The organism is Hymenobacter sp. BT188, from assembly GCF_014333585.1.
Lineage (GTDB): Bacteria > Bacteroidota > Bacteroidia > Cytophagales > Hymenobacteraceae > Hymenobacter.
On record NZ_JACSCW010000002.1, the window covers coordinates 171,967 to 229,637 of the forward strand.

At 54.4% G+C, this 57,671-nt stretch carries 44 protein-coding genes, 2 tRNA genes and 1 pseudogene (1 of these 47 running past the window's edge); 26 read left to right on the plus strand and 21 right to left on the minus strand.

The features are described 5' to 3' along the window. The first annotated feature begins 38 nt into the window (after nt 1-38). Nucleotides 39-2,336, plus strand: a complete 2,298-nt coding sequence (locus H8B13_RS04830) for a T9SS type A sorting domain-containing protein (RefSeq protein ID WP_187309717.1) — start codon at nt 39-41, stop codon at nt 2,334-2,336. 58 nt (nt 2,337-2,394) lie between these two features. Here H8B13_RS04830 and H8B13_RS04835 read toward each other — a convergent pair whose 3' ends face one another. The 3 genes from H8B13_RS04835 to msrA form a co-directional block, all read right to left on the minus strand. Then, nucleotides 2,395-3,192, minus strand: coding sequence for an amidohydrolase (locus H8B13_RS04835; RefSeq protein WP_187309718.1), 798 nt, complete (start codon nt 3,190-3,192; stop codon nt 2,395-2,397). Nucleotides 3,193-3,307: 115 nt separating this feature from the next. Beyond that, nucleotides 3,308-4,468, minus strand: a complete 1,161-nt coding sequence (locus H8B13_RS04840) for a methionine aminotransferase (RefSeq protein WP_187309719.1) — start codon at nt 4,466-4,468, stop codon at nt 3,308-3,310. A gap of 209 nt (nt 4,469-4,677) precedes the next feature. Beyond that, on the minus strand, nt 4,678-5,340 hold the full coding sequence (gene msrA, locus H8B13_RS04845) for a peptide-methionine (S)-S-oxide reductase MsrA (RefSeq protein ID WP_410054429.1): 663 nt from the start codon (nt 5,338-5,340) through the stop codon (nt 4,678-4,680). A 632-nt stretch (nt 5,341-5,972) separates the two neighbouring features. Between msrA and H8B13_RS04850 the strand changes: the two genes are divergently transcribed. Beyond that, nucleotides 5,973-6,395, plus strand: a complete 423-nt coding sequence (locus H8B13_RS04850; protein ID WP_187309721.1) for a hypothetical protein — start codon at nt 5,973-5,975, stop codon at nt 6,393-6,395. Between the two features lie 121 nt (nt 6,396-6,516). Then, the gene (locus H8B13_RS04855; protein ID WP_187309722.1) at nt 6,517-6,930 is read left to right on the plus strand and encodes a hypothetical protein; all 414 of its coding nucleotides are present in this window, start codon (nt 6,517-6,519) and stop codon (nt 6,928-6,930) included. A gap of 20 nt (nt 6,931-6,950) precedes the next feature. On the opposite strand, the gene H8B13_RS04860 is transcribed toward H8B13_RS04855, so the two are convergent. Next, a complete protein-coding gene (locus H8B13_RS04860; RefSeq protein WP_187309723.1) occupies nt 6,951-7,301 on the minus strand; it encodes an META domain-containing protein in 351 nt (116 codons plus the stop codon). Between the two features lie 356 nt (nt 7,302-7,657). On the opposite strand from H8B13_RS04860, the gene H8B13_RS04865 reads away from it, so the two are divergent. Further along, entirely contained in the window at nt 7,658-10,564 is a 2,907-nt protein-coding gene (locus H8B13_RS04865; protein WP_261990246.1) for a hypothetical protein, read from the plus strand. A gap of 167 nt (nt 10,565-10,731) precedes the next feature. After that, nucleotides 10,732-11,133 (plus strand): hypothetical protein, encoded by a 402-nt coding sequence (locus H8B13_RS04870; RefSeq protein WP_187309724.1) that lies wholly within the window; start codon nt 10,732-10,734, stop codon nt 11,131-11,133. Nucleotides 11,134-11,230: 97 nt separating this feature from the next. On the opposite strand, the gene H8B13_RS04875 is transcribed toward H8B13_RS04870, so the two are convergent. After that, complete coding sequence (locus H8B13_RS04875; protein WP_187309725.1) at nt 11,231-11,641, minus strand: hypothetical protein; 411 nt, start codon at nt 11,639-11,641, stop codon at nt 11,231-11,233. A gap of 668 nt (nt 11,642-12,309) precedes the next feature. Here H8B13_RS04875 and H8B13_RS04880 point away from each other — a divergent pair. Continuing rightward, the gene (locus H8B13_RS04880; protein WP_187309726.1) at nt 12,310-14,772 is read left to right on the plus strand and encodes a TonB-dependent receptor plug domain-containing protein; all 2,463 of its coding nucleotides are present in this window, start codon (nt 12,310-12,312) and stop codon (nt 14,770-14,772) included. 51 nt (nt 14,773-14,823) lie between these two features. On the opposite strand, the gene H8B13_RS04885 is transcribed toward H8B13_RS04880, so the two are convergent. Beyond that, nucleotides 14,824-15,336, minus strand: a complete 513-nt coding sequence (locus H8B13_RS04885; RefSeq protein ID WP_187309727.1) for a hypothetical protein — start codon at nt 15,334-15,336, stop codon at nt 14,824-14,826. A 202-nt stretch (nt 15,337-15,538) separates the two neighbouring features. On the opposite strand from H8B13_RS04885, the gene H8B13_RS04890 reads away from it, so the two are divergent. Further along, nucleotides 15,539-16,129, plus strand: a complete 591-nt coding sequence (locus H8B13_RS04890; protein ID WP_187309728.1) for a DsbA family protein — start codon at nt 15,539-15,541, stop codon at nt 16,127-16,129. A gap of 107 nt (nt 16,130-16,236) precedes the next feature. After that, nucleotides 16,237-16,932 carry a DsbA family oxidoreductase gene (locus tag H8B13_RS04895; protein ID WP_187309729.1) on the plus strand — a complete coding sequence of 232 codons (696 nt, stop codon included), beginning with the start codon at nt 16,237-16,239 and terminating at the stop codon, nt 16,930-16,932. Between the two features lie 262 nt (nt 16,933-17,194). Here H8B13_RS04895 and H8B13_RS04900 read toward each other — a convergent pair whose 3' ends face one another. Beyond that, the gene (locus H8B13_RS04900) at nt 17,195-17,647 is read right to left on the minus strand and encodes a DoxX family protein (RefSeq protein ID WP_315985105.1); all 453 of its coding nucleotides are present in this window, start codon (nt 17,645-17,647) and stop codon (nt 17,195-17,197) included. Nucleotides 17,648-17,781: 134 nt separating this feature from the next. Then, nucleotides 17,782-18,207 (minus strand): VOC family protein, encoded by a 426-nt coding sequence (locus H8B13_RS04905; RefSeq protein ID WP_187309730.1) that lies wholly within the window; start codon nt 18,205-18,207, stop codon nt 17,782-17,784. Nucleotides 18,208-18,406: 199 nt separating this feature from the next. Between H8B13_RS04905 and H8B13_RS04910 the strand changes: the two genes are divergently transcribed. Further along, a complete protein-coding gene (locus tag H8B13_RS04910) occupies nt 18,407-19,390 on the plus strand; it encodes a GlxA family transcriptional regulator (protein WP_187309731.1) in 984 nt (327 codons plus the stop codon). 18 nt (nt 19,391-19,408) lie between these two features. Here the strand turns inward: H8B13_RS04910 and H8B13_RS04915 are convergent, their stop codons facing one another. Beyond that, a complete protein-coding gene (locus H8B13_RS04915) occupies nt 19,409-19,957 on the minus strand; it encodes a GNAT family N-acetyltransferase (RefSeq protein WP_187309732.1) in 549 nt (182 codons plus the stop codon). Nucleotides 19,958-19,982: 25 nt separating this feature from the next. Further along, on the minus strand, nt 19,983-20,528 hold the full coding sequence (locus H8B13_RS04920; protein ID WP_187309733.1) for a cupin domain-containing protein: 546 nt from the start codon (nt 20,526-20,528) through the stop codon (nt 19,983-19,985). A gap of 740 nt (nt 20,529-21,268) precedes the next feature. On the opposite strand from H8B13_RS04920, the gene H8B13_RS04925 reads away from it, so the two are divergent. Beyond that, nucleotides 21,269-22,666, plus strand: a complete 1,398-nt coding sequence (locus H8B13_RS04925; protein ID WP_187309734.1) for an FAD-binding oxidoreductase — start codon at nt 21,269-21,271, stop codon at nt 22,664-22,666. 41 nt (nt 22,667-22,707) lie between these two features. On the opposite strand, the gene H8B13_RS04930 is transcribed toward H8B13_RS04925, so the two are convergent. Continuing rightward, nucleotides 22,708-23,139, minus strand: coding sequence for a hypothetical protein (locus H8B13_RS04930; protein WP_187309735.1), 432 nt, complete (start codon nt 23,137-23,139; stop codon nt 22,708-22,710). 227 nt (nt 23,140-23,366) lie between these two features. Here H8B13_RS04930 and H8B13_RS04935 point away from each other — a divergent pair, with 227 nt between their 5' ends. The 3 genes from H8B13_RS04935 (at nt 23,367) to H8B13_RS04945 (ending at nt 28,523) form a co-directional block, all read left to right on the plus strand. Then, the gene (locus H8B13_RS04935; protein ID WP_187309736.1) at nt 23,367-24,992 is read left to right on the plus strand and encodes an amidohydrolase; all 1,626 of its coding nucleotides are present in this window, start codon (nt 23,367-23,369) and stop codon (nt 24,990-24,992) included. A gap of 391 nt (nt 24,993-25,383) precedes the next feature. Beyond that, complete coding sequence (locus H8B13_RS04940; RefSeq protein WP_187309737.1) at nt 25,384-26,781, plus strand: S8 family peptidase; 1,398 nt, start codon at nt 25,384-25,386, stop codon at nt 26,779-26,781. A gap of 320 nt (nt 26,782-27,101) precedes the next feature. Further along, a complete protein-coding gene (locus H8B13_RS04945; RefSeq protein WP_187309738.1) occupies nt 27,102-28,523 on the plus strand; it encodes a S8 family peptidase in 1,422 nt (473 codons plus the stop codon). A 76-nt stretch (nt 28,524-28,599) separates the two neighbouring features. Here the strand turns inward: H8B13_RS04945 and H8B13_RS04950 are convergent, their stop codons facing one another. Beyond that, the gene (locus tag H8B13_RS04950) at nt 28,600-29,094 is read right to left on the minus strand and encodes a hypothetical protein (RefSeq protein WP_187309739.1); all 495 of its coding nucleotides are present in this window, start codon (nt 29,092-29,094) and stop codon (nt 28,600-28,602) included. A gap of 380 nt (nt 29,095-29,474) precedes the next feature. Between H8B13_RS04950 and H8B13_RS04955 the strand changes: the two genes are divergently transcribed. Then, nucleotides 29,475-31,274, plus strand: a complete 1,800-nt coding sequence (locus tag H8B13_RS04955; protein ID WP_187309740.1) for an ATP-dependent nuclease — start codon at nt 29,475-29,477, stop codon at nt 31,272-31,274. A 66-nt stretch (nt 31,275-31,340) separates the two neighbouring features. Here the strand turns inward: H8B13_RS04955 and mfd are convergent, their stop codons facing one another. Then, the gene (gene mfd, locus H8B13_RS04960) at nt 31,341-34,814 is read right to left on the minus strand and encodes a transcription-repair coupling factor (protein WP_187309741.1); all 3,474 of its coding nucleotides are present in this window, start codon (nt 34,812-34,814) and stop codon (nt 31,341-31,343) included. Between the two features lie 650 nt (nt 34,815-35,464). On the opposite strand from mfd, the gene H8B13_RS04965 reads away from it, so the two are divergent. After that, the gene (locus H8B13_RS04965; protein ID WP_187309742.1) at nt 35,465-36,205 is read left to right on the plus strand and encodes a metal-dependent hydrolase; all 741 of its coding nucleotides are present in this window, start codon (nt 35,465-35,467) and stop codon (nt 36,203-36,205) included. Between the two features lie 538 nt (nt 36,206-36,743). After that, a complete protein-coding gene (locus H8B13_RS04970) occupies nt 36,744-37,739 on the plus strand; it encodes an NYN domain-containing protein (protein ID WP_315985106.1) in 996 nt (331 codons plus the stop codon). 356 nt (nt 37,740-38,095) lie between these two features. On the opposite strand, the gene H8B13_RS04975 is transcribed toward H8B13_RS04970, so the two are convergent. Continuing rightward, entirely contained in the window at nt 38,096-38,563 is a 468-nt protein-coding gene (locus H8B13_RS04975) for a PaaI family thioesterase (RefSeq protein ID WP_187309744.1), read from the minus strand. Nucleotides 38,564-38,680: 117 nt separating this feature from the next. Then, a complete protein-coding gene (locus H8B13_RS04980) occupies nt 38,681-39,124 on the minus strand; it encodes a GNAT family N-acetyltransferase (protein ID WP_187309745.1) in 444 nt (147 codons plus the stop codon). A gap of 250 nt (nt 39,125-39,374) precedes the next feature. Between H8B13_RS04980 and H8B13_RS04985 the strand changes: the two genes are divergently transcribed. Together H8B13_RS04985 and H8B13_RS04990 are read left to right on the plus strand one after the other, a co-directional pair. Beyond that, nucleotides 39,375-39,866, plus strand: coding sequence for a YajQ family cyclic di-GMP-binding protein (locus H8B13_RS04985; protein ID WP_187309746.1), 492 nt, complete (start codon nt 39,375-39,377; stop codon nt 39,864-39,866). A gap of 114 nt (nt 39,867-39,980) precedes the next feature. Further along, on the plus strand, nt 39,981-40,745 hold the full coding sequence (locus H8B13_RS04990) for a TerC family protein (protein WP_187309747.1): 765 nt from the start codon (nt 39,981-39,983) through the stop codon (nt 40,743-40,745). Nucleotides 40,746-40,825: 80 nt separating this feature from the next. Here H8B13_RS04990 and H8B13_RS04995 read toward each other — a convergent pair whose 3' ends face one another. The 3 genes from H8B13_RS04995 to H8B13_RS05005 all read right to left on the minus strand — a co-directional run bounded on the left by H8B13_RS04995 (nt 40,826) and on the right by H8B13_RS05005 (nt 42,603). Further along, nucleotides 40,826-41,644 (minus strand): J domain-containing protein, encoded by an 819-nt coding sequence (locus H8B13_RS04995; protein ID WP_187309748.1) that lies wholly within the window; start codon nt 41,642-41,644, stop codon nt 40,826-40,828. Further along, nucleotides 41,641-42,099, minus strand: a complete 459-nt coding sequence (locus H8B13_RS05000) for a hypothetical protein (protein WP_187309749.1) — start codon at nt 42,097-42,099, stop codon at nt 41,641-41,643. The genes H8B13_RS04995 and H8B13_RS05000 overlap by 4 nt, the downstream gene beginning before the upstream one ends. A 66-nt stretch (nt 42,100-42,165) precedes the next feature. Then, nucleotides 42,166-42,603: a DUF6438 domain-containing protein gene (locus H8B13_RS05005; RefSeq protein ID WP_187309750.1), complete on the minus strand. Its 438-nt coding sequence runs from the start codon at nt 42,601-42,603 to the stop codon at nt 42,166-42,168. A gap of 185 nt (nt 42,604-42,788) precedes the next feature. Here H8B13_RS05005 and H8B13_RS21495 point away from each other — a divergent pair, with 185 nt between their 5' ends. Then, a complete protein-coding gene (locus H8B13_RS21495; RefSeq protein ID WP_187309751.1) occupies nt 42,789-45,359 on the plus strand; it encodes a T9SS type A sorting domain-containing protein in 2,571 nt (856 codons plus the stop codon). 215 nt (nt 45,360-45,574) lie between these two features. Here H8B13_RS21495 and H8B13_RS05015 read toward each other — a convergent pair whose 3' ends face one another. Next, nucleotides 45,575-46,111 (minus strand): RNA methyltransferase, encoded by a 537-nt coding sequence (locus H8B13_RS05015; protein WP_187309752.1) that lies wholly within the window; start codon nt 46,109-46,111, stop codon nt 45,575-45,577. Nucleotides 46,112-46,258: 147 nt separating this feature from the next. Between H8B13_RS05015 and mutS the strand changes: the two genes are divergently transcribed. From mutS to H8B13_RS05050, 7 genes and pseudogenes are all read left to right on the plus strand, one after another. Continuing rightward, on the plus strand, nt 46,259-48,970 hold the full coding sequence (gene mutS / locus H8B13_RS05020) for a DNA mismatch repair protein MutS (protein WP_187310290.1): 2,712 nt from the start codon (nt 46,259-46,261) through the stop codon (nt 48,968-48,970). A gap of 183 nt (nt 48,971-49,153) precedes the next feature. Next, nucleotides 49,154-49,229, plus strand: a tRNA-Gly gene (locus tag H8B13_RS05025). Between the two features lie 329 nt (nt 49,230-49,558). After that, a pseudogene (locus tag H8B13_RS21665) lies at nt 49,559-49,804 on the plus strand (HNH endonuclease signature motif containing protein); the annotation flags it as partial. A gap of 45 nt (nt 49,805-49,849) precedes the next feature. After that, nucleotides 49,850-49,932, plus strand: a tRNA-Leu gene (locus H8B13_RS05035). A 146-nt stretch (nt 49,933-50,078) separates the two neighbouring features. Then, the gene (locus tag H8B13_RS05040) at nt 50,079-54,098 is read left to right on the plus strand and encodes a PAS domain-containing protein (protein WP_187309753.1); all 4,020 of its coding nucleotides are present in this window, start codon (nt 50,079-50,081) and stop codon (nt 54,096-54,098) included. Between the two features lie 141 nt (nt 54,099-54,239). Then, nucleotides 54,240-55,238, plus strand: coding sequence for an AAA family ATPase (locus H8B13_RS05045; protein ID WP_187309754.1), 999 nt, complete (start codon nt 54,240-54,242; stop codon nt 55,236-55,238). Nucleotides 55,239-55,268: 30 nt separating this feature from the next. Continuing rightward, a complete protein-coding gene (locus H8B13_RS05050) occupies nt 55,269-56,087 on the plus strand; it encodes a class I SAM-dependent methyltransferase (RefSeq protein WP_187309755.1) in 819 nt (272 codons plus the stop codon). Between the two features lie 45 nt (nt 56,088-56,132). Here H8B13_RS05050 and H8B13_RS05055 read toward each other — a convergent pair whose 3' ends face one another. Together H8B13_RS05055 and H8B13_RS05060 are read right to left on the minus strand one after the other, a co-directional pair. Beyond that, complete coding sequence (locus H8B13_RS05055) at nt 56,133-57,431, minus strand: lipopolysaccharide biosynthesis protein (RefSeq protein ID WP_187309756.1); 1,299 nt, start codon at nt 57,429-57,431, stop codon at nt 56,133-56,135. Continuing rightward, nucleotides 57,425-57,671, minus strand: the 3' end of a protein-coding gene (locus H8B13_RS05060) for a glycosyltransferase (protein WP_187309757.1). It continues 989 nt past the right edge of the window; 247 of the gene's 1,236 nt are visible here — the last part of the coding sequence; its start codon lies off the right edge, out of view; the stop codon is at nt 57,425-57,427. Before H8B13_RS05060 ends, H8B13_RS05055 begins: the two co-directional genes overlap by 7 nt.

Consider the following 57,671-nt stretch of genomic DNA (forward strand, 5'->3'; position numbering starts at 1 on the left):
GGGACTAAATCTGGGTTCTTAATCGTTACTTGTCCAGTATGCTGCTACCTGTTCGCTCCCGCTGGTTTCTTGCGCTATTCTTATTGCTCCCGGCGTTGCGAGCGTCGGCTCAATCGGGGGTGCCGTTTGGGTTTGAGCAGCGGGCGGTGGCAAAAGTAACGCACGGCTCCCAGACGCTGGCTAACCCATGGGTTGGGGGGCTAAATTCGCCCCAGTTCTCCGCTATCGACCTGAATAACGACGGCCAATCGGACCTGTACATCTTCGATCGGCAAGCCAGCCGCTCGCTTACTTACCTCAACGTAGCAGCTCCTGGTGGTGGACGCGCCTGGCAATACGCTCCCGAGTACGAAGCATTATTCCCCGCAGATTTGCTCAATTGGGTACTTCTGCGCGACTACGATTGCGACAACCGCCCCGACATTTTCACCTTTGCCAACGGCGGCGACATCCGCGTATTCCGCAACGTAGCTGGCGCGTCAGGTAGGCCCTCATTTGAACTGGTCAGCAATCAGCTTGCCTTTTTTAATAACGCCACCAACAACGGCAACATCGTGACGGGGGGCTCCAATCTGCCTGCTATTCAGGATATAAACGGCGACGGGCGGCTGGATATTCTCAGCTTCGACTTTGGCAGCAGCACCCGCGTAGAACTGTATCTGAACACGGCCGCCGGCACCTGTGGCAATTTGCAATTCCGGCAGGAGGCCAGCCGTTGGGGTAACTTTTCGGTGTGTCTGCCGGGGTGCAGTACGTTTGCGTTCGGCAACGAAGCCTGCGCGGGGGGCAAGCCTACCCACACCACAGGCTCCAACCTGCTGACGCTGGACCTCGATGGCGACGGCGACCAGGATATTCTGACTTCTCGCGATGCCTGTCCCGAGCTGGTCAGCCTGACCAACCAGGGCACGGCCGCAGTGGCTAACATGACCAGTGCCAGCCTCAACACCAATTTCCCTTCGACAGCCGCTCCTGTGCGGGTAATCAACTTTCCCGCTGCTTTTTACCTGGATGTGACCTTCGATGGCCGTCCTGATTTAATTGCCGCTCCGGCCCTTTTTGATAACCACGACCAGGTGAGCACAACGCAATCGGTGCGGCTGTATGAGAACAGCAGCGCCAGCGCTGTGCCCAGCTTTACGCTACGCCAGCCCGATTTTTTGCAGGCAGACATGGTGGACGTGAGCGAAGCCGCAACTCCCGCTTTCGGCGACCTTAGCGGCGACGGCCTGACGGATATGCTGGTAGCTGGCACCGAACGGCGCGCCGCGGGCTATGCTGCTTATATGCACTACTACCGCAACATTGGCACCGCTACGGAGCCCAATTTTCAGCGTGTCAGCGACGATTATCTGGCGCTGGGGGGCAAAAAGTATACGGGTATCAAGCCCGTACTAGTCGACCTAAACCGCGATGGCGCCTTGGATATGGCCTTTTCGGCTACTAGCGGAAATACCAGCCAAGTGTTCTATGTGCTCAATCAGGCGGCGGTCGGGCAGCCCGCCGCTTTCGATATAAATCAAGCCACAGCCATAGCCAATCTGCCCAACCGCGCCCATGATGCGCCCTGCTTCACCGACGTAGACGGCGACAGCAACCTTGACTTGCTGATCGGTACCAACGTCAACACTTCTACTTCAGGCTCGGCGCGCTATGGTATTCAGTATTATCGTCACAACGGTAGCGCGGCGCTGGCTCAGGCCTACACACTGAGCACGGCTACTTTTGGCCAAATTCAGAGTACGGCTGGCAACCTGCACCCAACCGTCGCGGACTTCGACGGCGACGGAAAGCCTGATCTACTGACTGCCGATGCCAGCGGTGAGCTGCGCTTTTACGCCGATTTCCGAGCTCAACTTCTCCCGCCCACCACTCCATTTGTTGGCCGGGCTGATATCCTGTACAATGGGCTGCTCAATGCGTATCGGCCAGCTCAGCTGGGGGTTCAGCGGAGCGCGGAAGGCAAAAACCGTGTGGCACCCGTCGCTGCTGATCTGAACGGCGACGGTGCTCCTGAGCTTCTGGTAGGAATGGAGGCTGGCGGCATAACTGCTTTTGCCGCTCGCGGCCGCGTGCTCAGCACTAATCCGGCTGCCGAAGCGGCGCTGGAGCTTCGTCTGTTTCCCAATCCGGCTGCCGGCACTACTAGCCTCGAAGCTGCCCAACCCGTTCGCCTAACAGTATTTGACCTCACGGGTCGCCGCATCCGTACCGTTGCCGAGCCCGCTCGCCGCCATACCTTCGACCTTACCAATCTAGCTGCTGGGGTGTACTTGGTGCGCGCCGAAAGTATGAACGGCGAAATGGCTGCCGTCCGGCGGCTTTTAGTTCGTTGATAAAAAAGCCCCCCAGCGTTGCCTAATTGGCTGCTGGGGGGCTTTTTTGAGCCTAAGGTTACTTGACCGCCACTGGCTGACCGATCATAAATTCATCGGCGTCGAGTAAGGCCGGGAAACGCTCCCGGAAAGCTTCCAGATCTTTCCGACGCAGGGTGCGGGTAATGCCGGTTTCCTGGTTGCCCACTTCTACCAGATATTCGCCGCACATATCAATCAAGGCAGAGTCGCCGGCGTAAGCGTGGTCGTTGCCATCGGTGCCAACCCGGTTTACACCCATGGTATACGCCACGTTTTCAATGGCCCGGGCGCGCAACAAAGTAGTCCAAGCCATCCGACGGACTGCTGGCCAGTTGGCTACATACAGCAGCAAATCGTAAGGGGCTGCGGCCGGGTTCCGGCTCCAGACGGGAAAGCGCAAATCGTAGCACACCAGGGGGCAAATCCGCCAGCCGCGCCACTCTTCTACCAGCAGCGTGTTGCCAGCGGTGTACACGTTGTGCTCACCCGCCATCCGAAACAAATGCCGCTTATCGTAGTGGCTAAGGGTTCCGTCGGGCCGCGCCCAGATCAGCCGGTTATAATACTGGCCGTCTTCGCGGATAATAAGGCTACCCGTCACCACGGCGTTTCGGCTTTCGGCGGCGGCCAAAAGCCACGCGACACTGGGCCCATCCATAGTCTCAGCCAACTCAGCGGCTTTCATGGAAAAGCCCGTCGTGAACATCTCCGGCAGCACAATCAGATCAGTGGCTACCGGTAAATCCTGAATATAGCGCAGCAGCCCGCTTCTATTCGCTTCTGGATCATGCCATTGCAAGCTGGCTTGTATGAAGGAAACCGTTAGATCAGCCACGGGAAGAGGAACGTAAATTGGTAGGTATAATAACGTAAAATCGCCGCTTAAGTACGCACCAATATCGTGCCTTTTATAATGATGTATATATATTTTTAAATTATTTAATGATGCCTCACCACTTATACAATCGTTCAGCTGCGGCTTTTAACGTGTCCGGCTGTTTGGCAAAGCAAAACCTCACCAGGCCATGATCGGTGCCGTCGTGATAAAAGGCCGAAACGGGCACTACCGCTACTCCGGCCTCGCGGGTAAGGCGGCGGGCAAAGCTGACATTGTCTTCACCGGGCGCAATGGCATCGTAGCGCGCTAGCTGAAAATAAGCGCCTTGCGTTGGCAGTAGGTCAAAGCGGGTGGGAGCCATCAGCTCCACAAACAGGTCGCGCTTTTGCTGGTAGAAATCGGGCAGCGCCTCATAGTGAGCGGCATCGGCCAGCACATCGGCCAGCGCGTGTTGGGTGGGCGTGCTCACACTGAACGTCACAAACTGATGCACCCGCCGCAGCTCCGCCGTAAGAAGGACCGGCGCAATGCAATACCCCACTTTCCAGCCCGTAGCATGATAAGTCTTGCCAAATGACGACAGCACAAAGCTGCGCTCCGCCAGCGCCGGATACTGCAAGGCGCTGCGGTGTGCTTGCCCGTCGAAGGTCATGTGCTCATACACTTCGTCGCTGAGAAGCAGCGTGGGCGTATCGGCGAGTAATGTGGCTAGGTGTTGCCAATCAGCATCGGTAAGCACGGCGCCGCTTGGGTTGTGTGGCGTATTAACCAGCATTAGGCGAGTGCGCGGCGTGAGGGCAGCGGCTACCCGTTCCCAATCAGGCCGAAAATCGGGGAGAAGCAGGGGCACATATACCGGCACACCGCCCTGCAAACGAATAGCCGGTCCATACAGATCGTAGGCCGGCTCCAGCACCAGCACCTCGTCGCCGGGCCGGACTACGGCGGCCAGCACGGCATACAGTGCCTCTGTGGCCCCGCTCGTAATCGTGATGTCGGTATCAGGGCTGGGGGGCAAAATGCCGTAGAGCTGCGCGGTTTTCTGGCTGATCTGCTCGCGCAGACGCGGCAAGCCCGGCATCGGGGCATATTGGTGATGTCCGCTAGTTTGCGCATGCCGGGCCAGTGCCTCTGTAAGCACCTGCGGCGGATCATAATCGGGGAAGCCTTGAGCCAGATTGATAGCGCCACATTCGGCGGCCAGCTGCGACATGACGGTGAAAATACTGGTGCCTACATCGGGCAGCTTGGACGCAAAGGCAGGTAAAGCCATACAATCAATAAAACGTCTTTATGTAGAAGGGCTTCTCAAAATGCCCGCAGCTGGAATCTAGCAAGAGACACAGGTAAAGCAGCGAACCGGGCCTAAGTTTACGCAGCCCAGCCCACATTATCAGAAGCAAGGTCCGTACTTCAGGTCAATAAAAAAGCCCCCCACATCAGACGTGGGGGGCTTTTTTACTTTACAACTCGACTTTACGCCTATAACGGCGACTTCAGTAGCTTCGGAAACAGCTTGCGAAACTTCTCCACCTTCGGCGTCGATACCGACTGCACGTACGACTCATTGGGGTGCAAACGGTAGTAGCCTTGGTGATAATCTTCGGCGGGCCAGAACTCTGTGAAGGCCGTCACCTGAGTCACGATGGGGTTAGGATATTGCTTCGCTGCATTCACGCGCTGAATGGCGGCCGTAATCTGTTCTTTCTCCTGCGGCGTGCGATAAAAGGCTACCGACCGATACTGCGTGCCTGCATCTGGCCCCTGACGGTTGAGAGTCGTTGGGTCGTGGGCCGCACGGAAAAAAACGTCGAGGAGCGTCGCGTAGCTCACCTGCTTGGGGTCATAATATATTTGAACTGCCTCCGCATGGCCGGTGCGTCCGCTACCTACCTGCTCGTAGGTGGGCTTTTTCTCGGGTCCGCCCGCGTAGCCCGACACAACCTCGCGCACACCTTTTATTTCCTCAAATACCTCTTCGGTGCACCAAAAACAGCCCCCCGCTAAGGTAGCAACGGCTAGTCCCTGCATGTTAGTGGGTGCTTTGCCAGCCGTAGAGCGGGTAGGCTGAGCATCCGAGCGATTCTGCGAACAGGCGGCCGCTCCCAGCAGCAAACCCAATAAGTAAAGTTTCAAGTGACTTATCATACCTTAATGTACGTAGCACAACCTTGACTGGACGTGCTACCAATGTCTGTGAAAACAAAAATCCTTTTAGAGCTAAGCCCACTGATAAGCTGCACAGGCTAAGCAGTTTGAGTGTAAGATTTGTTTCGGTTGTGCCCCGGTACTTGGGTCTTCTTTTTTGACTGTCGCTGGGAATAATTCAAAATGATCATTTGCGAGTTAAAGAAGCAGATGTTATGCGAAGTGTATAGAACTGATATTTATTTTCTCATTGCTTCAATTGGCTTTGTTATCTATACTACAATAGCTTGAGATATAAATAATTGAACTTATTTGATTCAATCGAGAACTGTTATTGCAGCCTTGTATGGATGTTATGTTGTCTTATATGCCGTCTATAATACTAAATGGGTAGTTTTTGAGGTTAAAAACGAAATTTGCTCCATCCGACACTTGCGTTTTCTGTAGTCGCAGATAGTATAATTAAAATGTAATGAAAACTATCTCATGCGTATTCCGGTGTGCTAAGCTATTGTCCAAAAGCCTATTCCGATTCATTGCCTAATGCTGATGATCGTCCTATTTACTGGTCACAAGAATGGGCATTGTTATTGTTTTCTATATATTACTATTGTTCAATAAAAGACAAAATGGGTTTGCTCACGCTGCTTGACGAGCCGCATCTTACCATCTCTTATGATAATCGCAATCAGTGGCTCTACACCGATTGGGTAGGCGCGCAGAATCTGCGGACGCTTCAGCTGGGGTGCGAGCAGATAATATTGCATCTGCAGGCCGAGCATTGCACCAAGATTCTGAATGATAATACCCGCCTCAGTAGCATCCATGCACAAGCTAGAAGCTGGATAGAGAAAGGCTTTGTGCAACAATTAGCCGCCGCTGGCTTGGAGTATATGGCCTGGGTGTATTCGCTCGACTTCGATAGCCGATTCTCTACCGACCTTACCTTATTGCGTAGTACGCAGCCCGTGGTAGTAGGCTTCAATGATTTGGTAGCCGCCTATGCTTGGCTCGAAAAATGCGAAACCCATCCATCATCCCTTTTCATTTGATCAACAGGATTTGATATAACATTACGTCCTGTTTCCTGGCGATTAAATACAAATCTTGGTTTAGAATTTCTATTGGTCAGACAGCTATCTTACTAGTTCGTTATCCTATCCTGCTACTTATATGGCTATGCACTCCCTGTTCGACTCACCTCACCTCACTATCTGGCACGACTGTACTAACCATTGGCTGTATGTGGAATGGAAGGGACAGCTGAGTCTGGAGGTAATCAAGGAGAGCTGCAACTATGTGTTGCAGAACGTGCCCCTGACAGGCTTTGATAAGGTGTTGAATGATAGCACACAGGCAGTTGGCAACTGGACTGCTGCTTCCGAATGGCTGGGACAAGAGTTGTTTCCCCTACTTTCTACGGTAGGTTTTAAATACATGGCATGGGTGTATGCCACCGATTTCAACAGTCGGTTTTCTATCGACTCAACGTTGCGTTGTGCTACCAGCCTAGCTATTGTCACGTTCGACGACCTAGACGCGGCCTACACATGGTTGCAGCACGCAGATGAGCTGCACGCAGCCTAGAGGCTGTTTATTATAAGTAACTATAAGGCGTTAGTCGCGGCTCTGAAGGTAGCCAGTGGCGTGGCCTGCTTGGCTTCATATAAGTGTAGCGTGTTGCCGCTGATCTCGAAACGGGTAGTTTGCTCCAGTACGCTTAAATAACGCATCTCTACCTCTATTGCCTGGTTGCTGCGCCGCATCATGGTGCTGATAACGTGCGGAATAGTTTGTAGCCGGGTGCTTATTGAGTGCTCAAAGGCCCCCCTATAGTATGTCTCGTTGGGAATTGCCGTGCTTGGCAGAACTAACTCAGGACGTGTTGCCTCTTGTACGTCAGGCAGCGGCTTGCCATTAAGGGTGCTTAGCACCCAGCGGGTAGGAGGGGGCTGCATGACAGGTGGCTGATTACTAGTAGTGTAGCCGCCAAATCCTAGCCCTGCCGCAATGCATGCCCAAGAGAAAAAGCGAATTAGCATAAGCACCGTTTACTTGTTTATTTGGGTTTAGCAGCAGGAGTCTTAAACCCGCCACCAAGTTGCATAGCGCAGACGATACGAGGGTGTGTTTTTCGTAAGTAGCTTGCTTTAAGTTGCTTATATAGCACTAAATGTTTGCCGGGCCGAGCTTCATTGGCTCCATTCGACCTTTTAGGATTGCGGAATTAATGCTGCTGACAGGGTTGCTGCAGGGCAAGATGGGCGCTTGCTTTCCGGTTACTGCTGAAGTTAATTGCAGTAGTCAAATCTCTATGATGCTGAAACAATTTCTGGCGGCAGCTCTCCTCCTGCTAACGACCTGCCTCGCGCCGGTGCAAGCCCAAATCTTGCCACTGCTAGACCAGAATCCGTCGTCTTTGCGCTGGTATCAGGTGCGTACTCCGCATTTTCAGGTGCTATACCCGGCGGGCTTTGCGGCGCAGGCCCAACTCACAGCGCAACGCCTGGAGCAGGTATATGGGCCGGTAAGTGCTTCGCTGGAGCGCGAGCCCCGGCCTCTGACGGTTATCTTACAAACCCAGACTACTATTGGAAACGGCTTTGCTACGGTATTACCCCGGCGCTCCGAGTTTTATACCACGCCCCCGCAAGACCCTTTTTTGACCGGAACTCTCGACTGGCTCGATCAGTTGGCTATTCACGAGTTTCGACACATTGTGCAGTACGACAAGGGGTTGCAGGGTATTACCAAGCTTGCCTATTCACTATTCGGCAACGGGGCGCTGAGCACCGCGACTATCGGTATGCCCGACTGGTTTTTTGAGGGCGATGCCGTAGGCACCGAAACCCTACTGACGCGCAGTGGGCGGGGCCGCATTCCGAATTTTGATATCAGCCTGCGGGCTAATCTGCTGGCCGGCCGGCGCTTCAACTACAGCAAGGCCGTGGGGGGCTCTTACCGGGATAATGTGCCCAACCACTACGTGCTGGGCTACTTTTTGACCACCAACCTCAAGCGTACCATTGGTCCTGCCGCCTGGAGTCAGGTGCTCAACCGCTACTATCGTTTTCCTGTCTACCCGTTTTCCTTTTCCAACAGCTTGCGCCGTACGGCTGGCGTGCGGGTAGAAGATCTGTATGCCCGCACCATGAGTGAAGTTGACTCTATGTGGCGGGCACAGCAGCAGAGCTTGCAGCTAACAGCCGCTAACACCTTTCCTGTTGCTGCTGATCCCAAGATATTTACGCAGTATCGGTATCCGCAGTATGTAACCGACAGTACCGTGCTGACGGTGAAAACTGGCCTCGGCGATATTTCTCAGCTGGTGCTGCTGGATAAGCAGGGTCGGGAAAAAAAGGTGTTCGTGCAGGGCTTAGTCAATAACCCCGAGATGTTGTCGGTGGGTGGAGGCCGGGCCTGCTGGCTGGAGTTTCGCTACGATGCGCGCTGGGGGCAGCGGGTGTACTCCGAAATCAGAGTGCTCGATCTGGCTTCCGGTGAGCTAACGCACCTTACCCGGCGCAGCCGCTATACTACCGCTGCTCTTTCCGGTGATGGCCAGCGCCTGGTGGCCGTGCGCAGCGACTCAGCCTACCAAAACCGCCTGGTGGTACTCGATGCCCGCTCTGGCCAGGAGCAGCGCGTACTGCCGAACCCCAACAACGACTTGTATATTCAGCCCCGCTGGCTGCCTGACCAGCGCACCGTCGCAGCCGTGCTGCTGAAGCCGGGGGGCAAAACGCTGGCGCTTATCGATACTGAAACCGGCCAGACCCGCGAACTGCTGCCCGTAGCCAACAACAACCTGAGCCACCCGCAGCCGGGGGGCAATTTTGTGTTCTACAACTCACCGCAGTCGGGCATCGACAATGTGTATGCCGTGGAAATCAGCACGGGGCAGGTGAAGCAGGTGACCTCGCGGCCGCTGGGCGCATATCATGCCGCCATTTCCCCCGACGGGCGGCGCCTGGCTTTTCATGACTTTCGGGTGGAAGGCGCCCGCGTGGCCGAAATGCCGCTGGAGCCAACACGTTGGACGGCTGCACCAGCTGCGCCTGTTACGCCGCCCGCCTACACTGATCCGTTGCTCACGCAGGAGCCTGGTTTGCGCGCCATCGGCGCCGTGGTGCCCGACTCAGCAACGGTGCCGCCGAGCTTAGCAATAAGTCGCTACAATCGGTTCAATCATCTATTCAATGTCTTTAGCTGGGGGCTGGTGCAGTCGCCGGATGGGCAAGGTGTGAAGTTGGGCGTCCGCTCCCAGGATTTGCTGAGCACCACGGTGGCCGTGGCCGGTGTGGGCTTCGACCAAACCGAACGCACCGGCAACGTCTTCGCCGACCTCAGCTACCAGGGCTTTTTGCCGGTACTTGACCTGAGCGTACAGCATGGCAGCCGCCGCACTACCGGATTTGTGGATAGGCGCGCTCCACTCGATAGCGCCAGCACTGACCGCTGGCGTTACACTCAGTTTACTACCGGCGTGCGCCTGCCGCTCAATTTTACGCGCTCCAAATACCTGGAGGGTCTGACGTTGGGTGCGCACTATAGCCAGCAACAGGTGCGAGACTATGACCTACGGTCCCGGCGCTTGTCGGAGGTTGGCTTCGCGGGCTCCTTGCACATAGTGCAGTACAGCCTGAGCTATTATCATCAGCTTTTGCAAAGCCGCCGTGATGTAGCACCGCGCTGGGGCCAGAACCTGAGTGCGGTGTGGCGCACTACGCCTTTTGGAGTCGGCTTGCAGGGGCAGCAGTGGGCAGTGCAAGGCAATCTGTATTTTCCGGGGGTGCTCAAGCATCATTCGTTGCGCCTGCGTGGCGGCTATCAATACCACGATCAATCCCAGTATCAGTTTAGCTCCCTGATAGCGTATCCCCGTGGGCAGTCGTATGTGAGCTTCGATAAGTTGCAGACGGGCAGCGTAGAGTATCGCCTGCCCGTAGCCGATACGCACTGGACGCTGGGACGCTGGCTATACATTCAGCGCATCAAAGCGGGGGGCTTTTTGGACGTAGCCACCGGGCAGCGGCGGTTGGCAACCGACCAAGGGCCACAGAACTTCCGCAGTAACTACACCACGGCCGGCCTGGACGTGAGCTTTGTGTTTAATCCGATGCGCCTGCGTACGCCGCTGGAGGTGGGCGTTAGGTCCATTTACAATCTGCGCACGGGCCAATGGGAAGTGCAGCCTCTGGTGCTCGATATCGGTTTTTAAAGCGTGTGGAAAGACGGCTCGGGGGAGGCAGCACTGTAAATCCCGCTATTGTGAAAACAAACTGGGTTCTGTACAGCTTTTAGCTTTACTTTTCCCCTTCTGCTTCATTCTAGAGTTTTCACAACGACTTGTGACCTGGAATTGCCTGACCTATTGCATAACTGACTATGGCGCTTCGTTTACTGTTTGAGAGTGAGTACGTTACTATTTTCTACGATTACTCAAACGAGTGGCTTTATGTAGATTGGCAAAAAGAGCAAAACCAGGCTTCGGTGCAAACAGGTTGTGAGCGCATGCTCGAATGCTTGCGGCAGGAGCAATGTCATAAAGTGCTCAACGACAACCGTCAGGTGGATTCAATGTGGTCGGATGCGTCGGAATGGGTTGGAAAAGTTTGGTTGCCAGCCATGGCTGAGGTCGGCTTACAGTATTTTGCTTGGGTGTATTCGCCCAACCTTTATAGTCGCCTGTCCACTGATCTGACGTTACAACATGCGCCAGCAGTAGGTCCCATTGCATTCACTTTCGATAGCATCGATACGGCCAGCGCTTGGCTTAAACAGATGTAAGCAGGCCCCAATAAGACAGACATAAAATATAAAGACCAAAAAAAACGCCGGAGAGCATCTCTCCGGCGTTTTTTTTGGTCTTGTAATGGGCTGGGCCTTAGTTAGTGGTGCCGCCTGCGCCACCGGTTTTGCTGGCAGGCAGGGGAGCCTTCTTAATAGGCTGCTTGCTGTTTTTGTCTACCATTTCCTGGTTGGTAGAACCCGTAGGTTTCGTGGTGCCCGAAGCAGCGGGACGCGTTTCCTTCAATATGCGCCGGCTCGACTCCGACATGGTGCCGGTGGGGCTGGTGCGGTCTTCGGGCTTCAGGGTGCTGTTCTGGGTCTTTTTGCTTTGCTGACTTTGAGCCTTCGTTGGCGACGCTTTTTTGGGAGGATAAGATCTGGCAGGCGAGGTATTGGAAGTGCTCGTTTCGGGGCGGGTGGAGGAGCTACCCGACGTGCTGCCCTGAGCTGCGGCCGTGGAAAGGCCAGCCGCGAAGGCCACGATACATGCAAAAACAGTTTTCATAGAAACGTAAAAAGAGTGGGAAGTATAAATGCATAAGCTCAACGCTATATGCATACAATCAATCTATTACGCTTATAAAGGACTTGTGTTCGGCTGGAAAATACGGAGCCGGCGGCAATCGTTGAGCTTACTCTGGACCTGAGCAGATAGCAAATAAGACAGCATTCGACAAAGCCAAACCCATGTGCGCCGCACGCCAAAAGCGGCGTTTTTTTGTAGAGAAACCGAGAAGCGAGCCGACGGGTTTTGAAGCGAAAAAAGCCCCCCAGATCAGCTTTTGAAAGGGTGACGTGCCCGCCACCCCCGCGATTACGGGGCGTTATGGTAAAGCGCTGGCAGCGGCAGGCGACTACTTGCGGCAGTAGTACCACCCGCGGGCCAATCGACCCAACTTTTGCGGCATTAGCATAGGCAACGACGAAAAAACACTTCGAACTTTAGTCAATAAACCCATTTTGAGGGATAAACGCAAGCCCAGCCGGGGACTAATAGGCTGCTTTTACCCCTAGATGTGCTTGTCGGGCGAGGCGAAATTCTTAATGTTGAGTAAGACCGAATTATACCTTAGTATTCTTCTATATTCGAGCTTTATTATCCTTCATATTCTTCTGTATTATAGATTTATGCTTTGTAGTAAAGCGTTATCAACTAGGATCTTTCTTTTCTTGGTGGTTTTGGTGATCGGTGGCTTTCAAGTAGCCTCAACTGATGACTTCGTGCGTCAGGCCATTGGTCGCCTCCAGAATTTCTACATCGGGAGCTTCCCCGAAAAAAGCTACATCCACACCGATAAGGCGTTTTATGCCGTGGGCGAAACCATCTGGCTGAAGGCCTATATAGTAGAAGCCTCACAGCACCGCCCCGATACCATGAGCAAAGTGCTGTATGTTGATCTAATTGCCCCCGACCAGCGCGTGGTGGCGCAGCGTGTGCTGCGCCTGACGCAAGGCACCGCCGCCGCCGACTTCGAGCTGGCCGACAGCCTGGCCCAGGGAATGTACACAGTGCGCGCCTACACCAACTGGATGCGCAACTTCAGCCCCGACTATTTCTTCTCCAAGCGCCTGCCGGTGTGGCAGGCAGCAGCTCCTGCCACCGCTACTGACGCCCGACGCGTCGCGAAAGCGATAACCCGAAAAGCTGCTCAGGCTCCTAAGCCCAAAACGGATGTGCAGTTTTTTCCCGAAGGGGGCAATCTGGTGGCGGGGCTGCCTACTGTAGTCGCCTTCAAGGCCACCGATGAATACGGGCGCGGCATAACCGTAAGCGGGCAAATTTCTGACGACCAGGGCCAGGCGGCGGGCACGTTTAAAAGTCTGCACGCGGGCATGGGCACGGTATTGCTGACGCCCCAGCCGGGACGGCAGTATAAGGCGGCCGTGGTGTTGCCGGGAGGGGCTCGCGCCGAGTATCCGTTGCCGGCCGTAGCCGCCAGCGGGTTTGTATTGAAGGTTACCCAAACCAAAGAGTTTGTGTATGTGGGCGTGCAGCGCCAGACGGCAGCGGGCAACGCTCCCGCCGAAAATGTGACGCTGCTGGCCCACGTGCGCGGCAACGTAGCGTACGCCGCCAATGGTCAATTGACCGGCAGCGAGGGCTACGCGGCCCGCATTCCCAAAGCTAAGTTCCCGACGGGTGTGGCGCACTTCACGCTGTTCGATGGGCAGGGCGTGGCCCAGGGCGAGCGGTTGGCGTTTATCGATGCTCAGCCTGGCCTGCAGGTGCGCATCACCCCGGATAAAGCCACGTACGCGCCCCGCGAGAAAGTAAACCTGACCGTAGCCGTGACCGATGGCGCCGGCCAACCCGTAGCCACCCAGCTTTCTTTAGCCGTGACGAATGCCTTGGCGACGGGCACAAATGAGGCGCCCCAAACGACCATTCTAACCCATCTGCTTCTTACTTCCGATTTGCAGGGCTACGTGGAAAATCCGGGCTATTATTTTCAGAATAAGAACCCGGAAACTGACCAGGCCCTCGATCATCTGATGCTTACTCAGGGCTGGCGGCGGTTTGTGTGGAAAGAGATTCTGACCGATAAAAAGCCCCCCAGACCTTTTGCTTTAGAGCAAACTTTGAGTGTAGGCGGGCAGGTAGTGCGCCCCAATGAAAAGGCCGCCGGCGTAAGCCAGCTCACCATTTTTCAGGCGGGTGGTAGAGGAATGACCATTGCCAACACCGACACCGACGGTAGTTTTGTAGTCGGTGGCTTTCAGGGCAAAGACACGGCCCGCGTGGTGGTGCAGGCGCGGAAGGAGAGGGGCGGCAGCAACCTGCTTATTAAGCTGAACCCGCGCTGGCCCGAGGTTACAGCCCTTACCTGGCCTTTGCCCGCCGAGCCGCAGCCAGCCGTTACGGCCTATTTGCAGCAAAGTCAGAAGCAACAGAAAGCCGAGCGCCAGTACCGAGCCGATACGGCCAAAACCATCATGCTGAAGGGGGTAACAGTGGCCGGCCGCAAGCCCGCGCCCCGCCCCGACGCGCGGCGTATTTATGGGCAAGCCGATGTAGTGCTGCGTACCGATGATATTCCGGGCAGCAGCTCGTTCTTTAGCGTGTTGCAGCTGCTGCAAGGTCGGGTGGCCGGGGTTCAGGTATCAGGGTCGGCGCCCAACTTTCAGGTGCAGATACGGGGCGGTACTTCTATTTCCGGATCTAACTCGCCGTTGTTTGTCCTGGATGGCATTCCGGTTGATATCGATGCGGTAAACACGATACCCGTAACGGATGTCGAAACCGTGGAAATCTTGAAAGGGCCTTCCGCCGCTATTTATGGCAGCCGGGGTGCGGGAGGCGTCATTGCCATCTTCACCAAGCGCGGCAACTCCAACTACGACTACTCCAAAACGCCCGCGCCGGGCATTGCTACCGCGATGTTGCCGGCCTACTATCAGGCCCGCGAGTTTTATGCCCCGCGCTACGAAACTGCGGCTCGCCCCGCTCAGCAGCGCCCCGACTACCGCAGCACCACACTCTACTGGGCACCTACGCTTCGCACCGACGCCACTGGCCAAGCGCAGGTGTCCTTTTACTGCTCCGACGATGCCAGCACATTTCGGGTGGCCGTGGAAGGCTTGTCGAATGCCGGCACGCCCGGCGTAGGTACGGGCGAGTTTAGAGTAGGCAACTAAAAAAGCCCCCCAGACAACTATCTGGGGGGCTTTTTTGGCTAAGTGCTGCGGCTACCGGACTACGCGAACGTGGCTATGGGCAGCAATAGGTACTTTCTTCAGCAAGGTGAAATCAGCAGCTGATATTGTATCCCGAATGGGGCGGCTGAGTACGTGCAGCATCGTGTCGTTGGCCCGCAGCACGGCTACATCGGTGCCGGTGGTGAGGTACAATGCCCGAAATCCGAGCAGGGTACTGTCGGGGAAGCCGCGCTCCATCAGGCTGTCCAGCACGGTGGCCCGGCCATCGAAGGTGCCCAGCGTCACTTGCTCAATAGGGGCGCCCTGCCGCGTCAGCAACAGCGCGGCCTGCGTAACGGGGCCGGAAGGCTTGGGCGGGGCGTACGGAAATATCAGCCCCAAAAACAGTACATCCGAAACTGCGGACGCTTTGGTTGCTGACGGCTGCACAGCGGCGGTTTCTGCTGGCTCGGCCGGCTCCCGCACTGACTTTTGACACGCAACCAGCAAGCCTACGGCGAGAACCGCGGTGCATGGTAGCGTTGGTAGAAAAAGTCGGCTCATTAGAGATTTGGAAAGATAGGCATATAAAATACGGATTTACAGAGGCTTGTGGCTGTAATCTGGGGCTGAAAATGCTGGTTTTACTACTTGATAAGTATAGAAGATGGCGTAAGAACACAAAATCTCGTTAAGCTGGTTTTAAAGGCGGTTACGTAGCAGTAGCAAGCCTTGGTCAGCAGCCCATCGTAAAGCTTCGACGTGTATGATTTCCATCAAAGTATTCTCGGATTACGTGTGCCCGTTCTGTCTGCTGGGCGAGCAAGTATTGGCCCGCGCAATAGCGGACAAAGACGTGAGCGTGGAGTGGATGCCCTTCGAGTTGCGGCCCTATCCAACCCCTACGCTGCGGCCGGAAGGCGAGTATTTGCAAACCACCTGGGCCCGATCGGTGTACCCGATGGCAGCGGCGCTGAATGTGCCCATGGTTTTGCCCAAGGTATCGCCTCAGCCGCACACGCATCTGGCGTTTGAGGGCTATCAGTTTGCCAAAGAACAGGGTCTGGGTGAGTCCTATACGCACCGCATGTTCACGGCCTTTTTCCAAGAAGAGCAGGATATCGGCGACGTGGAGGTGCTTACTCGTTTGGCCACTGAAGTCGGCTTGGATGCTGAAGCTTTTCGGGCGGCTCTTACAAATCGAACTTACCGCGAGCAGCACCAGCGGGCCCTGCGTCAGGCGGAGCAGCTGGGTATAAGCGCTGTGCCAAGCTTCGTGATTGGGAATAAGCTAGTGCGCGGCCTGCCCCGCGAAGAGGATTTGGCCCGCTTGATTGACGCCGAAACGCGCGGCTAAAAGCGAAGTGTATAGTTGAGGCAGTTGGTTTAGGGTCTCTTAAGTAAACTTTTTGCCCCCCAGCGCGCTTATACTCACTTATCTTTTGCTCCCTTTATTCTCTGAATATGAAAGTCGAAATCTGGTCCGATATCATGTGCCCGTTCTGCTATATCGGCAAGCGGAAGTTTGAAGCGGCGTTGGCCGAGTTTGCCCCCCAGGAGGATGTGCAGGTGCAGTGGCGCAGCTTCGAACTGGACCCCAATATGAAAACCATTCCCGGCCAAAGCATCCACGAGCTGCTGGCCGAGCGCAAAGGAATGTCGGTGGCGCAAGGCCGCCAAATGAATAACCAGATGGCCCAAACGGCCGCCGAAGTAGGCCTGGAGTTCAACTTCGACAAAACCATTCCCGCCAATACTTTCAACGCTCATCGCCTCATTCACCTAGCAGCCGTCCACGGTCGCCAGGATGCAGCCAAAGAGCGCATTTTGTACGCATACTTCACGGAAGGCCTAAACGTGGATGACCCCGCCACGCTTACCCAACTCGCCACCGAGCTAGAATTGCCAGCGACGGAAGTTGCCCAGCTTTTCGAAACCGACGCCTACGCCCAGGAAGTGCGCCACGACGAGTATCAGGCTCGCCAGATTGGCGTGCGCGGCGTGCCTTTCTTCGTCTTCGACGATAAATACGCCGTATCCGGCGCTCAGCCCAAGGAGGTTTTTCTGGAAGTGCTGGAAAAAGTGTGGGAGGAAAGCAACCCCAAGCCCACGCTCATAGCCGACGGCGCTACCTGCGGGCCCGATGGCGTATGTGACTAAACCGCATCGAAAGAAAAACAAGAACGGCCGCCTTATGCAGGGTGGCCGTTCTTGTTTTTGGCTCTGAGATCTTGCTTGACTAGACTGGAATGGGTGAACGATTACAATAAAGGCGGTCATGCAGAGGCGGAGCCGAACCATCTCGCGTGTTTAGTAGGAGTACTAATCTTAGTACCGCGAGCGAGATGGTTCGGCTCCGCCTCTCCATGACGTTCTTTTAGCACAGGAGTGACTCTCTACACACCTTAACTCGCCCGAATTACTAGGCTTCCATCTTTAACTCAGGCTGCTCGCGTATTACTCTCAGGGTAGCAGAGGACGCATCATGGCTCCGCAGCAGTTTGTGATGATAGGTATACGAACCGCCCAGGATGATAAAGCCAATAGCCATCGGGGCCCACTGACTAACCGGAACGCTGATAGCAATGTGGGAATACATAGCGCCCGCCAAATCGAAAAAGAAGCCTGCATAAGCCCACTCCTTCAGCCGTGAGAAGCCGGGCGTAACCACCGCTATTACGCCTAAGGCCTTCGCTACGCCCAGAAAAGGCAGCAGATAAGCCGGGTAGCCCAGAAACTTAAAATAAGCCACGCTCTCGGGCGAGCTCATAATGTTTGGAATGGCGGAAGCCGTCATTAGCGCAGCCAGCAGGCCGGTGAAAACCCAGTAAATAATCTTCATCTTTTTCATCGTGGTGCGTGGTTTTAGGTCCATAATCTTAGGTAGTAGAAAGCGGAACAAAGGAGAATTGCAGGTCGCACTTGACGCTGGTTTTACCGCTCTATTGGTGGGTGTCTTGGCCAGTCACGTTCTCGCGAGTATTGGAAAAGAATTTGATTGCCAGGTGCTCACTGCTGTGCGGGTTCTTTGTCGTAGTTCAGTAACCAATCCATCCCAAACCGGTCGGTGAGCATGCCGAATTTTGCCCCCCAGAAAGTGTCGTCCAGCGGCATTGTTACGTTGCCGCCTTCCGCAAGCTTCTGAAACCAAGTCGTTATTTCCTCTTCACTGCTGCAGTTGAGTGATAAGGAAACGGTGTTGCCCCGCGTGATTTTTTGCCCCCCAGCGTCTGAGCCGAAGATGATAATATCTCCGGTGGTCAGGCTGGCGTGCAGTACACCGTTTTGGGCATTGGCGGGCATGTGCTCAGCGGCCGGCGAGCCGGCCACTTCCTGAATCATCAGCTCGCCGCCCAGGCATTGCTGATAAAAGGTCATGGCTTCGCGGCAGTTGCCATCAAAAGAGAGGTAGGGGTTGAGGTAGGGAGCTTTCATAAAGGGAGAATGAGGGATACTTTGTGTGAATTATAGGCTGTGACGGTGCGATGTGGGATGACTAATTTATTTAGCTAAATTAGTGGGCGTTTATATCCTTCACGCCAACAATATTAGTAAAAAATGCGTCGGTGTAGCGGGGGTAAATGCGACCAAATCAGGGTTAATTGCGACATTATACTTAGCTAGCCTACCTACCATGAAGCACATTACTATACTGGTTCCTAAGGGAGCCATTTTGGGCAGCATCGAAGGCCCGCGCCTAGTGTTTTCAGAGGTAAATGCGCTCCTGCTGCGCATGGGAAAACCCGCTTTGTTCGACATTCAGCTCGCCGGCCTTGCCGATGAAACACCCGTGTGCGGCGGCATGTACTCGGTGTACACCAAGGCCCAGATTAAGGACATTGCCCACACCGACTTGGTAGTTATTCCCGCCATTGACGGCGACATAAGGCAGGCCTTGGATAATAACCGCGCCTTCATTCCCTGGATACTAGCGCAATATAACCGCGGGGCTGAGGTAGCTAGCCTGTGCATGGGGGCCTTTATTTTGGCTTCCACGGGGTTGCTGAAAGGCCGGGAGTGTACCACGCACTGGGCTGCCGCCAACGACTTTCGGCGCATGTTTCCGGAGGTGAAGCTGGTTGAGGATAAGCTGATCACCGATGAACACGGCATTTATTCCAGCGGGGGGGCTTTTTCTTACCTGAATCTGGTGTTGTACTTGGTAGAAAAATACGCCGGCCGCGACATGGCCATTACCTGCGCCAAAGTTTTCCAGATTGATATTGAACGCGTTAGCCAATCGGCTTTTATCGTGTTCAATGGGCAAAAGGAGCACGGCGACGAGCCCATCAGAAAAGCCCAGATATACATTGAGGATAACTATCAGGAGAAAATAACCGTGGACCAGCTGGCCGATATGTTGGCCCTAGGGCGCCGTAACCTGGAGCGTCGGTTCAAGAAAGCCACCGCCAACTCGGTGGCCGAATACATCCAGCGGGTAAAAATGGAGGCAGCCAAAACCAGCCTCGAGTCGTCGCGCGAAAACGTGAACGAGGTGATGTACCAAGTCGGCTACACTGATCCGAAGGCGTTTCGCTCGACCTTCAAACGTATCACAGGCTTGTCGCCCAACGAATACCGCAGCAAATACAACCGGGAAAGAGCGGTAGCCGCCTAAGTTATGGTAGCCGTACGCTTACCGGAGCACCGTCACCTGCGACTTATCATACAGCCGCAGCCAGTCGCGCCGCAGAATAGCGTAGAGGTATTCGTCCTCAAACTCGCCCGCATCATTCCGGCCCGATTCGCGCATGATGCCTTCAAACTCAAAGCCCACGGTTTTCTCAATCGAGTGTTTGGAGGACAGGTTCGAGACTCGGCAGCCCGTGGCCACGCGGTTCAGCCCCAGCAACTCGAAGGCCAGATAAAACAGGTGCGGCTTGCTACGCGGCGTGACGCCCCGGCCGCGCATGTGCTCAAACACATCGGCGCCCGTCGAGCCGGTGCGCTCTTCCCAGCTATCCACGGTCAGCAGCGTCATGCCTGCCAGCTCATCGCCCAGGAAGGAATAAAAGCCGAAGTTCGTCCGCTTGCCTTGCTCGTAGCGCGGCAGGTAATTCCGAAACAACTCCTCCAGCATCGGTTTTGAGTCGGGGAATCCCTGAAACAGGCTGTATATATCCGCCAGATTATCCTCATTGATGAGGTGCAGAGTGATAGAATCGGATTGCAGGGCCTTGAACATAACTTGCTTAAGTAACCGATCTGCGTTAGTCCGGCGAGAGGCGCGGTCCTGCGGGTATCATGTTGTGCTTGCGTAGTAAGGCCTCCCGCTCGGCTTGTGTAGGATTTTTCAACTGGCGCGCCTGCAGAAAGTACTCCTCCATACTCCCTGCGGGCAAGTGCATAATCAGGATGCGGCCGGGCTCCTCACTGGTCTTGACAAAAGCATGGGGCACATTGCGTGGCCCCAACATAGAGTCGCCTGCTTTAAGCCGAAACTGCTCCGTGCCCACCTGAAACTTAAACTCGCCCTCCGTTACAAAAAACCACTCGTCTAGGTCGGTGTGGCTGTGCAACATAGGACCCGTTTTCTCGAAACGGATAGTGTCATATACACTCATGGCCCCAGCCGTATCCTGCCCCGACACTTTCAAATCGAAGCGGGCGCCGAGGAAAGTGAAGCTTTGATCGAAGCGGTCCTTATTGGCATCTACTTTTATGCCTTTGGGGGGCAAATAGGGCGGCGGCAGCATAGCCAGCATAGGTACCGCGGGCAATACCAGCGGTAAGGAAAGAAAAGTACGTCGTTTCATCTCCTGGCAGAGCGGGAATGACACCTCCGCTTTACTTAAATATAGTGATTATACTTTAGTCATAGGGATGATTCTCGATGGCAGAATGGAGCAGGCCCGTCAGCTGCCAAACCTGGCTTGCTGGCACTGCTGGAGCAAATACCAGCTTCTCCAGTGCAATTAATTGATGGTAAAGTGTTAAATTGTAGTAGCCTGCTTCTCACATGTACGACCATGGAACCCTATTGGTATATTCCGTGGGGGCAGCCGCAGGCAAACAGATACCCGGCTCGCTCCCCACCACCCACTTGGTACTCATTCCACCCATCTGGATACGTATTCCTGCGTCCTGATTGTAGAGTACAACCTTGCTCTAAAAGAGTTTTTCTTGTCTGGCAATGAGCCTGTCGTCTGCCTTATTGAGTAGCGCGGTTATTAGCCCAAAAGGACTTAAAAAGGCGGTCATGCCGAGCAGCGACGACGCATCCCGCCAGCGGTAGTGAGATTACTAACCTAGCATCAGCACGCGAGATGCTTCGCGCCGCTCGGCATGACCGCCTTTTAATCAGTCGTTTTTCACTTGCCAAGCTACTTTATAAGCTGAGCAGCTAGTTTCAAATAAACTCCGAACACCACCCACTAAAAACCTGGGAACGCATCTAAAAAAAGCCCCCCGGTTCTCGGAAGTAAGCTTCCGCTCCAGCGCCTAAAGTGCCTGTGGGCGACGATTCGTTATCCCATTCTTTTATAAGTAATACGCCATGCTAACGGAAGAACTCATTGCGGAGCCCCACCTGAATGTGCGGGGCAAGCTGATTCGGCGGCAGGATGCGGACTATGAGCAAGCCCGCAAAGTACATAATGGCATGATCGACAAGTATCCTGATATGATCGTGCAGTGCGTGGATGTGGCCGATGTTATTGCGGCCGTGAATTTTGCTCGCGAATACGACGTGTTGGTGGCCGTAAGAAGCGGTGGGCACAGCGGAGGTGGCTTTGGCATGTGCGACAAGGGACTGGTGATTGACCTGAGCCACATGAAAGGCGTCCATGTAGACCCCGTGGAACGCACTGCGCTGGTAGATGCTGGCTGCACCCTCGGCGACGTAGACCACGCTACCCACGCATTTGGGCTGGCCTTGCCTAGTGGCATCGTGTCCACTACCGGGGTGGGGGGCATTACGCTGGGCGGCGGATTGGGCCATCTCACCCGCCATTGCGGCCTCTCCATCGATAATATGCTGGAAGCCGATGTGGTGCTGGCCGATGGCAGCTTTGTGAAAGCCTCGGCTACGCAGAATCCGGACTTATTTTGGGGTTTGCGGGGCGGGGGCGGCAACTTCGGCGTCGTTACGTCCTTCTTGTTTCGCCTGCACCGTATCAGTATGGTGTATGGCGGGCCCATGCTTTGGCCCATGAGCGAGGCCCGAACCATAATGCAGTGGTACCGCACCTTCATCCAGAAAGCTCCCGAGTATATAAATGGGTTCTTCGCGTTTCTGTCGGTGCCGTCCGCCCCGCCGTTTCCTAAGCATTTGTGGGGGCAAACGATGTGCGGGATAGTATGGTGCTACACCGGAACGCCAGAGCAAGTCGAAAAAACGTTTGAGCCAATTCGTAGCTTCCGCCCACCGGCCCTGGATCTGGTAGGACCGTTGCCGCTGCCCACGCTGCAAAGCATGTTTGATGGCCTGTATCCGCCCGGCTTGCAATGGTACTGGAAAGCCGATTTTGTAAATGAGCTAAGCGACGAAGCCATCGACATACACCTGAAGTTTGGCTACGAGCTACCCACTTCGCTCTCCACCATGCACCTCTACCCAATAAATGGTGCTGCAGCCCGCGTGGGCGCCCAAAATACGGCCTGGAACTTCCGCCATTCTACCTGGTCGATGGTTATTGCGGGCGTCGACGCTGACCCTGCTAACCGGCAGCGCATCACGGACTGGGCTAAAGCCTACTGGAATGCGCTGCACCCATACTCAGCCGGTGGCGCCTACGTCAATTTTATGATGGAGGAAGGCCAGGAGCGCATCAAAGCCACCTACGGCATCAACTACGAGCATCTGGTGAGGGTCAAAAACAAATATGACCCCGACAACCTGTTCCGGGTAAACCAGAATATTCGGCCCACAAAGCACGGGCACGTATTTACCTGATAGGGTGTGGGCAAAGCTCGCTTCACCCAAATGAAATGAACCTAAAAAGCCGCTTGGTCTGACCGACCAGCGGCTTTTTCATGCGTAGGTCCTGCTTGCTGTACTACATCCTGCGGCCTGTCATTCAGGTAGCGCTTTAGGTCACTGGAGCAGCACAGAATGCCCAGGGCCGCCAGGTTGAGGGTATTGGTGAGCAGATGCCCCACAATAGGATCGTCGTTGCCTAGATTATTATACAAGACAATGGCGCTGAAGCATAGGCGCAAAACCAGCCAGCCCAGCATAAGGTAAAACGCATTTCGCCAGCGCTTAAATAAGCCAATCACCAACACCAGGCTGACAATAATGCTGGTGCTGAAGTTGCCGCTCTCGGCCACAAACCACGACTCTTGCCATCTCGGTAGCAAGTCGGCTACCAGTAAGCACCCGGTTACCAAATACAAGTGCTGTAAGGCTGTCTTTTTAGAATACATCACGGATAGATATAAGAGTGGCTAATCAATGAATTAAGTAGATGACTATCAAGATACAAAAACCTGAAAAAAGCCCCCAGCAGATACAGACTATGTAGATTAAATAACTGCCGGGGGGCTTTTTCTGCCTCCTAAATATATGTCATCCAAAATATTTATCTTCCTATTAAGGAAGCAGCAACGCCGCTGCCTCTTACAGCTGCTGGAGGAGCTATCCAATGAAGCACATGCTACTGTTGATTGGGTTGGTATTAGGGCTGGAACTGAGGGCACAGGGGCAATCAGCGCGGGCCGATATGGTACTGCTGAACGGCAAGATCTTTACCGCCGACACTGCGCGGCCGTCGGCGGAGGCGCTGGCCGTCCGGGGTGAGCGAATCATAGCCGTGGGTACGGTGGCAGAAGTAAGTAAACTGGCCGGGCCCAAAACCCGCCGCATTGACTTGCAGGGGCGCGTAGTTACGCCGGGCTTCAACGATGCCCACAACCACTTTGACCCTATGCCGGCTGGGTTTCGGCTGGCCTTCACCAGTATGGAGCCCACTTGGGAAGAAACCAGCCAAGCCATTCGGGCAGCAACCCAGAAAGCCCCGGCCGGCACCTGGATTTTCGGCACCGTGGGCTCCAAAGTAGTGCTCGACCCTCTTGTAACCCGCGCCGCCCTCGATGTACTGGCGCCCAACCATCCTGTACTGCTCGGCGCTTTCTACGGGCACGGGCACATTGCCAACACCAAGGCGCTGCCACTCCTGCAACTCGATGTAGAGCAGCCCGACCCGCTGGGGGGCAAATTTGCACGCGTAACAGGCTCGCGCGAGCTCAATGGCCGCATGCACGAGTACGCTGAGTGGCGCTCTAATCTAGTGCTGGCCGCGCAGGTGCCTGATACCACCGCCATTCGGGCCCTGCGCGCCATGGCGGCCGAAGCCGCCAGCTACGGTATTACCACCGTGCAGCTGTTTTCCACCATGCCTATCGACCGGTTTGTGCGCTTACTCACCCAGGCTAATCTGCCGGTGCGGGTACATGCGCGCCCGTTTCCGCTCACCACGCCCCAGGGACGCGAAACAACCGAGCTGCGCAAGCTAATTACGCCGCCTATGCCTAAGCTTGGCCCCCGCGTGCAGGTAAGCGGCCTGAAATGGGTGCTGGATGGTACGCCCTACGAGCGGGGCGCCGCCCTGCGCACGGCCTACCGCGACCGGCCCAACTGGAAAGGAGAGCTCAACTTCAAAGAAGATGAAGTGGCCAAGATGGTGCAGGAGGGCCTCGACTGGAAACAACCCATGCTCTTCCATTGCGCCGGCGACCGGGCCGCTGAAGTGGTCCTTAATGCCCTCGAAGCCAATGATACCAACGTAAACTGGCCCGCTCGGCGCGTCCGCATCGAGCACGGCGACGGCGTTGTCGGCGACCTGATACCCCGCGCCAGGCGCTTGGGCGTGGTAGTGGTTCAAAACCCGACGCACTTCTCCGAGCCGGCGCTATTCGGGGCCCGCTGGGGCAACAAGATGCAGCCCTTGCGCTCGTTGCTGGCGGCGGGCGTACCCGTAGCCTTGGGCTCCGACGGACCTATGAATCCCTTCCTGAACATCATGTTTGCCGTTATCGACCCGGCCAACCCAGCGGAGGCCATTACCAGCCAGCAGGCTGTACAGGCTTATACGGCTGGCTCAGCCTATGCCGAGTTTGCGGAAAAGGACAAAGGCACATTAGCCGTAGGCAAACTCGCTGATCTGGTCGTGCTGTCGCAGGATATTTTTGCGGTGCCGCCACCTGAGTTGCCCAAAACCACCAGCCTGCTGACCATAGTGGGGGGCAAAATAGTGCATGATGCCAAAGTGCTGAAGTAGGCTAGGGGGCTTTTTTAGCTGTTTATACTAAACATAGGTAGGCTGACCGCTATGCTATGGCCGAGGTGTGGCGGCTTTATAAAGATAAGCCTATCCTGTTTAATAATATATAGATTTATATATGTCACAAATAATCAGATTTATTTGATGATGTTAGTAATAAGACAAACACAAAATAAAGTGCTACCATCTGATTAAGAGCAAGATAAAACAAATAAGATATTTTAAAGGTCAATGTCACTGTTTTGATATAAGTTTCCTTTTTAATACCAGATTTTTTACAAAACTTGGTACTCAGGAAAGTCCCTCCGGATTATTGGACGATTTATCACCCCTGATTTCTCAGAGGGCCATTCCCTGTTTTTCTCCCACATCACCCTAACCCTTTTTCATGAAACTGAACAACTTCTCCCTCCCCGCAAAATCATTGTTCGCGGCCAGTGTACTGTCAGCTTTTGTATTGAGCAGCTGCGAAAGCAGCCTCGATAAGATTCAGGACGAGCCCACCACGGCACAAAGCCAGTCGGATGCCCAAGGCGAATCGGGCCGCGACTATGTAGCCAACGAGCTGCTAGTGAAGTTTAAGCCAGGCCTGTCGGAAGAGGCCAAGGCCAATGCGCTGGCTCGCATCAGCGGCAAAGTGTCGGAGAAGATTCTGACTAAAGCCATGGAAAGAGCGGGGGAGAAAGAAGGTTTGATGGTGGTGCATACGCCTCTGCAAGCCTTGGAGGCGATGAGCAAGATGAAAGGCGGACCAGAAATCGAGTTTGCTGAGCCCAACTATATCTATCAGCACGCCGCGGCCACTAACGACACTTACGTCGCCAATGGCTCGCTGTGGGGCGTTGATGGCAACTCATTTGGTAGCCAGGCTTCCACTGCTTGGGCTGCGGGCCACACCGGCTCAGCTAGTGTAGTAATCGGTATCATCGACGAAGGCGTACAATTTGACCACCCTGATTTGGCTGGCCAGGTCTGGACTAACCCGTATGATGCGGCTGATGGCGTTGACAACGACGGCAATGGCTACATTGATGATATCCACGGCTGGGATTTTGATGGCAACAATAACAGCGTGTATGACGGCACCACGCGTGGCAGCTCTGATGACCACGGCACGCACGTAGCCGGTACCATTGGGGCCAAGGCGAACAATAGCGCTGGGGTAGCTGGTGTGAACTGGAACGTGACCATGATTTCCTGCAAATTCCTGGGTCGTCGGGGCGGAACTACAGCTAATGCTGTGAAAGCCGTTGACTACCTGAATGATTTGAAGACCCGCCACGGCATGAACATCGTGGCTAGCAATAACTCCTGGGGTGGCGGCGGCTTCTCGCAAGCCCTCTCTGATGCTGTCGACCGCGCCAACACGGCCAATATTCTCTTCATCGCGGCAGCCGGCAACGGCGGCAGCGACGGTGTAGGCGACAACAACGACGCCGTAGCAAGCTTCCCTTCCAACCTGCCCCAGGCTAACGTAATTGCAGTAGCTGCTATCACCTCAACGGGTGGACTGTCGAGCTTCTCCAACTTTGGTGCTACTACCGTTGACATCGGCGCTCCTGGCTCCGGTATCTGGTCAACCACGGCATACAACACATATTCGTCGTACAATGGCACTTCCATGGCTACTCCCCACGTATCGGGCGGCGCGGCTTTGTATGCTGCCTCCAATCCAAGTGCCACAGCAGCTCAAATCAAAGCGGCTATCCTGAATAGCGCAACAGCAACGCCTTCGCTATCTGGCAAAACAGTAACTGGCGGCCGCTTGAATGTAAGTGGTTTCTAAGTCTGATTAGCTTATCGTGGAAGGCAGCTTGCTGCCAGTCATATTGAAACAAAAAGCCTCACCATATCGGTGGGGCTTTTTTGTGGTCTAGCCTGTGCCTGACTTTTTAAGCACTGCTTGGTAAGTAGAAGTGATTTACAAAGCTGAGTATCTACACCAAAGAGCACTATGCCTGTAAGCTTGTCTCTTAACAACGAAAATTCTACAGCAAGGCGATTTAGTTATACTTCTTCTTGAATCAGTAGAAACAAATTCGTAGCTTCCTATTCTTCGTCAAAAGCGCTTGTAAAACAATGGTTTAACCTCTACTACTTCTCCCTATGAAACACAAACACATGGCCGTATTCAGCAAGCCACTACTAGTGGGCGGTTTGCTATCTGCTGTTTTTCTGGCTGGTTGCGAAAGCAGCCTCGACAAGATTCAAGACGAGCCTACCACGCAAAGCCAATTGGCCGATGCTCAGGGCGAGCCGGGCCGCGATTATGTGGCCAATGAACTGCTAGTGAAGTTCAAGGCTGGGGTTTCAGAAGAGGCCAAGGCCAACGCACTGGCTCGCATCAGCGGCAAAGTGTCGGAGAAAATTCTGACCAAAGCCATGGAGAGGGCGGGGGAGAAAGAAGGTTTGATGGTGGTGCATACGCCTCTGCAAGCCTTGGAGGCGATGAGCAAGATGAAGGGTGGACCAGAAATCGAATATGCCGAGCCCAACTATATCTATCAGCACACGGCTACTTCTAACGATACCTATTACACCAATAACTCTCTATGGGGCATGTATGGGGATGCGACCTCCCCAGCTAACCAATTTGGCAGCCAGGCTGGCGAAGCGTGGGCTGCTAATCATACTGGTTCTAATACCGTGTATGTAGGTATCATTGATGAAGGATTCCAGAATACACACCCTGAACTGGATGCCAATGAGTGGGATAATCCCTACGACCCAGTGGATGGTGTTGATAATGATAAAAACGGCTATATAGATGACACTGATGGCTGGGATTTTGACAGCAACGATAACACCATTTATGATGGCGGTACCCGTGGCAGCCTTGACGACCATGGTACACACGTAGCGGGTACCATTGGTGCTGAGCGCAATGGAACTGGAGTAGTTGGTGTAAACTGGAGTGTAACCATGATTTCTGGGAAATTCCTGGGGCGCCGGGGAGGAACTACGGCTAATGCCATTAAGGCTGTTGACTATTTCACAGATCTTAAAACGCGTCATGGGCTTAATATCGTGGCTACCAACAACTCTTGGGGCGGCGGCGGCTCCTCGTCAGCCTTGCTTGATGCTATTAAGCGCGCCAATGCTGCGAACATCCTCTTCATTGCGGCGGCTGGTAATGGCGGCAGCGATGGTGTAGGTGACAACAATGACGCAGTGGCTAGCTTCCCTTCTAACTATGATGTACCAAATGTGATTGCCGTAGCTGCCATCACTTCCACTGGTGCTAAGTCGAGCTTTTCGAACTATGGGGCTACTACCGTCGACCTAGGCGCTCCTGGCTCAGGTATTAATTCTACTACTGCTTTTAACACGTATTCGTCATACAGTGGAACCTCCATGGCTACGCCTCATGTAACAGGTGCTGCTGCGCTGTATGCTGCTGCGAAGCCGGGTTCTTCTGCCGCTCAGATAAAGAATGCCCTGCTGAGCAGCGCTGTACCAACAACTTCTCTAGCTGGAAGAACCGTAACTGGTGGCCGTTTGGATGCTAATGGTGCACTTTCAAAATAGTAGAGTAGCTTAGTTACTACAGACCTATAAATAGGAAAGCCCCCCAGAGCCACTCTGGGGGGCTTTTTTACGCCCACTACACCAGATACAGCCCATACGCCCGCGCCAGCTTCCTGAACGCCGCCTCGTGCCGGAGCTCCAGAAAATACACGGCCACCGCCAGAGCGGGCGCGCTGGCCAGTAGCAGGTGGTAGCGGCGGATATAGAACACAAACGGCTGCTGTTCCCGCAGGCCCGCGGTGGTGAGCTCAATCAGGTGGGGCCAGGTTTCCAGGGGATGGGCGGGGGCGCTGGGGGGCAATTCGTAGCTCACGACCTCGGTGGTGCGGAAGAGGGCAGCCAGCAGCGTGATGAATTTGTCTTCTTCGCTGCGGTAGAAGCGGTAGTCCTGGAGAGAGGCGAGGGTGGGGAAGCTGATGCTGGCGCTGGCCGCTTCCTCTTCGCTCAGGCGGTGGTCGTGGATGGAGAGCAGGCGGGGAGGCAGGCCCGCCACCGTGGGCGGCAGGGCATCGGGGGCGCTGAGTTGCTGGAGGAGCGCCGCTACGGCGGGTTCAATCGGAGGGAAGGGCATCGCGACGCTACGCTGGGGGCTGCAACCGGGGGCGGAGGCGACCGAAGCCCCCGAAACCGAAGTTACGCAGGGCCGTCAGCTTTTGCAGTAGGGAAGTAGGCGGGAGGGGATACTTTTAGTTAGGGCCGGACGAGTGGCTAGTCTCCAATTTGTATTTTACATCATACCTGTGGCTGCTAAAAGTGGAAACGAAGATTCAAGGAGAAGATAGATCATAGGCACCCGGAGAATAGGGGACAGCAAGGAGAAAATAGTTAAGACTTTTACTTGTATTTAAGAGCTACTTATTAATCCCATTAACAAGCAATAGGTTGGTTAGTATGAAGTGAAAATATGCTCTAACTTGTCGCTTAATCTCACTTTTTAACGACATAAATTTTATGAAGCTTGTCTCCTTTCGTGTTTATAACTACAAATCTATAATTGATAGTAAAGAATGTTACTTGTCTCCCTCAGATGGGATTACTGTTATAGCTGGGCAAAATGAATCTGGTAAAAGCTCTCTTTTACAAGCATTAAAAGATTACGAACAAAGGAATTTTGATGAAGAGGCAAAAAGAGACGATGAGCCTTTTAAACAACCAATTGTTGAATGTGTATTTGACAAATCAGCAGACAGTAATTTTAACGCAAAAGCAAAAATATATTGGAGCGATGAATTTTATAATGATTTCGTTCTTTACTTTTTTGAAAAAATCAAGAATATACATATTAAATGCGAAGGAAGTAATATTAAGCCAAATTTGAGTTTCTTCGGAGAAACTTTTATAGAACTTGAAAAATGGGTTGAGATTTTAAAAGATACTGACTTAGAAAATGATGCACAAGTGCTTAAAAATTTTAAAGGCATTAAACTAAGAGAGAATAATAGAAAATCAAACAAGAAGTTTTTTGAACTAGAGTATACGGCAATGGATCTTTCTTATGATTTGGCGCCAGAGGTGCACAAAATTGCACCTCATATAATTATGTTTGATGATTTTTGTGATTTATTGCCTGATACAATTCTCGTTTCAGATTTAAAAAGTCAGAATGAAAAAGCTAAAGGTTTTCAAGCTGTCAAGAATATAGAGAAGATTTTAGATACAGATTTGGTTGAGTTTGACGCTTTAGTAGATAATAAGCGAGTTCAAAAGCAAGATTTTTTTAGAAAGACTATTACCGCGAATTTTAATCAACGATGGAAGCAAAGAATCGGCAATGAAAATGGTGCTATTATACATACGCTGCATTTCCAAGGAAGCGGCCCTAATGCTGCTTATTTTAAATTTTTTGTTGAAACAAAATCTGGTGAGCTACTAGAGCCTAACAAGAGAAGCCAAGGATTTAAGTGGTTCCTATCGTTTTATCTGCATTTAGTTGCTGAAGACAAGCGTAAAGATGGCCTTATTATTCTTTTTGATGAACCTGGACTTCATTTACACTCAAAGGCACAATCTGATATGATGTCCGTATTTGAAGATTTAGCAGAAAAAAATCAAATTATATATTCTACTCATTCACCTTATTTGATAGATTCTAATAAACTTCATAGGATAAGATTAATTATTAATACAAATGAAGGTACTAAAGTAGAAAAATTAACAACAAACGCTAATGGTAAAGCCCACGATGCATTAAAGCCAATAATTGATGCTATTGGATTAGATATGAGGAATTCCTTCAGTCCATCTATGGGAGGGAAGAATGTTATAGTTGAAGGTATTTCTGATTACTATTACTTTAAATCATTTATGTATTTGCATAATATTAGTGATAATATTTATTTTCTGCCAGCGATGGGAGCCTCCAATGCTCATTTGCTTATGGAGTTGTGTATGGGCTGGGGATTAGATTGGCTGATGGTCTTTGATGAAAAAGGTACTAAAAGAGAAGTTGCTAATATTAAAAAGAAATTTTTCCCTCTAGAAGAAGAGATGAAAGATAAAATACACATTCTAAAAGGTATGGATGGAATTGAAGATATGTTTGCAATAGAAGATTTTAAATTAGCTGTTCCAGAAATTGAGCAACATGAAGGCGAGGCTTTAGGTAAAGCCGTTAGCAGACATAGCACTAAGGAATTAGTAGCTAGGATTTTTTCTGATAAAGTATTTGGCAATGAAATTACTTTGGCAAATTTAAATAGTGCAACTGCCGAAAATTTTAAATCTGTATTTAATTTCATTAAAGGCTTATAGAACATGCGAGCATAAAAAAAGGCCCCTACACCATAGGGGCCTTTTTTTATGCTCGCATGTGTAACTCTACACTCCAACTTTCTCCTCACTGCCCAACTCACTCAGAATCCGCTTGGCGGCCTGCACGCTTTTCACCTCCTCGATGCTGACGATGAGCTGTTCCTTGCGCTCCTTCATGGAGGCGGTGCGGGTGTGGGTTTGCACGTAGCTGACGATGTTACCGAAGGTTTCGCCCTGGAAGTAGGCCTCGTTGTCGGTGGCCGAGATGTAGCCTTTCAGCAGATTCTTCTTCAGCGTCAGCTTCTCGAAGCCCACGTGGCAAGCCTGCCAGCGCAGGCGCACGATGTCGGCCAGCTGCTCTACTTCGGGCGGTAGGGGGCCAAAGCGGTCCACGATGCCAGCCACGATTTTGCGCAGCTCCTCGGGGCTTTTCACCCTATCCAGCTTGGAGTAGAGCTGCAAGCGCTCCGATACGCTGCTCACGTAGCTATCCGGAATCAGGATTTGCAGGTCCGTCTCTATGTTGCACTCCTTGGGGCCTTTGGTGCCGGCCGCTTCCTGGAGGCGGCCGGTGGTGTCGCCCAAAAACAGGTCGCGGAACTCGGTTTCCTTCAGCTCCGTCACCGCGTCGTCCAGAATCTGGTGGTAGGTCTCGAAGCCCAGATCATTGATAAAGCCGCTCTGTTCGCCCCCCAGCAGGTTGCCGGCCCCGCGAATGTCGAGGTCGCGCATGGCCACGTTGAAGCCCGCGCCCAGGTCCGAGAACTCTTCCAGCGTGCTCAGGCGCTTGCGGGCGTCGGAGGGTAGGGTAGCTACAGGCGGGGTGAGCAGGTAGCAGAACGCCTTCTTGTTGGAGCGCCCCACGCGGCCCCGCATCTGGTGCAGGTCGCTCAGGCCAAAGAGGTGGGCGCGGTTAATAATAATGGTGTTGGCATTGGGAATATCCAGGCCCGACTCGATGAGGTTGGTGCTCACCAGCACGTCGTATTCGCCGTCGATAAACTTCATCATGCGCTTCTCCAGCAAGTCGCCCTCCATCTGCCCATGTATATAGGTGATGCGGGCGTCGGGCACGAGGCGCAGCACCATGGCCGCCATTTCCTCAATGTCCTTCACGCGGTTGTGCACCAAGAAAATTTGCCCCCCACGCTTGATTTCGCGGGCCACCGCGTCTCTGATCAGCAACTCATCGAACACGTGTAGCTCTGTTTGCACGGGCTGGCGGTTGGGCGGCGGCGTGGCAATCACGCTCAGGTCGCGGGCGCCCATCAGCGAAAAGTGCAGGGTGCGCGGAATGGGCGTCGCCGAGAGCGTGAGCGTATCCACGTTCACCTTCAGCTCCTTTAGCTTGTCCTTGGTTTTTACCCCAAACTTCTGCTCTTCGTCAATCACCAGAATACCCAGGTCCTTGAACTTGATGTCCTTATTCGTGAGCCGGTGCGTACCAATGAGAATGTCGGTTTTGCCCTCGGCCACGCGGGCTAGGGTTTCCTTTATCTGCTTGGTGGTCTTGAAGCGGTTTACGTACTCCACCGTCACGGGCAGGTTGGCGAGCCGCTCGCGGAAGGTTTTGTAGTGCTGCATGGCCAGAATGGTAGTCGGCACCAGCACGGCCGCCTGCTTGCCATCGGCCACGGCCTTAAACACCGCCCGAATGGCTATTTCGGTCTTGCCAAAACCCACGTCGCCGCAAATGAGGCGGTCCATGGGGTGCGGCACTTCCATGTCGCGCTTCACGTCCTCGGTAGCCTTGGCCTGGTCGGGCGTGTCTTCATAGATAAAGCTCGATTCCAGCTCAGCCTGCATAAAGCTGTCCTTGGCAAAGGCGTGGCCGGGGGCCGTTTTGCGCTTGGCGTATAGCCGAATCAGCTCGGCGGCAATGTCCTTTACCTTCTTCTTTACCGACTTCTTCTTGTTTTCCCACTCCGGCGAGCCCAGCTTGCTCATGGTGGGCGGCGTGCCCTCGGCCCCGGAGTACTTGGCAATCTTGTGCAGGGCGTGAATACTCACAGTCAGCACGTCGTCGTCGCGGTACACCAGCCGGATGGCCTCCTGCAAGTGCCCATTTATCTCCACCTGGGTAAGGCCCGCAAAGCGCGCGATGCCGTAATCTTGATGGGTCACGTAGTCGCCGGGCGAAAGCGTGCGTAGCTCCTTGAGGGTAAGCGCCTTTTTCTTGGAAAACTTGCGCGCTTCCTGGGCCCGATAAAACCGCTCAAACAGCTGATGGTCGGTGTACACGGTCAGGTTGAGGATTTCATCAATAAAGCCCTCGCGCAAGGCCAGCAGCATGTGCTGGAAGGTTACGTTGTTGTCAAGTTCGTCGAAAATAGTGCGCAGCCGGTCGGCCTGCCGCACCGAGTCGGCCGCAATAATGCAGGTAAAGCCCTTCTGCTGGTTTTCGCGGAGGTTTTTTACCAGGCGCTCAAAGTCTTTATTAAAGCTTGGCTGGGGCCGGGCCGAAAACTGAAAATCCTCAGCGTTCTTAAAGCTGAACCGCTTGCCAAACTCCACCACAGCGAAGTTCTCCAGTAGCTTCTTAAACGACTTCCCCGACTCAAACAGATCCTCCGGCCGGCTCACAATCTGCATACCGCCCGCCGATTGCAGCATCTCCTGAAATCCCTGATCGGCCTTCTCAAACGACTCCCCGACAATGTCAATGGTCTGGCGCACGTCCTTTATCCACAGCGCCGTATTGCGCGGCATAAAGTCCAGAAACGCCTCCCGGGTTTCCTGCAACAGCTTGGTTTGCACGTTCGGAATAATGCTCACCTGCGGCTTCTGCTCCACCGACAGCTGCGTCTCCGGGTTAAACGTCCGAATCGTCTCGACCTCATCCCCGAACAGCTCTATCCGGTACGGCAGCTCATTAGCGTAGCTGAAAATGTCCACGATACCGCCGCGCACGGCAAACTGGCCGGCCTCATACACAAAGTCAGTCCGCTCGAAGTCGTACTCCGACAGCATCTCGCTGATAAAGTTGACATCGAGCTTCTCGCCCACTTTCACCAGGAAAGTGTTGGCAACTAGGCTTTTCTTGTTGATAACTTTCTCAAAAAGCGCCTCCGGGTAGGTCACAATCAGCTCGCCACGCACTTCCGCTTTCGAGGCTTTGCCATTTGCGCCCACGGCCGCGCCACTGCGGCTGCTGCTGAGGCGGTTCAGCACCTCGGCCCGCATGAGCACATTGGCGTTTTCCGTCTCGTCGAACTGATACGGCCGCTTGTAGGAACTGGGGAAAATGAGTGGGTCCTCATCCGGCAATAGGTGCTGTAAGTCGGCCAGGAAGTAGCTGGCCTCGTCCTTATCGTGGAGCACAAACAAGTGGTGCTGCTCAAGATACAGCGTATGCGCAGCCGCAGCCAGCACAGCGTCCTGGCTACCCACCAAGCCGCGCAGATGAATGCGCGTTGGCCCATCGGGCGCGGGCTCACCCGTAGCGCGCAACGACCGGGCGGTGGCCGGATTCAGGCGGGCCGCCACGGTCATGACAGTGGGATCGAGGCGGTATAACTGGAGGAAGTCGGTGACTTTCAAAAGACAGAGAAGGCTAGGAGGGAGGCAAAGGTAGAAGCCCGGCCGGATGGTTCTCCGGTCGGGCTACTACGTGTTAGGCAATACCACGCCGGCAGGCCGAAAGTTTCCGCCGAAGTTGAGTATGTCTATTGGGGGGCAAATAAGGCTGTTTTATAGCAGTTTCTTGAACACCCAGCCTGTAGAGACGCGACACTTCGCGTCTCGGCGCCAGAACGACCGGAGCTGCGCAGCCCTAACAACCTCAGCAACGAGGAGACGCGAAGTGTCGCGTCTCTACATGGACCGTGAAACCGCTATATGCTCAGCACTTGCACATGGACGACGCTATAAACAACGACCTATAATCGATGTCCCATTTGCTGGGTGAAATGCGGCAGGAGATACGGGAAGGCAATGACCGGGTAGTAGATACCATGAGCAAGTTCATCGGCACTCACCGAGCATCTGATCGACACCCGTGACACGGTTAAATCAATAGATAAACGCTTAGCCAATGTCGAGCAGAAAGTCACGGAGTTCGTTGACTTCGACAAGCGCCTGCGGGTGCTGGAAGACATTGTATTAAAAAAAGCCTCCTAAAAAAGCCCCCCAGACTCAAGCTGCCGTCCGCGCCGGTATCTTCGCCTTCCTGTTTTGCTAAAATTTATAAAGTGCGCGGTTCTTCTCACCTGGCCATCGGCCTGATTACGGGCGTGGCCATTGCCGGCCTGGTGCCCGGTATTCCCTTTTCACCCGCTGGTATTGCCCTGGCCGGCTTCTCCTCCCTAGCCCCCGACCTCGACCACCCCGAAAGCCGCCTGAGCAAACGGCTTGGTTTCTCTCACAATTACGTGCGCTGGGCCTTCGCCGCTGCTGGTGCTGGCTTAGCCGCTTACACCCACTTCCTGCTCCCCTTGGGCCCCGACCGGCGCATGGGCTTCACGGCCGCTCTGGCATTTGGCTTACTGGGCTTGGCTATGCAAGGAGGCTCAGTGCGGAAACTGGCGCTGCTGTTTACTGGCGTGCTCACCGTATTGGCCGGCTTGTATTTTGAGTTTCTGTGGGTGAGCTTGCTCGGCATCTTCGTGGCCGTAGCGCCCTTTACCAGCCACCGCTCCTGGACGCATACCATTTGGGCCACCATCCTCTGGACTTACATCGGCTACTTGGCTAATCAAGCCTTGGGCTGGCACGGCGTGGCTCACTTTGCCGGAGCCGGCTACCTCTCGCACCTTCTGGCCGACTCGCTTACCAAACAGGGGGTACGGTGGTTTTTGCCCTTCTCCGAAACGAGCCTAAAACTGCCGCTTATCTCTACTGGCTCAGCGACGGGCAATGTGTTGGAAGTCGCTATTTGCGCTGGCTACGGCTTGCTGGTTCTGGGGTTGGTGATTGGGCGTTTGCAGTTTTAGTAATTTATGAAGGCCCCTGTATAAAAGGCACTATAAGTCCTCAGGGATAGCCGCAGAAGGTGCTACGTATATCGCGTATGGACTAAAAAAAGATCATTGCACAGAAAGATGTACTGATAGAAGTTTGTATTCTAAAAATGATGCAGTTAGTTTCGCTTACTGAAAGAGGCTAAGCAGTAAATAATCTGGTGTAAAATACGTAGTATTAAATATATTTTTTTTAATATTACATTTATATTAAATCAGTTAGTTATACTGCAATTCCTGCAGCGCTTAGCGGCTTTCAACAATCAGTTTTATAACCTACTCTTTTTTCGAGCTGTTTTACTAGCATCGCCCCCAGTAGTTATCCCGGGCGATTGGCTCACCCAGCGACGCGGTACTCAAGTATTGCTTTAACTATTCTAGGTAGTGCAAGCAGCGTGCTTTGTATCTTTGGCCGGGCCATTCTTTACCTCTTAATTACCCTGCCGAACTTACTTACCCGCTCCTATTTCACACCTCACTTGCGCACAAAAATTTATTTAGTATGAACCAGATGAATAGCCCTCTGATTCGGATAGGCGTCTTTTACGACGGCAATTATTTCCTGAAAATCAGCGATTACTACTACTTCCAGCATGAGCGTAAAGCTCGTATCAGTCTAGAAGGTCTACACGAATATATCCGCCACCAAGTAGCCGAAGAAGAAGACGTAGACGTTCGCCTGAGCCAGGTGACCGACTCCCACTTTTTCCGGGGTCGCCTGAGTGCTACCGAAGCCCGCGATAAAGATCGCCTCTTCCACGACCGCCTGCTCGACGATATTCTGATGCACCTAGGCGTGACTACGCACTATATGCCGCTGAAAACCCGCGACGGTCGTTTGCAGGAAAAAGGCATTGATGTATGGTTGGCTCTGGAAGCACTGGAACTGGCCCTGCATAAAAGCTTCGATGTAATTGTGCTCATCGCCGGCGACAGCGACTACGCGCCACTAATCAAAAAGCTCAACACCATCGGCACCCGCGTGATGCTGCTAAACTGGGATTTCAAATATGTGGACTTCAAAGGCGAGAACCGCGTAACGCGCGCTTCTCAGCAGCTATTGGAGCACGCCACGTACCCCATTTCCATGCACGATGTGATTGACGCCGGTCTCGCCAGCAACGACGAGCTGATCGAAAATCTGTTCGTGACTCAGCCTGAGCCTGCGCCATTCCCAACGGTAAAGCCTGCCCGCCCAACCGGCCCTACGGCCGCTGGTCCGGTAGGCACGGTGGGTATGAGCACCATCAAAAACCTCAAAAACGGGTTTGGCTTCGTGGTAATGCCCCCCAACAACCTCTTCTTCAGCTACGCGGACATGTCGGAAGGCGACTTCAACGACCTGCACGAGGGTGACTGGGTTGAGTTTACCGTTGGCCGCAACCACCGCGACGAGGACTGCGCCCGCAACGTGCGTAAAGTGCAGCCGCCACAAGAAGGCGACGAGTACGACGACGATACCGAAACCGAAGAGCACGAGTCGGCCAACAGCTCGGAGCACCTATAAACCAATTTATTCCGCTCTAATCCCACTCAGCGGTTCGGCGACCATCCACTTTCGGCCCTCAGTCTCTTGTTACAAGAGACTGAGGGCCGAATTTCTTTGATAAAAAAACCCGCCACGTAGCTATGGGGGCTTTTTTATTTATAAAGGTTGAAATTCAACCCGATTATTACTGCCGCTCGACCTGTAATACCTATATGCCCGTCATGCAGAGCGGAGCGAAGCATCTCGCGTGCTGATGTATGATTACTAATCTTACTACCGCGAGCGAGATGCTTCGCTCCGCTCTGCATGACGGGCAAGATGACTGTCGAGTTAGAGACTAATGAGTTCTAGAACAGTCGAGGCAGTAATTCCCATTACTCTTCTTTCGGAAACAGCAGCTCGTGGAAGTCGCGCTTGTCGGCGGGGTAGCGGTTGAAGGTGCCGAGGCCGCGGGCCACTACTATTTCGCGGGTGGCACAATAGATATCGGCGCTGGCTACAATGAGGGTTTTGCCGGAGTGCTCTACATGGCCGCGGGCCAGCAAGTGGTCGTGCAGACGAACGGGAAGGAGGTAGTTAATCTTAAACTCAACCGTCGAGACCAGTTCGCTGGCGGTAAAGGCCAGGCTGAGTGCGGCTGCGCCCAGCGCCGCATCCATTAAGCCGGCCAGCACGCCGCCGTGGCAGGTGCCAGGCGAGGACAGATGATCTTCGCGCACCTTCATTGTGTATACCACTTCGCCGGGCTTGGTCAGGTTGAGCTCCATGCCATTGGTGCGGCCGTAGTTGTTGATCTGGTTGTACAGCGCTATTAGCGTGGCAACGTTCTGAGTAGGTTCCATAGTAGCTGAAAAGATACGGGTCCTTCGGAAAAAGCCCCCCCATAACAATTGTCACCCTCCAGCAATTTCCGAAGACGTAGGTATTGTAAGCAAAGCATGTTGTGCGAGAGCAAATGCCTATGCAGCAAGCAACTTGCGCATCCGAAAATGTGGGATTACGCCAAACAGCGTATGCGAAGGTGCCACGATTTTATAGCCTAGCTTCTGATAAAACGCCACAGCCGACTCGCGGGAGTCGAGAATGCATTCTGTAAAGCCTTGCGCGGCTGCGTATTCTTCCAGATAGTTCATCAGTTGTTGCCCAATGCCGCGGCCGTGCCAGTCGGGGTGCACGGCTACGGCCCGTACCTGCACTTGGCCCGGCCCGGACGGCTGCACGCGAGCCACCCCGATTATTGCACCATCATCTGTTACGGCCATGGCGTGATGGGTGGTGGGCGCCTCATCGTCGGCGGCGCGCTCCGAGCCGGGGGGCTGCTGCCAGGGCTGGCGCAGCACCTGGTAGCGCAAGGCATAGTAAGCGTCAAAGTCGGCGGCGGTGGTGGGCTGGCGAATAATCATCGGTGGAAATTGCGAAGGACGGCGTGCGGATGCGTTGGAAGCTTAAATTTACCCCCCAGCTATCGTTTGGAAGAAGAGGGCAGAGCAGCTTGGCAAGATAACGGAAACCCGCGCTTAGCTGGGGGCAAATTTGAGCGGCCGGCCTGAATCACAACCGTGCACGAACGTTGGCAAACGCCTACCTTTGGCACCTGCGTCACCCAAACCGCTAGACTGACGTACTGATTACTCCACTCCTCAAACCCTACCAATGCCTTCTTTCGATATTGTTAGCAAAGTAGATCCGCAGACGCTCGAAAATGCGGTGAATACGGCCAAAAAAGAACTTCAGACTCGCTACGACCTGCGCGACACCAAGGGCGGCATCGAGCTGGACAAAAAAGCCAATACCATTCAGCTCAGCTCTGAGAACTCCATGCGCGTGAAGTCACTGGAGGATATTCTGCTGACGCGCATCGTGAAGCAGGGCCTCGACGGCACCTGCCTCGACTTCTCGGAAGAGGAGCAAGCCTCCGGGGCACTGGTGAAGAAAACGGTGAAAGTGCGGGCCGGCATCGATAAAGACACGAGCCGCAAAATTGGCAAGCTTATCAAAGACAGCAAGCTGAAAGTAGACGTGCAAACCCAGGATGAGCAGGTGCGCGTGGCCTCCAAGAAAATCGACGAGCTTCAGCAGGTGATGGCCATGTTGCGCGGCGCCGACCTGGGTATTCCCTTGCAATTCGTGAATATGAAAAGCTAAACACAGCTTTCAAAAATGGTGCAGATGCTGCTGGCGTAACTGGCAGCGGCATCTGCACCATTCTTTGTTTCTTTGAATCCTCGCTCTCCGTTTACTCTGCAAACCTGCGTTTGAATGTTCGACATTTCTGTTTTCTCCGATCCTAATACCTGGATCAGCCTGCTAACGCTTACCTTCATGGAGGTGGTGTTGGGTATCGACAATATCATCTTCATCTCCATCATTGTCAATCGGTTGCCCAAGGATCAGCACGGGCGCGGGCGCACCATCGGCCTACTGCTGGCGCTGTTGTTTCGTATCGGTTTGCTGCTGAGTATCACCTGGATTGTCAGCCTGAAAGAGCCGTTGTTTGTCCTCAATCTGCCTTTCGCAGAGCCGAACTTCGGCGTGTCGGGCCGCGACCTGATTCTGTTTGCCGGGGGGCTTTTTCTGCTGGCCAAGAGTACCACCGAGATTCATACCAAGCTTCAGGGCGAGGAAGAAAGCCACGAAACGGGTAACTACAGCAGCTTTGCCCGCGTCATCATTCAGATCATTCTCATCGACATCGTATTCTCCTTCGACTCGATTCTGACGGCCGTAGGCTTGGTGGATAATGTACTGGTCATGATTCTGGCAGTTATCATCGCTATGGGTATCATGCTGGTTTTCGCCAAGCTAATCGGCGACTTCGTAAACCAGAACCCAACGGTGAAAATGCTGGCCCTGTCCTTCCTGATCATGATCGGCGTCATGCTGGTGATGGAGGCCTTCCACCAGGAAATTCCGAAGGGCTACGTCTACTTTGCCATGTTCTTCTCTCTGGGCGTGGAGCTGCTGAATTTGCGTCTGCGCAAGAAGGTGCCACCAGTGGAGCTGCGCGATTCGCGCTTCGATTAGAGCAACCCACTCGTACACAAACGGGGGCTGCATTCACGGTAAAACGCGAATGCAGCCCCCGTTTGTGTAGAAGCAATAGCCTAGATGCGCAGGAGGAGATAGAGGTTGATGAGGGCAAACAGACAAGCTGTTATGGCTGCATCGACGGTCCGGCGGCGTACCAGACCGGGCCAGACGCCTACTAGAGCTGCTATCCACATAAGGAAAATGAACACCAATTGCGGCAGGCCATAGATGGTTCTCTCCCAGTTATCAACAGTATCCGCCCGCGGAGCCAGCGCCGGGCGATGCGTCATAACCTGCTGAAAAATGGCAGTTCTTGTGAGGTTCAGCAACTGGCCTTCCGTATAAGGAACTTGGCTCTGGAAGGAGGTTTGGGGCGTTTCTATTTGGTAATAGCTATCAACAATCGAGCCCCGGCGACCATATACAAAATAACGGGTTTGCGACACTACCGGCTCCTGAACAAGGGTAAAAGTCCATTGCGAATCGATTGCCAGCAGCAGGCCAAACCCAATCAGAATGCGGCAGATAAGCCGGGCCACCGGCGTGTAGCGGGCGTATTGGGCGGCATACGGGTCGCCTTTGGGCCGCCGCGGCATCACGGGTGGGGGCCACGGCCCGCGGTAGGCAGGATCGGGGTGTCGGGGCGCAGCAGGCCGAGGCGCCACCGGCGGGCGCGGATTGCGCAACGCCGACAAGCGCGCATCGTATGCCTTGCGCTTGTCGGGCAAACTCAGTATTTCGTAAGCGCGGTTTACGGCCAGATAACGCTCATGTGCGGCCGGGTCCTGGGTGCGGTCGGGGTGGGTGAGAAGCACCAGGCGCCGGTATGCCCGCCGGATATCGGCCGCCGACGCTTGTTCCGGCACCTCCAGCGCCTCATAGTGTGTGCTCATTCCCCAGTTGCAGTTCCTTCAGCAAGTAGGACAGCCAAGGTAGCCACATGGTCCTGCACCCGCCGAATAGCCAGCTCCAGCAGGCGCCGGTTCAGTTCCGCACGGTTTGGGCGGTAAAAAGCTAACTCACTCTGCGTAAACAAGCCCACTACCGTGCCCACCAGCAGGTAGCGCAGCTTCACGTTGCGCGTGAGCAACTCCGCCACCACCCGCTGCTGCTCCACCGCCGACGAGGTAAGAAACGGAATATGGTGCTCCTGAATAAAATCGGCAACCAGCACGAGCAGCAGCTCATTTTGCAGCTTCAGCACCGGCCGCAGCGTGCGGTGCAGAAAGTCGCCAACGGTGGGGCCATCGGCGGTGGGGGGCAAAAAGGCCGTTTCAACCAACGGGCGCGAGGTGAGAATAGCCGCGTCGCGATCGGCGGGAGTAAAGGCGGCAGAAGTCTGACTCATGGTTAAAAAAGCCCCCCAGCGGCTTAAATGGGATGATATGGGTGGTAAAAGGTAACTAGGCCGGCGCTATCTGGCCGGAATAACGCTTTGCTGCCAACGGTCAGCTTTTATTAGTTTGATTAACTCTGCCTCCAACGCTTTCAACGCCGCCGGGGCGCCGTCGTAATCCCGGATGCGCTTGCTCTTGCCCGCCTTCCAATAGGTGAGGTACTTGGTGGGATAGTCGAGCTTGGTAGACGTGTAGCTGCCCTGAAAAGCGAAAAAATTAGCCGCGTCGAACTTGGCTATGAGTTGCTTTCGCTCGGCTGCCGTCAAGCGCCCTACATACGCGCCCTGGCGGGGGGCATTTTCGCCGCCTTTGTACTCCATACGGCCATCGGTGTACACTGTAATCTCATCGACGGGGCAGGGGCCCATACAGGCAGTGCGCTCCAGCTGCATGAGTTTTTCGGTGGCCGTCTGCACCGGCCGGCAAGCGGCTAGCCAGGTAATAGTCAGTAGCAAAAGCAGGCCGGGTAAAGCCCTAACGCAAAATAGCTTTGTCATAAAAAGAACCCAAATCCGGCCTAAATGCCGATACTAAATAGGAGCGGAACAGTAAGAAGGGATATTTTTTCGGAAAAATGAGCGCGATACTCTAAATTTAAGGATCTACAGCTTTATTGGGCGAATGCGCCTTCCGTGCTTTTGTGAAAAAACTACTCTTATTCTCTTTAATAGCATGCGGGGCGCTGGGTTCCGCGCGCGCGCAACAGCTGGTATCACAGGCCGAACTGGTGCTGGAATCGCGGCCCGCGAAGCCCGTTATTTGCTACGCTCGGCACGAGGACATGAACACTTATGTGGCGCCTCCGGCTCAGTTTCTGAACCGAACTGCCGGCCGCCCCACTGCCGACCGAGCCCGCATTGAGGTTACCTACATTGGCTTCCCAGCCGATGCACGCGCGGCCTTCCAGAAGGCAGTCGATATCTGGCAATCATTGCTCTTTTCGCCGGTTGTTATTCGGGTAGAAGCCCGTTGGGAAGCCTTGGACGAAGGCGTGCTGGGTGCCGCCGGTGCTACCCAAATCTATCGGAACCTGCCGGGCGCTCCCAAGAGCAACATCTGGTATCCGGTAGCTTTAGCCGAGAAAATTGTCGGTCAGGAGCTGAATGGCACAAATGCTGACATCAGCGCCGAGTTCAGCAGCAACTTCGATTGGTACCTGGGCCTTGATGGTCTTGCGCCCGCTGGCAAATTTGACCTGGTATCGGTGGTACTACACGAGCTGGGCCACGGTCTGGGCTTCGTGGCAGCTTCCAGCTACACCGATCCGCCTCCCGTAACGGGCCCCGTAGCAAGCCTGAACAGCTCCGGCTTCCCGTGGATTTTCTCTACCTACATCGAGAATGGTCCGGGTCAGCGGCTGGCCGGCAACAGCCGGTTCCCCAGCCCTTCCCTGGCCCTCGCCGATCAGTTCACCAGCAATGATCTGTACTTCGGCAGTCCATTGGTTAACGCTGTCACGAACGGGCTGCGCGCCCGTTTGTACGCCCCCGCTAAGTTTGATGGCGGCTCCAGCATTTCGCATTTAGATGAGGCTTCTTACCGTGCCGGCGACCCGAACTCTTTGATGACGCCCCAGATTGGTAGAGCCGAGGCTATTCAGAACCCTGGCCCAATCACGCTCAAAATGTTTGACGAGATGGGCTGGTTCAATACCGCTATTCGTCATAATCCTTCCTTACGAGATACCGAAACTGCCCAGGACTTTGTGGTGCGGGCCAATGTGGTCAGTGACGGCACCATTGTGCCGGGCTCCGTGCGCCTGTACTACCGCGTAGACAATGGTACCGACGTGCCAGATGCCACCGACACTGTGCTCCCAATGACGGCCGCCAGCGGCTCTACGCAGTATACGGCCACCATTCCTAATCCCGGCTTAGGCCGGCGGGTGAGCTATTACATTTCGGCCGCTGATGTCGAGACGGCTCGCACGTACACGGCTCCTGGCGTACTGTTATCTACAGAAGCCACTAACACGCAGCCGCGCTACCAATTCTTCGTTGGCCCCGACGTTGTGCCGCCGGTGCTGGTTCATCAGCCGGCCTCATTCATCTTTGCTAGCAACCTGCCTTTAGTCCTGACAGCCCAGGCCAACGACAATATTGGAGTGGCTTCTGTGTCGGTAGCATACAGTGTGAACGGCATTTCGCGGCCCACCTTCAACCTGACGCGTCAGGCCGATAACATTACGTATAGAGGCTCCATCGCCAGCACGGCGAGCGCACCTATTGTGGCGGGCGACATAATCGCCTACCGCCTTATCGCCCGCGATGCTTCTTCCAATGCCAACCAAACGGTGAGCCCCGCCAGTGATGTATACCGGGTGCCGGTGGTGAGTATAAAAGCCCCCCAGGCTTCCTACGTCAATAATTTCAACGCCATAACGGCAGCCACGCCCCCCGATTTCGTGGGTAATGGCTTCTCCATCGCGCAGCCAGAAGGTTTTAGTGATCTGGCTATTCACTCTGCTCATCCCTACCCTGATGCTGATAATACGCTGATATATCAGCTGCTGACCCCGATTATTGTCGAGGCTGATCCGGCGAAGTCAACCCTTACCTTCGACGAAGTGGTTCTGGTAGAGCCGGGCTCCGATGGCGCTCCCTTCCCCAGCGCCGATTTCTTCGACTATGTAGTAGTAGAAGGTAGCAAGGATGGGGGTCAGACCTGGAATCCGGTGGCTGATGGCTACGACTCCCGTGATAAAGAGGAGTGGCTGGCCGCGTACAATAGCGCCATCAATTCAGACCAGAACTCTACGGCTGTAGGTACGCAGGCGCTCTTTTTGCCGCGCGCTATGAACCTGCGCGACAACGGCTACTTCCTCGCTGGCGACGTAGTACGTCTGCGCTTCCGCCTTTTTGCCGATCCAGCGGCTCACGGCTGGGGCTGGGCCATCGACAACCTACGTATTCAGGATAACACCGTCACCAGCTTAGCTTCCGAACTGAAAAAGACCGGCGGCCTGAACGTGTACCCTAACCCAAGTGAAGGCAGATTCACGGTGCAGGCCCGCTTTGCGAAGCCCACCATCGGTTTGCAGATCATCGTACGCAATAATCTGGGGCAGGTAGTGCTGCGTCAGTCTCTGGCCGGTGCGCAAACCGAGCTTAAGCAAGCTCTTAACCTGAGTGCCCTTTCTGCTGGCATGTATATGGTAAGTGTAGGCGTAGAAGGCGACGCCGCCGTACGCAAAGTGCTGATTGCGAAATAGCTATTTGCCAACTGACAAAGCGGCAGCTCCACATCGGGGCTGCCGCTTTTTTTGTGAAGTTGCGCATGGGAAAGTGAAAAAAGCCCCCCAGCTAGGTGCTAGCTATTAGCCAAGCCCGTCCGTCATGCTTCGCGCCGCTCTGCATGATGGACGGGCTTGGTTTTAATTTATTCGAACCGAGTCTGTCAACAAAGGATTGATTACAAGTAATCTGGCTAGTTTCCAAAACCCATCTTCCGCATGAAATCCCAAAGTACCACGCCCGCCGCTACCGACACGTTCAGCGAGTGCTTGGTGCCGAACTGCGGGATTTCCACGGCCGCGTCGCAGAGAGCTAATACTTCATCCTCTACTCCGAAAACCTCATTCCCCATTACCAGCGCGTAAGGTTTCGTCGGGTCAGGTTGGAAAGCGCTGAGTGACTGGCTACTATCTGTTTGCTCCACAGCAATTACAACGTAGCCGGTAGCTTGCAGCTGACGCACTACATCGGTAGTCTGGGGGGCAAATTCCCACGCTACCGACTCCGTGCTACCCAGGGCCGTCTTGGTAATCTCGCGGTGGGGTGGGCGCCCCGTGATGCCGCAGAGCCAGATTTTCTCTACCGCAAACGCATCGGCGGTTCGGAAGGCGGCGCCCACATTATGCAGGCTGCGCACGTTATCGAGCACGAGGGTAAGGGGGATTTTTTGCGTATTTTTGAAGTCTGCCACCGTCAGTCGGTTCAGCTCTTCCATCGAAAGTTTGCGCATAACGCAAAGGTAGGAACGCGTTCCGGCGCGCTGGCCAAGAGTGGCCCAAAAGCACAGAAACAGTTGAAAACAAAAGTCAAAAAAGGCCCAGGTCCGCGCTCCGAAGCTTACGCCGCCGTGGCGCCTACCCTCGAAACGACGCCCCTCATGCGTCAGTACTACCAGCTAAAGCAGCAGTACCCCGGTGCGTTGCTCCTGTTTCGGGTGGGCGATTTTTACGAAACTTTCGGCGAGGATGCCGTGACTACGAGCCGCATCGTGGACATTGTGCTCACCAAGCGCGGCGCCGGCACTTCCTCAGAAGTGGCTCTGGCCGGTTTTCCTCACCATTCCCTCGATACGTATCTGCCCAAACTAGTGCGTGCCGGGCAGCGTGTGGCCATCTGCGACCAGCTCGAAGACCCTAAGCAAGCCAAGGGCCTGGTGAAGCGCGGTGTGACCGAATTGGTTACACCCGGCGTGTCATTCAACGATAATGTGCTGGAGCGGAAGTCCAATAACTACCTCTGCGCGGTGCATTTTGGCAAACAGGAAGCTGGTATTTCCTTCCTTGATATCAGCACCGGCGAGTTTCTGGTGGCGCAGGGCGACGTACCGTATTTGGGTAAGTTGCTTCAGAACTTTGGCCCCGCCGAGGTGCTTTTCTGCAAAAAGAGCCGCCAAGAGTTTGAGCAGCACTTTGGTCCCGACTTCTGCCACTACGCTCTCGATGAGTGGGTATTTGGCTTCGACTACGCCCACGATACGCTCACGCGCCATTTTAAAACCACTTCCCTTAAAGGCTATGGCATCGATGGCCTGCGCGAGGGTATCACGGCGGCGGGCTGCATTCTGCATTATCTGGCGGAAACCAAGCACACCAATGTGGGCCACATTGCGGGCATTGGGCGTCTGGAAGAGGACAAATACGTGTGGCTGGACCGCTTCACCGTGCGCAACCTGGAGCTCGTGCAGCCTCAGCACTTAGGGGGCGTACCGCTGATTGATATTCTAGATCAAACGGTGACGCCGATGGGCGCCCGTCTGCTGCGCAAATGGGTGGTGCTGCCGCTAAAGGAAGCTGCCCAGATTCAGCGACGCCTAGATACGGTGGAAGCTTTGTTGGCGAACACTGATCTGTTGGGAGAAATAACCCAGCATCTGCGCCAGATAAACGATTTGGAGCGCCTGATTTCGAAGGTTGCCGTGCGCCGCATCAACCCGCGGGAACTCTTGCAGCTGAGTCGGGCCCTAGAGGCTATCGGCCCTATTCGGACTGTACTGGCGGGCTCGGGCATCCGCGCCTTGCAGAAGCTGGCCGATCAGCTCAACGCCTGCGACACGCTGCGAACGGACATTATTACCAAAATCCGCCCTGATGCGCCCGTGCTCACCAACCAGGGAGGCGTGCTGAATGACGGCATTGATAAGGAACTGGATGAGTTGCGCAGTATTGCTTTTTCGGGCAAGGACTATTTGCTGCAATTGCAGCAGCGTGAGCAGCAGAATACGGGTATCTCGTCGCTGAAAGTAGCTTATAATAAGGTATTTGGCTACTATCTGGAAGTGTATAATGCTCACAAGAACAAGGTGCCAACCACCTGGATTCGTAAGCAAACGCTGGTAAACGCTGAGCGCTACATTACGGAGGAGCTAAAGACTTACGAGGAGAAAATTCTGCACGCCGAGGACCGCTTATTCGTGATTGAGCAGAATATCTACAACGAGCTCGTGCAAGCTGCCGCCGATTACGTGCCGCAGATTCAGCAGAACGCCCGCGCTATTGGTGTTCTCGACTGTCTGGCCTCGTTTGCGGCTACGGCGCGCCAGTACAACTATGTAAAGCCAACGGTGAATGACGGCGGCCTGCTCGACATTCGTCAGGGTCGCCACCCCGTTATTGAGCGACAATTGCCCCCCGGCGAAGCCTACATTCCGAACGATATCTGCCTGGACCAAGATGACCAGCAGATTGTGGTCATCACGGGTCCCAACATGGCGGGCAAGTCAGCCTTGCTGCGCCAGACGGCTCTTATTGTGCTGCTGGCTCAAATCGGCTCCTTTGTACCTGCTGATGCGGCTACTATCGGCGTTATCGACAAGATATTCACCCGCGTAGGTGCCTCCGACAACCTCAGTAAGGGCGAAAGTACCTTCATGGTGGAGATGACCGAAACGGCCAGCATCCTAAACAACCTCTCCGACCGCAGCCTTGTGCTCATGGACGAAATCGGCCGTGGTACCAGCACTTATGATGGTATCAGCATTGCCTGGGCCATTGTGGAACATTTGCATAACAGCCCGAAAGCGCGGGCCAAAACGCTGTTTGCCACTCACTACCACGAGCTAAACCAACTGGCCGACGACTGCCCCCGCGTACGCAACTACAACGTGGCCGTGAAGGAAGCCGACGGGCGCATTCTGTTTATGCGCAAGCTGGTGGCGGGCGGTTCGGAGCACAGCTTCGGTATTCATGTGGCGCGAATGGCGGGTATGCCCACTTCGGTGGTGCTGCGGGCCAACGAAATTATGCACCATTTGGAGCAGGAGCGGGCCCATGCCGGTGACGCCGAGGCCGACGCGCCCACCGAGTTCGATGAGTTGCTGGCAGGCCTAGAACCCGATGAGCAAGGCGGCAAAGTACTGCCCTTAAATGGCCACGCGCCTGAAAAAGCCCCCCAGCGCGGTCCGCGGGCCCAGCCGGTGGCGGCCGTAGCTACAGCCCCGCGTCCGAGCCTGCAGCTGAGTATGTTCGAGCCCGCCGACCCAGCTTTGGAACGTGTGCGCGACCTTATTCAACAACTTGATGTGAACACACTAACGCCCATCGAAGCGCTACTGAAGCTAAACGAGTTGAAGCTGGCGCTGGGGGGCAAATAAGGAAAGGCATTTGAAGGTGCGCAAGCCAATGAGCAGAACTAGGTAGTAAAAAAAGTGCCTGAGAATGAGGGCGAAGCAACTTTTTGCGAAGTAAATCAAGAAAAATGTGGCTTCACCTCTTGACAAAAGCGAAATACATTGTACTTTTGTCGCACCATTCGCTGCTTAGGCGGCGTACCTCAAGCGAGAGTAGCTCAGTTGGTAGAGCGCGACCTTGCCAAGGTCGAGGTCGCGAGTTCGAACCTCGTCTCCCGCTCCAGATGAAAAAAGGACGTTGCTATTCAGCAGCGTCCTTTTTCTTTTTAGTCTGTTCAGTACACTTATTTATGAAAAGGTAGAGATTTATTTGGCTCGTTAGATTGGTGTCTACCTTTCTGAGGATGTTGCTATCTTTGTGTAGATAGTTTTTGCGTGAGAAGAAAAATATCGGACGAGGGGTTTAGGAAAGCTGTAGCCCAGAGCTTATTGATTGCACAGGTAATTGTGCGATTAGGGCTAGTGCCGGCGGGGGGCAATTATAAGACGGTGCAAACACGTATCACCAAATTGAACCTTGACACAAGCCACTTTACGGGTAAAGGTTGGAATGTGGGAGAACGGTATCGCAGCTTTGGAAAGACGTTTCAACTTGCTGATATCCTGGTCAAAGACTCGGCTTACTCGTTTACCCACGGCTTGCGGAATCGGTTGATAAAGGAAGGGTATAAGGCAGCGCAGTGTGAAGTTTGCGACTTGAAAATGTGGCGTGGTAAACCTATTCCGTTGGAGCTACATCACATTAATGGCGTAAATAATGATCATAGAATAGAAAATTTGCAGTTACTTTGCCCTAATTGTCACGCACAGACATCTAGCTATCGGGGCAAGAACCACGCAAAAGCCGGAGTGGTGGAACTGGTAGACACGAGGGACTTAAAATCCCTTGCCGAATAGGCGTACGGGTTCGATTCCCGTCTCTGGTACTTTAAAAGCCTTCTGCCAACTGCGCAGGGGGCTTTTTTGCTTTATATTAGAATCTGCGGGTTCAATTGCGCCCGGCATTGTACCTTCCTTTGTATGATTATTGCCGGGGGACCTACTTGTGCCTAAAGGCTGTTGCTCTGCTTGTATGACCCCAGATTCAGTTGACTATCAATCCTTATTCGAAACTCTGCCAGGTAGTTATCTGGCTTGTAGTCCTGAGTTAGTTATTGTAGCGGTTTCGGCTGGACTGGAGGTAGCAACTGGAAGAGCAAAGGAGCAGTTGCTGGGCAAACCGTTAGAAGAAGCTTTGCCCGAGGAAGGTGGGGCCCGGCGAAGTCTATATGCGTCATTACGCCATGTGTTGGAGCATTCTACGGCGCATGAGCAGACGCTGGCTTCGAATCCGGTTGCCACGGATACTGTCGATTCGACAAGTGTAAAGAGCAGTTGGCACAGCCGGGCGTGGCCGGTGCTGGGTGCGGGGGGCAAAATTCGTTACGTGTTGTACAGTGTGGAGGCCATGCCCGTGCCTGCTTCGTTCGTTGCTACGGGTCAGACGGTACAGTGGAAAGCTGCCGACACGGATGAAGCGCCAACGGACCCGCCTCGTCAGCAGACAATAGCGTCCGACCAGCAGTTCCGGCAAATTCTAAGGCAGGTGCCGGCCCAGATAGCAACTCTGTTGGGGCCTGACCATGTGTATGGCTTCATCAATGAGCAAGCCCAGCAATTGTTGGGCGAAGCAGCAGCGCTTGGTGTGCCCGCTGCCATCGCCCGTCCTTCGCTGGTCGATACGGGCTACATCCGTTTAGTAGACCAGGTATATCAGACGGGAGTACCGTTTGAGCTGAGCGAAATGCCTACCAAGCAGCCTGCCACGGCAATCAATTCCCCCGGCGAAACCCTGTATTTTGATGGCGTGCTACGACCCCTGACCGATGAGCAGGGGCAAACGCAGGGAGTGCTGGTATTCGGAGTAGACGTAACCGAGCGGGTACGAGCCAAACAACGCGCCGCTGAGCTGATAGAAGAAGTACGCTTGCAGGACCAGCAGTTTCAGCAAGTAATGGAAGCCCTGCCTCAAATGGCGTGGGTCGCGCGGCCTGACGGGGGCGTAACGTATTACAACAAACGTTGGTACGACTATACAGGGAGCAATTTTGAGGAGATGCAGGAATGGGGCTGGGAAAGATTTCTCCACCCCGACGACCTTGCGACCACCGTACAGCGCTGGCAGACGGCTATAAGCCAAGGAACAGTGTTTGAAACCGAGCACCGCTGGCGCGATCAGCAAGGCAGCTACCGCTGGTTTCTAGCCCGCGGCGAAGCTATTCGGGCTGCCACTGGCAGCATCCTACGCTGGGTAGGAACCAATACTGACATTGATGAGCAGAAACGCTTTCAACAACAACTGGCCGCGAAAGACGAACAGCTCCACCAGATTCTGCGCCAAAGCCCGGCCCTGATTGCCACGCTGGAAGGCCCTGATCATCGCTATGCGTTCACCAATCCTGGGTACGACCTATTGGTGGGCTACAGGGCCCAGGTGGGAAAGCCAGTGGCTGAATGCCTGCCGGAACTGGTAGAGCAAGGCATTATCGACAAACTCGATAGCGTTTACCAAACGGGTGAGTCAGTCGCTAATTTCCAAAGCTACCTTGAACTATTAGACCCGGTGAGTGGAACGCGACATCCCATTTACATTGACATCACCTACCAAGCTTTACGTGATGCTGGGGGGCAAATTCAGGGAGTGCTGGCCTTTATCGTGGAAGTAACGGAGCAAGTACTCGCTCGCCAACGGACGCAGGCTTTGATGGAGGAAGTGCAGGCGGGCTCCTTACAGCTAGCTCAACAGCGCGAAACATTTTATCGGCTTTTTCAGCAAACACCAGCCAGCATAGCCATTCTGCGCGGCCCTGAGCACCGTTTCGACTACCTGAATCCGCGGTATCAGGCGCTATTTCCCGAACGGGAACTGATGGGCCAACCGATGTCGGAGGCGCTGCCTGAAACAGTGGAACAGGGTTTCGTAGAATTGCTTGATCGGGTGTACCGCACAGGCGAAACCTTCTTTGGAAATGAACTGCCACTTCGGATAAACAGCAGATCTGCCAAGGGCTCCAAATACCGGTATTTCAACTTTACGTATCAGGCTTTACAGGAAAATGGGATTACGGTAGGCGTTGCCATATTTGCCTACGACGTAACCGACCAAGTAAAAGCGCGCCGGCAAAACCAGGTGCTGCAAGCCAAAATGGGTCGGCGTGACCGGGAGTTGCGGATGATGGCCGAGAGCTTGCCGCTTATCACTTTCGTGACCGAAACCGACGGCCGATTAAGCTACATAAGTCCGCAGTGGCACCAATATACGGGCAGAGCTTCTGACTTAGGTTTTCAGGATACCTGGACCGATACAGTTCACCCCAACGACCTGGCCACGCTGCAAAAACAGGTAAGGGATGCTACCAATAGCCTACGACCCTGGCGTTGCGAGTTTCGCCTGCTTCGGCATGATGGACAATACCGCTGGCATCTGGGGCAAGGTGTGCCCGACCTGGACGTGACCACGGGGCAGCCACGACGCTGGTTTGGCTCGAGTACGGATATTCACGAACTCCGCGACCTGCAGGAACAGTTGGTACTAAAGGACCAACAGCTACAGCAGATTCTGAGTGAGGTGCCGGCTTACATTGCTACCGTAACGGGCCCCGAACACCGCTATGCCTTCGTCAACCCTGGCTATAATTCCCTCATGGGAGGGCGCATAAAACTTGGCCGGCGAGTAGCCGACTTGCTGCCGGAGTTGGTGGAGCAAGGCTTCGTGTCGCTGCTGGATGAGGTATATACATCTAAAAAGCCCTACGTAGGGCGCGAAACTCCTGTTAATATACTCGATCCTGAGACTGGCGGCACGCGGGAGTTCTACCTGGATTTTGTGTACCAACCGCTTTATGATGCGAAAGGTCAGACCCAAGGAATTCTGGGTTTTGGAATTGATGTAACGGAGCAGGTACGCGCCCGCCAACAAACCACGGCGCTGCAAGCCGAGCTACGGGGCCGCGACGAGCAGTTCCGCTTTCTGGCCGAGAGTATCCCCCAGATTGTGTGGACGGCGGCAGCCGACGGAGAGGTAGACTACTTCAATCAGCAGTTATGGGATGCCACGGGCTTTCATCCGAGTGAGAGCCTGGGCGCGGTGGCGTGGCTGAATCTGATTCACCCCGATGACCAGCAACGCTCCCGGGCAGCTTGGGAGGAAGCGGCCCGCACGGGGGGCAAATATGAGATTGAGTACCGATTTGTATCGCGACTGGGGGGCTACCGCTGGTTTTTGGGGCGGGCCGAGCCTTTGCGCAACACGGCAGGCGAAATAATAAAGTGGTTTGGCTCGTGCACGGATATCGACGATGTGAAGCACGCCCAACAGCACCTGCAAATGCAAAATGCCCAGCTGATTCGTATCAATCAGGACTTGGATAACTTCGTATATACCGCTTCGCACGACCTCCGGCAGCCCATTTACAATATGGCGGGCATTTTTGAGGAGCTGATCCGCACCACGCATTTCAACGACCCCGACACGGCCGAGCTGATTGCCATGTTTGAGGAAGCCCTGCAACGCATTTATGGCACCATTCAGGACCTGGCCGATCTGGTGCAGGTGCAGCGCCGCCACGAGCAGGTTCCCGCCGAGCCAGTAGATGTTAAGTTGCTCGCGCAATCGGTTATTCGAAGTATGCAGGAGCAGGTAGACGAGGTGGGGGGCAAATTTGAGGTGGATACCACTGCCGTGCCCACGCTGTGGTTTGTGCGCAGCAACTTGCAGAGTGTGCTGTATAACTTGCTTAGCAATGCCTTAAAGTATGCCATGCCCGGCCGGCCACCTTATATCCGGGTGCGCACGGATCTGGTCGACGGCGTACCCGTACTCACCGTGACCGACAACGGATTGGGAATTGATATGGCGCGCCACGGCGCGGAGTTGTTTCAAATGTTCCGCCGCTTCCACGACCACGTAGCGGGCTCCGGCATGGGTTTGCACCTCGTCAACCGGATTATTCAGCAGGCCGGCGGCCATGTGGAAGTAGAAAGCGCAGTGGGCGAGGGCACTACCTTTCGGGTATATTTCAGCCCCCAACAACAGTTGCGCAGCGCTAAATAGGCAAGGAGCCTGAGAGAAAATATGGTCATAAACAGACTAAGGCAGCAAAACCGGAGTTTTAATCCGCTTCCGGCCGCAACATGCGTCGGCCGCTAAGCAGCGTAATCACTACTTTTAAGCCTTTCCTCCTCTCCCTCCCCTATGGCCGCTCCCGATTCTCCCGCCTCCGCCGCCGATCAGCTGGCTTATTACCAGGATAAAATCAAGCAGGTATTTGCCGAAGTAGGCAAAGTGGTGGTGGGCCAGCAGTACATGGTCAATCGGCTTTTGATTGGACTGTTTACTGGGGGACATATTTTGCTGGAAGGCGTGCCGGGTCTAGCCAAAACCCTGACCATCAGTACACTTTCCAAGGTACTGCACCTGCATTTTCAGCGCGTGCAGTTCACGCCCGACTTGCTGCCCTCCGACCTGGTTGGCACCATGATTTACAATCAGAATCAGTCGGAGTTTCAGGTTAAGAAAGGGCCTATTTTCGCCAACTTAGTGCTGGCCGACGAAGTGAACCGCTCGCCAGCCAAAGTACAGAGTGCCCTGCTCGAAGCTATGCAGGAAAGACAGGTTACCATCGGCGAAACTACTTACCCGCTCGACTTGCCTTTCCTCGTATTGGCTACGCAAAATCCAGTGGAACAAGAAGGTACATATCCGCTGCCCGAAGCTCAGGTCGACCGCTTTATGATGAAAGTGTATGTCGATTACCTGAAGAAAGCCGATGAGTTGGAGGTCATGCGCCGTATGGCCAACCTCAGTTACGTAGGCGATGTTAGCCCGGTGCTTACCAAGGAAGACGTGTTTGGCGTGCGTGGCCTGATTAATCAGGTTCAGATTTCGGAAACCCTGGAGAAATACATTGTGGAGCTGGTCTTTGCCACCCGCAAGCCCGCCGAGTACGATTTGGCCGAGTTTGCGCAGTACGTGCAGTTTGGGGTAAGCCCTCGGGCCAGCATTGCTTTGCACCGCGCTGCCAAAGCCGTCGCCTTCTTCGATAGCCGCGACTACGTATTGCCCGAAGACATCAAAGAGGTAGCCACCGACGTGCTCAACCACCGCATTCTGCTCAACTACGAAGCCGAAGCCGATGGTATCCGCACGCAGGATTTGATTGAGGCCATTCTGAAAAAAGTGCCGATCAGCTAGTTTCACGCCTAAAACCTGCTCTGCCACACTGTGTCTCGCCTTACCAAAACCCTGCGGGCGCTGGGTAGCCTCGTACGAAATCCGTGGTTGCTCAACCATGTATTGGCCGCCGATGAAGTGGCGTGGCAGCGCCAAGCCTTAGCCCACGCCGCCGGCCGCCACGGCCTGACGGCGCAGGGGTTACCGGCAGTACCTCTCACGTCATTTTTGCCCCCCAGCGGTGATACTGTGCAGCCGTTTGCCTTTCGCGAGGGTGGCTCGCTGCCCACCGACCTCGCTTTGCTGCGTGGCCTGGCCCGTTCTATTGCAGATTGTCGCTACTTTGAAATAGGGACGTGGCGGGGAGAAAGCGCCGCTAATGTGGCGCAGGTGGCCAAGTCGGTACACACGCTCAATTTATCGGCGGCCGAGATACAAGCCATGGGTTTGCCCACTCGCTACGCCGCGCTACACGGGTTTTTCTCGAAAGACTTAGCTAATGTGCAGCACCTATACGGCAACTCCGCTACGTTTGACTTAGCAGGATTGGGACAGCCCTTCGATTTAATCTTTATCGACGGTGACCATCAATACGAAGCTGTGCGCACTGATACGCGCCGCGTATTCGAACACCTGATTCACCCCCGTACAATAGTAGTGTGGCACGATGCGGCGCGCCAGCCGGGCCAGCCACGCTGGGAGGTGCTGGCTGGCATCCTAGCCGGGTTGCCGCCAACTGCTGGGGGGCAAATAGTACAGGTAGCGAATACGCTCTGTGCCGTGTACTTGCCCGAGCCGCTGCTTGCCTCTGTCCCTGATCTGCTGGCGGATCCAGTGCCCGCGTTTTCGGTACACATTCAGTCGCAGTAACTAGGTTAAGAAAGCCTAACGGTGCTTAATGAGCTGATTAAAGACCTATTTTACGGCTACTTCTCTTACCGATTCAGCTTTGCTTTTCTGAAGGCGAAATAGATGACTGAGGTAGTACAGCTCTGCTTTTCCGGGCAATAACTTGCTTAGAGGTAGATCGTTGGCATTTCGAAAGGTCCGCAGCAAATACGCGGTGGAGAAGAGGTAGGACAAGGTAGCCACCATCGCGGCTCCCTCAATTCCCCACTGTGGAATCAGGAGCCAGCAACCCGGAACCGTGACAAAAAGCCCCCCAATGGCCGCCGCTGTATTGACCCGGTAGCGTCCTAATCCGGCAAAGTAGGAGTTGAGAATAATGCTGACCGCCATGGCTACTACTCCCGGAGCCAGCAGCAGGATAACGGGCCGCGCTTCCCCAAAATCTGCCCCGAACACGGCGGCCAGCACGCTAGCCGGCAGTAGACATAACCCCAGCACTATCGCTGTCGTGCTCAGCAATGTGAGACGAACACCGCGCAGGGTAGGAGCTAGTTGGGAGCGTTTGTCGGCAGCATAAATCAAGTCTACATACTGGCTTTGTGAGGCGCTGCGCGCAATTACCCAAACCGCCTCCGTCAGAGCCACGCCCACCGACAATACCCCTACGGAATGAGTATCGCTATAATATGCCACGAAGTAATAACTGAGGCGAAAGTTGGTGAAAGACAAGATGTTGGATAAGTGCGCGGCGCGGCTGTGACGCGCCAACTCACGGGCCGAAGCGCGCAGCCGACGGCTCATCTGCCAACGGTCGGCTAGGCGGTAGAGTAGCGCCAAGCTCAGCAGAAAAGAGATGCCTTGGGCAATGTAAGCGGCATAGTAATACACCTCAACTTTCTGCCAGCCGCCCAGTGTAAACGCCAGCAGCAGCAGGCCGCCTTGTAAGCCCGTCGCTAACAGAAGGAGAGAATTATACATGCGTTCCTGCCGTCGACCTAGGAGCAACCCCGCGTTTATTAGAAAAAATGCCTGCAACAGACATACGCCCCACAAATGCCCCACGTAGCTGAAGGGCACTACTCGCCATACCCAAATGCCCGCCGCGCCTACCGTACACACCATGGCTGCCCACATATAAGCTGGTATAAGCAGGTTCCAGACGTTGCGGCGTGGCGCCAGATATATAAGCGAAACGCCGCCCACCAACCCGATAAACAGCAATAGCAGGGCGCAATCGGTCACGAAAAGGCTGACGGCGCCGCGGCCGGCTGCCCCTAAGTAGCGGGCCGTGAGCCACACAATACCAAAGCTGCCTCCAGCCGTAGCTAGTCGCGTAACCATATTTTGGAAAACTCGCTTCAGCATGAGACAAGCGCTGAAGGAGTGCTGATTTGCACCGAATTTTGCCCCCCAGAGGGCCGCAGTATGCTTGCGTAAAGAGCCGCGAACTGGCTGCCAACTCGTGCCGGACTACAGCGAAGCTCGGCATCGTCGCGAAGGAGGTCGGGCTCAAAAGCTGCGCTGCCGCTCAAGACCATTGTCAAAGCCGCGGCCAGCGCTGCTTCGTCATCAGAAGCTACGAGTAGACCAAAGCGGCCGGCAGGT

Excerpts from the sequence above, each read along its gene's own strand:
- H8B13_RS04995 (WP_187309748.1), bottom strand. The coding sequence starts at position 41,644 with ATGAGCACACACTATGAGGCGCTGGAGGTGCCGGAACAAGCGTCGGCG.
- H8B13_RS04950 (WP_187309739.1), bottom strand. The coding sequence starts at position 29,094 with ATGCCCTTCCCTCCGATTGAACCCGCCGTAGCGGCGCTCCTCCAGCAA.
- H8B13_RS04945 (WP_187309738.1), top strand. The coding sequence starts at position 27,102 with ATGAAACACAAACACATGGCCGTATTCAGCAAGCCACTACTAGTGGGC.
- H8B13_RS04855 (WP_187309722.1), top strand. The coding sequence starts at position 6,517 with ATGGCTATGCACTCCCTGTTCGACTCACCTCACCTCACTATCTGGCAC.
- H8B13_RS04870 (WP_187309724.1), top strand. The coding sequence starts at position 10,732 with ATGGCGCTTCGTTTACTGTTTGAGAGTGAGTACGTTACTATTTTCTAC.
- H8B13_RS04885 (WP_187309727.1), bottom strand. The coding sequence starts at position 15,336 with ATGAGCCGACTTTTTCTACCAACGCTACCATGCACCGCGGTTCTCGCC.
- H8B13_RS05000 (WP_187309749.1), bottom strand. The coding sequence starts at position 42,099 with ATGAGTCAGACTTCTGCCGCCTTTACTCCCGCCGATCGCGACGCGGCT.
- H8B13_RS04860 (WP_187309723.1), bottom strand. The coding sequence starts at position 7,301 with ATGCAGCCCCCTCCTACCCGCTGGGTGCTAAGCACCCTTAATGGCAAG.
- H8B13_RS04970 (WP_315985106.1), top strand. The coding sequence starts at position 36,744 with ATGAATAGCCCTCTGATTCGGATAGGCGTCTTTTACGACGGCAATTAT.
- H8B13_RS04905 (WP_187309730.1), bottom strand. The coding sequence starts at position 18,207 with ATGAAAGCTCCCTACCTCAACCCCTACCTCTCTTTTGATGGCAACTGC.
- H8B13_RS04920 (WP_187309733.1), bottom strand. The coding sequence starts at position 20,528 with ATGAAACGACGTACTTTTCTTTCCTTACCGCTGGTATTGCCCGCGGTA.
- H8B13_RS04935 (WP_187309736.1), top strand. The coding sequence starts at position 23,367 with ATGCTACTGTTGATTGGGTTGGTATTAGGGCTGGAACTGAGGGCACAG.
- H8B13_RS04875 (WP_187309725.1), bottom strand. The coding sequence starts at position 11,641 with ATGAAAACTGTTTTTGCATGTATCGTGGCCTTCGCGGCTGGCCTTTCC.
- H8B13_RS04910 (WP_187309731.1), top strand. The coding sequence starts at position 18,407 with ATGAAGCACATTACTATACTGGTTCCTAAGGGAGCCATTTTGGGCAGC.
- mutS (WP_187310290.1), top strand. The coding sequence starts at position 46,259 with ATGCGTCAGTACTACCAGCTAAAGCAGCAGTACCCCGGTGCGTTGCTC.
- H8B13_RS05055 (WP_187309756.1), bottom strand. The coding sequence starts at position 57,431 with ATGCTGAAGCGAGTTTTCCAAAATATGGTTACGCGACTAGCTACGGCT.
- H8B13_RS04985 (WP_187309746.1), top strand. The coding sequence starts at position 39,375 with ATGCCTTCTTTCGATATTGTTAGCAAAGTAGATCCGCAGACGCTCGAA.
- H8B13_RS04830 (WP_187309717.1), top strand. The coding sequence starts at position 39 with ATGCTGCTACCTGTTCGCTCCCGCTGGTTTCTTGCGCTATTCTTATTG.
- H8B13_RS04915 (WP_187309732.1), bottom strand. The coding sequence starts at position 19,957 with ATGTTCAAGGCCCTGCAATCCGATTCTATCACTCTGCACCTCATCAAT.
- H8B13_RS04975 (WP_187309744.1), bottom strand. The coding sequence starts at position 38,563 with ATGGAACCTACTCAGAACGTTGCCACGCTAATAGCGCTGTACAACCAG.
- H8B13_RS05045 (WP_187309754.1), top strand. The coding sequence starts at position 54,240 with ATGGCCGCTCCCGATTCTCCCGCCTCCGCCGCCGATCAGCTGGCTTAT.
- H8B13_RS04990 (WP_187309747.1), top strand. The coding sequence starts at position 39,981 with ATGTTCGACATTTCTGTTTTCTCCGATCCTAATACCTGGATCAGCCTG.
- H8B13_RS04925 (WP_187309734.1), top strand. The coding sequence starts at position 21,269 with ATGCTAACGGAAGAACTCATTGCGGAGCCCCACCTGAATGTGCGGGGC.
- H8B13_RS05015 (WP_187309752.1), bottom strand. The coding sequence starts at position 46,111 with ATGCGCAAACTTTCGATGGAAGAGCTGAACCGACTGACGGTGGCAGAC.
- H8B13_RS04840 (WP_187309719.1), bottom strand. The coding sequence starts at position 4,468 with ATGGCTTTACCTGCCTTTGCGTCCAAGCTGCCCGATGTAGGCACCAGT.
- H8B13_RS04900 (WP_315985105.1), bottom strand. The coding sequence starts at position 17,647 with ATGGACCTAAAACCACGCACCACGATGAAAAAGATGAAGATTATTTAC.
- H8B13_RS05040 (WP_187309753.1), top strand. The coding sequence starts at position 50,079 with ATGACCCCAGATTCAGTTGACTATCAATCCTTATTCGAAACTCTGCCA.
- H8B13_RS04930 (WP_187309735.1), bottom strand. The coding sequence starts at position 23,139 with ATGTATTCTAAAAAGACAGCCTTACAGCACTTGTATTTGGTAACCGGG.
- H8B13_RS04940 (WP_187309737.1), top strand. The coding sequence starts at position 25,384 with ATGAAACTGAACAACTTCTCCCTCCCCGCAAAATCATTGTTCGCGGCC.
- H8B13_RS04865 (WP_261990246.1), top strand. The coding sequence starts at position 7,658 with ATGATGCTGAAACAATTTCTGGCGGCAGCTCTCCTCCTGCTAACGACC.
- H8B13_RS04980 (WP_187309745.1), bottom strand. The coding sequence starts at position 39,124 with ATGATTATTCGCCAGCCCACCACCGCCGCCGACTTTGACGCTTACTAT.
- H8B13_RS04955 (WP_187309740.1), top strand. The coding sequence starts at position 29,475 with ATGAAGCTTGTCTCCTTTCGTGTTTATAACTACAAATCTATAATTGAT.
- H8B13_RS04850 (WP_187309721.1), top strand. The coding sequence starts at position 5,973 with ATGGGTTTGCTCACGCTGCTTGACGAGCCGCATCTTACCATCTCTTAT.
- H8B13_RS04895 (WP_187309729.1), top strand. The coding sequence starts at position 16,237 with ATGAAAGTCGAAATCTGGTCCGATATCATGTGCCCGTTCTGCTATATC.
- H8B13_RS04890 (WP_187309728.1), top strand. The coding sequence starts at position 15,539 with ATGATTTCCATCAAAGTATTCTCGGATTACGTGTGCCCGTTCTGTCTG.